55 protein-coding genes, 1 tRNA gene, 1 other RNA gene and 1 riboswitch (2 of these 58 cut by a window edge) are annotated in these 57,671 nt (G+C 52.3%); of the genes, 9 read left to right on the plus strand and 48 right to left on the minus strand.

The genetic code is table 11. From position 1 onward, the window contains the following. The 8 genes from KNP72_RS02345 to KNP72_RS02380 form a co-directional block, all read right to left on the minus strand. Positions 1-4: the start of a cysteine desulfurase gene (locus KNP72_RS02345; protein WP_128122090.1), read on the minus strand. It extends 1,217 nt beyond the left edge of the window; the window shows 4 of its 1,221 coding nt (coding positions 1-4); the start codon lies at positions 2-4; its stop codon lies beyond the left edge, outside the window. Between the two features lies 1 nt (position 5). Beyond that, entirely contained in the window at positions 6-1,274 is a 1,269-nt protein-coding gene (sufD, locus tag KNP72_RS02350) for a Fe-S cluster assembly protein SufD (protein ID WP_214801377.1), read from the minus strand. 12 nt (positions 1,275-1,286) lie between these two features. Beyond that, positions 1,287-2,048, minus strand: a complete 762-nt coding sequence (sufC, locus tag KNP72_RS02355) for a Fe-S cluster assembly ATPase SufC (RefSeq protein WP_114166887.1) — start codon at positions 2,046-2,048, stop codon at positions 1,287-1,289. Between the two features lie 172 nt (positions 2,049-2,220). Then, the gene (locus tag KNP72_RS02360; protein ID WP_214831973.1) at positions 2,221-3,435 is read right to left on the minus strand and encodes an MDR family MFS transporter; all 1,215 of its coding nucleotides are present in this window, start codon (positions 3,433-3,435) and stop codon (positions 2,221-2,223) included. 101 nt (positions 3,436-3,536) lie between these two features. Beyond that, positions 3,537-4,370 carry a MetQ/NlpA family ABC transporter substrate-binding protein gene (locus KNP72_RS02365; RefSeq protein WP_029595094.1) on the minus strand — a complete coding sequence of 278 codons (834 nt, stop codon included), beginning with the start codon at positions 4,368-4,370 and terminating at the stop codon, positions 3,537-3,539. A gap of 30 nt (positions 4,371-4,400) precedes the next feature. After that, on the minus strand, positions 4,401-5,063 hold the full coding sequence (locus KNP72_RS02370; protein WP_021065492.1) for a methionine ABC transporter permease: 663 nt from the start codon (positions 5,061-5,063) through the stop codon (positions 4,401-4,403). Then, positions 5,053-6,081 (minus strand): methionine ABC transporter ATP-binding protein, encoded by a 1,029-nt coding sequence (locus KNP72_RS02375; RefSeq protein ID WP_021065491.1) that lies wholly within the window; start codon positions 6,079-6,081, stop codon positions 5,053-5,055. The genes KNP72_RS02370 and KNP72_RS02375 overlap by 11 nt, the downstream gene beginning before the upstream one ends. 77 nt (positions 6,082-6,158) lie before the next feature. Further along, positions 6,159-6,264, minus strand: a riboswitch (SAM riboswitch). A 453-nt stretch (positions 6,265-6,717) separates the two neighbouring features. Beyond that, positions 6,718-6,975 (minus strand): thioredoxin family protein, encoded by a 258-nt coding sequence (locus KNP72_RS02380; RefSeq protein WP_021065490.1) that lies wholly within the window; start codon positions 6,973-6,975, stop codon positions 6,718-6,720. Between the two features lie 187 nt (positions 6,976-7,162). On the opposite strand from KNP72_RS02380, the gene KNP72_RS02385 reads away from it, so the two are divergent. Further along, the gene (locus KNP72_RS02385) at positions 7,163-8,215 is read left to right on the plus strand and encodes a PTS sugar transporter subunit IIC (protein WP_214717659.1); all 1,053 of its coding nucleotides are present in this window, start codon (positions 7,163-7,165) and stop codon (positions 8,213-8,215) included. Positions 8,216-8,257: 42 nt separating this feature from the next. Here the strand turns inward: KNP72_RS02385 and gcvH are convergent, their stop codons facing one another. From gcvH to KNP72_RS02415, 6 genes are all read right to left on the minus strand, one after another. Continuing rightward, the gene (gene gcvH, locus KNP72_RS02390; protein ID WP_021065488.1) at positions 8,258-8,641 is read right to left on the minus strand and encodes a glycine cleavage system protein GcvH; all 384 of its coding nucleotides are present in this window, start codon (positions 8,639-8,641) and stop codon (positions 8,258-8,260) included. 39 nt (positions 8,642-8,680) lie between these two features. Then, positions 8,681-9,043, minus strand: a complete 363-nt coding sequence (locus KNP72_RS02395; protein ID WP_214717661.1) for an arsenate reductase family protein — start codon at positions 9,041-9,043, stop codon at positions 8,681-8,683. Between the two features lie 45 nt (positions 9,044-9,088). Continuing rightward, positions 9,089-9,817: a hypothetical protein gene (locus tag KNP72_RS02400; RefSeq protein WP_251128813.1), complete on the minus strand. Its 729-nt coding sequence runs from the start codon at positions 9,815-9,817 to the stop codon at positions 9,089-9,091. 87 nt (positions 9,818-9,904) lie between these two features. Next, positions 9,905-11,689 carry an acyl-CoA dehydrogenase family protein gene (locus tag KNP72_RS02405; protein WP_214751791.1) on the minus strand — a complete coding sequence of 595 codons (1,785 nt, stop codon included), beginning with the start codon at positions 11,687-11,689 and terminating at the stop codon, positions 9,905-9,907. Between the two features lie 13 nt (positions 11,690-11,702). Continuing rightward, positions 11,703-12,875: an acetyl-CoA C-acetyltransferase gene (locus KNP72_RS02410; RefSeq protein WP_021065484.1), complete on the minus strand. Its 1,173-nt coding sequence runs from the start codon at positions 12,873-12,875 to the stop codon at positions 11,703-11,705. A 19-nt stretch (positions 12,876-12,894) separates the two neighbouring features. Further along, entirely contained in the window at positions 12,895-15,306 is a 2,412-nt protein-coding gene (locus tag KNP72_RS02415; protein WP_214831974.1) for a 3-hydroxyacyl-CoA dehydrogenase/enoyl-CoA hydratase family protein, read from the minus strand. A 213-nt stretch (positions 15,307-15,519) separates the two neighbouring features. On the opposite strand from KNP72_RS02415, the gene KNP72_RS02420 reads away from it, so the two are divergent. The 3 genes from KNP72_RS02420 to KNP72_RS02430 all read left to right on the plus strand — a co-directional run bounded on the left by KNP72_RS02420 (position 15,520) and on the right by KNP72_RS02430 (position 17,458). Then, on the plus strand, positions 15,520-16,422 hold the full coding sequence (locus KNP72_RS02420; RefSeq protein WP_214717667.1) for an SDR family oxidoreductase: 903 nt from the start codon (positions 15,520-15,522) through the stop codon (positions 16,420-16,422). 173 nt (positions 16,423-16,595) lie between these two features. Next, positions 16,596-16,883 (plus strand): hypothetical protein, encoded by a 288-nt coding sequence (locus KNP72_RS02425; protein ID WP_251128814.1) that lies wholly within the window; start codon positions 16,596-16,598, stop codon positions 16,881-16,883. Between the two features lie 401 nt (positions 16,884-17,284). Then, complete coding sequence (locus KNP72_RS02430) at positions 17,285-17,458, plus strand: hypothetical protein (protein ID WP_214831975.1); 174 nt, start codon at positions 17,285-17,287, stop codon at positions 17,456-17,458. A 53-nt stretch (positions 17,459-17,511) separates the two neighbouring features. Here KNP72_RS02430 and KNP72_RS02435 read toward each other — a convergent pair whose 3' ends face one another. The 4 genes from KNP72_RS02435 to KNP72_RS02450 all read right to left on the minus strand — a co-directional run bounded on the left by KNP72_RS02435 (position 17,512) and on the right by KNP72_RS02450 (position 23,260). Next, positions 17,512-18,429: a proline dehydrogenase family protein gene (locus KNP72_RS02435; RefSeq protein WP_214831976.1), complete on the minus strand. Its 918-nt coding sequence runs from the start codon at positions 18,427-18,429 to the stop codon at positions 17,512-17,514. 157 nt (positions 18,430-18,586) lie between these two features. Continuing rightward, on the minus strand, positions 18,587-19,258 hold the full coding sequence (gene trhA, locus KNP72_RS02440) for a PAQR family membrane homeostasis protein TrhA (protein ID WP_214831977.1): 672 nt from the start codon (positions 19,256-19,258) through the stop codon (positions 18,587-18,589). A 94-nt stretch (positions 19,259-19,352) separates the two neighbouring features. Then, positions 19,353-20,795, minus strand: coding sequence for a carbon starvation CstA family protein (locus KNP72_RS02445; protein ID WP_214831978.1), 1,443 nt, complete (start codon positions 20,793-20,795; stop codon positions 19,353-19,355). Between the two features lie 191 nt (positions 20,796-20,986). Beyond that, the gene (locus KNP72_RS02450; protein ID WP_214831979.1) at positions 20,987-23,260 is read right to left on the minus strand and encodes a bifunctional 2',3'-cyclic-nucleotide 2'-phosphodiesterase/3'-nucleotidase; all 2,274 of its coding nucleotides are present in this window, start codon (positions 23,258-23,260) and stop codon (positions 20,987-20,989) included. A gap of 201 nt (positions 23,261-23,461) precedes the next feature. On the opposite strand from KNP72_RS02450, the gene KNP72_RS02455 reads away from it, so the two are divergent. Both KNP72_RS02455 and KNP72_RS02460 read left to right on the plus strand, forming a co-directional pair. Further along, positions 23,462-24,757 (plus strand): Y-family DNA polymerase, encoded by a 1,296-nt coding sequence (locus KNP72_RS02455; protein ID WP_214831980.1) that lies wholly within the window; start codon positions 23,462-23,464, stop codon positions 24,755-24,757. After that, a complete protein-coding gene (locus KNP72_RS02460) occupies positions 24,754-25,083 on the plus strand; it encodes a YolD-like family protein (protein ID WP_021065472.1) in 330 nt (109 codons plus the stop codon). The genes KNP72_RS02455 and KNP72_RS02460 overlap by 4 nt, the downstream gene beginning before the upstream one ends. On the opposite strand, the gene KNP72_RS02465 is transcribed toward KNP72_RS02460, so the two are convergent. Together KNP72_RS02465 and KNP72_RS02470 are read right to left on the minus strand one after the other, a co-directional pair. Continuing rightward, on the minus strand, positions 25,080-26,624 hold the full coding sequence (locus tag KNP72_RS02465) for a SulP family inorganic anion transporter (protein ID WP_251128815.1): 1,545 nt from the start codon (positions 26,622-26,624) through the stop codon (positions 25,080-25,082). The two genes, KNP72_RS02460 and KNP72_RS02465, sit on opposite strands and share 4 nt — an antisense overlap. Positions 26,625-26,768: 144 nt before the next feature. Then, a complete protein-coding gene (locus KNP72_RS02470) occupies positions 26,769-28,181 on the minus strand; it encodes an NAD-dependent epimerase/dehydratase family protein (protein ID WP_214831983.1) in 1,413 nt (470 codons plus the stop codon). Between the two features lie 139 nt (positions 28,182-28,320). Between KNP72_RS02470 and KNP72_RS02475 the strand changes: the two genes are divergently transcribed. Next, positions 28,321-28,509: a hypothetical protein gene (locus tag KNP72_RS02475; protein ID WP_214831985.1), complete on the plus strand. Its 189-nt coding sequence runs from the start codon at positions 28,321-28,323 to the stop codon at positions 28,507-28,509. Between the two features lie 192 nt (positions 28,510-28,701). Here KNP72_RS02475 and KNP72_RS02480 read toward each other — a convergent pair whose 3' ends face one another. The 21 genes from KNP72_RS02480 to KNP72_RS02580 form a co-directional block, all read right to left on the minus strand. Beyond that, positions 28,702-30,861, minus strand: a complete 2,160-nt coding sequence (locus KNP72_RS02480) for a DEAD/DEAH box helicase (RefSeq protein WP_214831987.1) — start codon at positions 30,859-30,861, stop codon at positions 28,702-28,704. A 5-nt stretch (positions 30,862-30,866) separates the two neighbouring features. After that, positions 30,867-31,817: a HamA C-terminal domain-containing protein gene (locus KNP72_RS02485; RefSeq protein WP_214831989.1), complete on the minus strand. Its 951-nt coding sequence runs from the start codon at positions 31,815-31,817 to the stop codon at positions 30,867-30,869. A 712-nt stretch (positions 31,818-32,529) separates the two neighbouring features. Beyond that, positions 32,530-32,685: an alcohol dehydrogenase gene (locus tag KNP72_RS02490; protein WP_214831991.1), complete on the minus strand. Its 156-nt coding sequence runs from the start codon at positions 32,683-32,685 to the stop codon at positions 32,530-32,532. Positions 32,686-32,812: 127 nt separating this feature from the next. Next, positions 32,813-33,168, minus strand: a transfer-messenger RNA (tmRNA) gene (gene ssrA / locus KNP72_RS02495). A 49-nt stretch (positions 33,169-33,217) separates the two neighbouring features. Continuing rightward, the gene (gene smpB, locus KNP72_RS02500; protein ID WP_029595066.1) at positions 33,218-33,688 is read right to left on the minus strand and encodes an SsrA-binding protein SmpB; all 471 of its coding nucleotides are present in this window, start codon (positions 33,686-33,688) and stop codon (positions 33,218-33,220) included. A 49-nt stretch (positions 33,689-33,737) separates the two neighbouring features. Beyond that, positions 33,738-36,143, minus strand: coding sequence for a ribonuclease R (gene rnr / locus KNP72_RS02505; protein ID WP_214831993.1), 2,406 nt, complete (start codon positions 36,141-36,143; stop codon positions 33,738-33,740). A gap of 15 nt (positions 36,144-36,158) precedes the next feature. Further along, on the minus strand, positions 36,159-36,899 hold the full coding sequence (locus KNP72_RS02510; RefSeq protein WP_214831995.1) for an alpha/beta hydrolase: 741 nt from the start codon (positions 36,897-36,899) through the stop codon (positions 36,159-36,161). A gap of 102 nt (positions 36,900-37,001) precedes the next feature. Continuing rightward, complete coding sequence (secG, locus tag KNP72_RS02515; RefSeq protein ID WP_012726902.1) at positions 37,002-37,226, minus strand: preprotein translocase subunit SecG; 225 nt, start codon at positions 37,224-37,226, stop codon at positions 37,002-37,004. Positions 37,227-37,299: 73 nt separating this feature from the next. Then, on the minus strand, positions 37,300-38,187 hold the full coding sequence (locus KNP72_RS02520) for a YitT family protein (protein ID WP_251128816.1): 888 nt from the start codon (positions 38,185-38,187) through the stop codon (positions 37,300-37,302). 55 nt (positions 38,188-38,242) lie between these two features. Next, positions 38,243-39,583, minus strand: coding sequence for a glycosyltransferase (locus tag KNP72_RS02525; RefSeq protein WP_214717719.1), 1,341 nt, complete (start codon positions 39,581-39,583; stop codon positions 38,243-38,245). Next, positions 39,580-40,788: a glycosyltransferase family 4 protein gene (locus tag KNP72_RS02530; protein WP_251128859.1), complete on the minus strand. Its 1,209-nt coding sequence runs from the start codon at positions 40,786-40,788 to the stop codon at positions 39,580-39,582. Before KNP72_RS02530 ends, KNP72_RS02525 begins: the two co-directional genes overlap by 4 nt. Positions 40,789-40,809: 21 nt before the next feature. Then, positions 40,810-41,691, minus strand: coding sequence for a UTP--glucose-1-phosphate uridylyltransferase GalU (galU, locus tag KNP72_RS02535; RefSeq protein ID WP_214831998.1), 882 nt, complete (start codon positions 41,689-41,691; stop codon positions 40,810-40,812). Between the two features lie 256 nt (positions 41,692-41,947). After that, positions 41,948-42,745 (minus strand): phosphotransferase, encoded by a 798-nt coding sequence (locus KNP72_RS02540; protein WP_214831999.1) that lies wholly within the window; start codon positions 42,743-42,745, stop codon positions 41,948-41,950. A 383-nt stretch (positions 42,746-43,128) separates the two neighbouring features. Further along, on the minus strand, positions 43,129-44,421 hold the full coding sequence (eno, locus tag KNP72_RS02545; RefSeq protein ID WP_021065450.1) for a phosphopyruvate hydratase: 1,293 nt from the start codon (positions 44,419-44,421) through the stop codon (positions 43,129-43,131). Between the two features lie 39 nt (positions 44,422-44,460). Next, positions 44,461-45,999, minus strand: a complete 1,539-nt coding sequence (gpmI, locus tag KNP72_RS02550) for a 2,3-bisphosphoglycerate-independent phosphoglycerate mutase (protein WP_214832000.1) — start codon at positions 45,997-45,999, stop codon at positions 44,461-44,463. After that, positions 46,000-46,752 carry a triose-phosphate isomerase gene (tpiA, locus tag KNP72_RS02555; protein ID WP_131437841.1) on the minus strand — a complete coding sequence of 251 codons (753 nt, stop codon included), beginning with the start codon at positions 46,750-46,752 and terminating at the stop codon, positions 46,000-46,002. It abuts the gene before it with no gap. Positions 46,753-46,770: 18 nt separating this feature from the next. Further along, entirely contained in the window at positions 46,771-47,955 is a 1,185-nt protein-coding gene (locus KNP72_RS02560; RefSeq protein ID WP_214832001.1) for a phosphoglycerate kinase, read from the minus strand. A gap of 98 nt (positions 47,956-48,053) precedes the next feature. Further along, complete coding sequence (gene gap, locus KNP72_RS02565; RefSeq protein WP_021065446.1) at positions 48,054-49,061, minus strand: type I glyceraldehyde-3-phosphate dehydrogenase; 1,008 nt, start codon at positions 49,059-49,061, stop codon at positions 48,054-48,056. A gap of 59 nt (positions 49,062-49,120) precedes the next feature. Then, on the minus strand, positions 49,121-50,149 hold the full coding sequence (locus KNP72_RS02570) for a sugar-binding transcriptional regulator (protein WP_021065445.1): 1,029 nt from the start codon (positions 50,147-50,149) through the stop codon (positions 49,121-49,123). 109 nt (positions 50,150-50,258) lie between these two features. Further along, the gene (locus KNP72_RS02575) at positions 50,259-50,516 is read right to left on the minus strand and encodes a glutaredoxin family protein (RefSeq protein ID WP_021065444.1); all 258 of its coding nucleotides are present in this window, start codon (positions 50,514-50,516) and stop codon (positions 50,259-50,261) included. 1 nt (position 50,517) lies between these two features. Beyond that, complete coding sequence (locus KNP72_RS02580) at positions 50,518-51,660, minus strand: RNA polymerase factor sigma-54 (protein ID WP_214832002.1); 1,143 nt, start codon at positions 51,658-51,660, stop codon at positions 50,518-50,520. A 123-nt stretch (positions 51,661-51,783) separates the two neighbouring features. On the opposite strand from KNP72_RS02580, the gene KNP72_RS02585 reads away from it, so the two are divergent. Further along, a tRNA-Arg gene (locus tag KNP72_RS02585) sits at positions 51,784-51,856 on the plus strand. A gap of 151 nt (positions 51,857-52,007) precedes the next feature. Continuing rightward, the gene (clpP, locus tag KNP72_RS02590; RefSeq protein ID WP_021065442.1) at positions 52,008-52,583 is read left to right on the plus strand and encodes an ATP-dependent Clp endopeptidase proteolytic subunit ClpP; all 576 of its coding nucleotides are present in this window, start codon (positions 52,008-52,010) and stop codon (positions 52,581-52,583) included. A gap of 42 nt (positions 52,584-52,625) precedes the next feature. On the opposite strand, the gene KNP72_RS02595 is transcribed toward clpP, so the two are convergent. The 7 genes from KNP72_RS02595 to rapZ all read right to left on the minus strand — a co-directional run. After that, positions 52,626-53,321 carry a MerR family transcriptional regulator gene (locus KNP72_RS02595; protein ID WP_214832003.1) on the minus strand — a complete coding sequence of 232 codons (696 nt, stop codon included), beginning with the start codon at positions 53,319-53,321 and terminating at the stop codon, positions 52,626-52,628. Positions 53,322-53,379: 58 nt separating this feature from the next. Beyond that, a complete protein-coding gene (locus KNP72_RS02600) occupies positions 53,380-53,820 on the minus strand; it encodes a hypothetical protein (protein WP_214832004.1) in 441 nt (146 codons plus the stop codon). 63 nt (positions 53,821-53,883) lie between these two features. Next, entirely contained in the window at positions 53,884-54,399 is a 516-nt protein-coding gene (locus tag KNP72_RS02605) for a DUF2179 domain-containing protein (RefSeq protein ID WP_021065440.1), read from the minus strand. Between the two features lie 95 nt (positions 54,400-54,494). Continuing rightward, positions 54,495-54,731, minus strand: a complete 237-nt coding sequence (locus KNP72_RS02610; RefSeq protein WP_021065439.1) for a hypothetical protein — start codon at positions 54,729-54,731, stop codon at positions 54,495-54,497. Positions 54,732-54,818: 87 nt separating this feature from the next. Further along, positions 54,819-55,772, minus strand: a complete 954-nt coding sequence (whiA, locus tag KNP72_RS02615) for a DNA-binding protein WhiA (RefSeq protein ID WP_021065438.1) — start codon at positions 55,770-55,772, stop codon at positions 54,819-54,821. Between the two features lie 31 nt (positions 55,773-55,803). Then, a complete protein-coding gene (locus KNP72_RS02620) occupies positions 55,804-56,799 on the minus strand; it encodes a gluconeogenesis factor YvcK family protein (RefSeq protein ID WP_214717742.1) in 996 nt (331 codons plus the stop codon). 1 nt (position 56,800) lies between these two features. Next, on the minus strand, positions 56,801-57,671 hold the 3' portion of the coding sequence (gene rapZ, locus KNP72_RS02625; protein WP_021065436.1) for an RNase adapter RapZ. The gene runs 2 nt beyond the window's last position; 871 of the gene's 873 nt are visible here — the last part of the coding sequence; only part of the start codon is in view: it crosses the right edge, with 1 base visible at position 57,671; its stop codon occupies positions 56,801-56,803.

The raw sequence follows: 57,671 nt of genomic DNA on the forward strand, positions 1-57,671 counted from the left end.
TCATCTTAACGTACTTTCCCTTCGATGACTTCACGGAGACGGTCTTTGACCGACTCGATCGCGAGCTGCTCGACGACCGGGTTCAAGAATCCGTGAATGATTAACCGTTCGGCTTCTTTACGTGACAAACCACGGCTCATCAAGTAGTAGAGCTGCACGTCGTCGACGCGTCCGACCGAAGCGGCGTGACCTGCCATGACGTCGTCCTCATCGATGAGGAGGATCGGGTTCGCATCCCCACGTGCCTTTTCAGACAACATGAGTACACGTTCCGTTTGAACGCCGTTCGATTTCGAAGCGCCATGGTGAATCATCGATGTTCCGCTGAAGATGGCCGTGGCCGAATCTTTTTGGACACCGTGAATCAAGATGAACCCTTCTGAAGACTTCCCGAAATGGTCCGTCCGGATGTTGAAGTTTTGCTTCTGTGCGCCACGACCGATCGTGACGGCTTTCGTGTCTGAGAACGTGTTGTCCCCGACGAGGTGCGTTTTCGTTTCGACAACCGAGTTGCCGTCGTTCATGTGTCCGAGCGCCCATTCGAGGCGTGCGTTCTCATAGACGACACCGCGGCGGTTCATGAACGAGAGGGCCGACTCAGCAAGCTGATCGACACCACCGAAGACGACTTTCGCGTTCGCGGCAGCGAACACTTCTGTCACGGCGTTGACCGTGTGCGGCTCGTTCGTGTTCGAGAGGAAGCTCTCGACGTACGTCAATTCACTGCCTTCGTCTGCGACGATGATCGTGTGGTGATAGAGCGCACCGTTCGCTTGTTCCATCGTGAAGATGGCTTGAAGCGGATCTTTTAATTGTACGTTCTTCGGTACGTATAAGAACGCACCGCCGTTCATGAGGGCAGCGTTCAACGCAGACAAACGTTCTTCGTCCACGCGGACACCTTCCGTCATGAAGTACTTCTCGACGAGCTCTGGATGTTGTTCCATTGCTTCGTTGATGCCCATGAAGAGGACACCTTCTGGCGTCGCAAGTTCGTTGTAGACGACATGACCGTTGCGTTCAACGAGCACGTTTGTACGGTGGTCTCCAAGAAGTGCTTCGATTTCAGGCGTCAAGCCGTCGTGCTTCGTGAGCTCGACGTCTCCAGAGACGAAGTCCCATTTATCAATCTTGATCTTTTCAACTTTTGGCAAGGCGAGGGTCGGCGCAAGTTCTGCTGCTTCTTTGCGACGGTTGACCATCCATGAAGGTCCACCGAGCGCCTCTGCACGTGCCGCTACTGCTTGTGCATCCAATTCAAATTGTACGGTCATCGTACAGCCTCCTTACGCTTCTGTGTCTACTGTCATTCCAAGATCTTGCTTCACCCAGTCGTAACCTTCTGCTTCGAGTCGTTGTGCAAGTTCTTTGCCACCTGACATGACGATTTTCCCGTCCATCATGATGTGAACAAAGTCTGGCTCGATATAGTTGAGGAGACGCTGATAGTGCGTGATGATCAAGCAGCCGAACTCTTCTGAACGCATTTCGTTGACGCCTTTGGCGACGACTTTGAGCGCATCGATGTCAAGACCCGAGTCGATCTCATCGAGGATGGCGATGTTCGGTTTGATCATCATCATCTGAAGAATCTCGTTACGTTTTTTCTCTCCACCTGAGAAACCTTCGTTCAAATAGCGGTGTGCCATTTCTGAAGGGATTTCAAGGACGTCCATCTTCGCATCGAGTTCACGGATGAACTTCATGAGTGAGATTTCTTGGCCTTCTTCACGGCGCGAGTTGATTGCTGAACGTAAGAAATCGGCATTTGTGACACCACTGATTTCAGCAGGATACTGCATTGCGAGGAACATTCCGGCTTGCGCGCGCTCGTCGACTTCCATGTCGAGTACGTCTTCGCCGTTCAAATCAACGCTTCCGCCTGTGACTTCATACAATGGATGACCCATAAGTGCCGATGCGAGTGTAGATTTACCCGTTCCGTTAGGACCCATGATGGCGTGAATTTCGCCACCTTTAATTTCAAGATTAAGACCTTTGACGATCTCTTTTCCTTCGATTGAGACGCGGAGGTCATCAATTTTCATGTGTGGTACGTTAGACATTCGGATACCCCTTCCGTTTTCTCGCCATTTTTGGCGTAGATTAGATATATTCTAATCTTAATCTAGGCAATTTTTTATTTCAAGCGACTCACCTTATTATTCATTCTCAATAAAACATAAATGTTGAGAATGAGAATATCGGGAAATCAAGACTTTATCCAACTTTTTCCTCGATTAAGGCTAAACTTGCTTTTCGTTCTTTCAAGGCGCCGGCGAAGAAGAAGGCGCCGCATGCCGTCAATACGGCCAAACTTCCAAACACTGGCAACGCTGCATTGTCGAATCCATCAAGCAACACTCCCCCGATGACGGGACCAATCGTCTGACCGAGCGCCGTCAAACCCATCGCCCCGAAATACGTCCCACGCAGGTGAGCCGGTGCCAATTCGTCCGTCAACACGTCCGTCATCGTGAACATGAGCACTTCGCCAACCGTGAAGATGACCATCGCGATGAACAATACCCACGTCTCGGTCGCGAAGCCGATTAGGAGGAGTCCCGACGACAGCGTGGCGACACCAAAGAAGAGCGACTTGATCGGTGACACCCGCATCCCGAACCGCATAATTGGATACTGGACGACAAGGACGGTGATCGCATTGACCGTCAACAGATAGGCGAACAAGCGCGAGCCGTCACTGAAGCCGTCATGGAAAGCGATGAACTGCGGCAACGTCGCATTGAACTGACTATAGCCGATGATGGCAAAAATCATCCCGATGATGACGAAGCGGAACGTCTTATCTTGTTGTAACACACGGAACGTCTCCGTCAAGCGCGGCCGGACTTTGACGCCGTCCCCTTCCTCGAACGGATACTTTCGGAACAGCGTCGAGATGACGAGTCCGTACATCACGTAAACGCCCGTCACGACTAAGAAGGCGCTCTTTGCGCCGGTGAGCGACAAGACGACTGCGAGCAATGGTCCGATTGCCGCCGCAATGTTGATTAAAAAGTAACGGACGTTATAGACGATGACGCGCTGGTCCGGCTGCGTCGTATCACTGATGAGGGCGCGGGACGCCGGTTCGAGGAACGACCGTGACACGCCCATAAGTACCGAGAACATATAAAACCAAAATAACTCTGTCACGAGTGCGAAACCGCTGAACGTCAAGGCGTTCAAGACGATGCCGATCAGCATCAACTGTTTGCGCCCATAGCGATCGGACAGCGTCCCCCCGAAAAAGCTCATGAACAACCCCGATAGCGCCGAGATGGCGAACACCGTCCCGATCACGCTCGCCGAGAAGCCGAGCGTCGCGAGATAAATCGCAAAAAACGGCATAACAAAAAATGTCGACAGCCGGGCAAAAAATGTGCCAAACAAGACACCCAGCGTCAGCGGATGAATGTGTCGTATGTTCATCCGGATCCCCCCTTTTCCTACATATATGTAGTGTACTTCTATTGGTGAACCAAAACTACTGCAAATAAAAAAGGCCCGGGATAGCCCGGGCCTTGACGAAATTATTGTTTGACCGGTACGACTGCACCTTTGTACTCATCCAAAATCCACTGTTGTGTCTCTTCTGACGTGAGGACTTCAAGGAGTGCTTTGACGCGCTCATCATCTTCGTCGCCTTCACGTGTGACGATCAAGTTGACGTAAGGTGAATCTTCGCCTTCGAGAGCGATTGCGTCTTCGAGTGGGTTGAGGCCGGCATCAATCGCGTAGTTCGTGTTGATGAGGACCGCGTCCCCTTCACCGTTGTTGAACGCTTGCGGGAGAAGTGCCGCTTCGACGTCCGTCTTGAACTCCAAGTTTTTCGGGTTGTCGACGATGTCTGAAACCGTCGCGTCCGTTGTCTTGCCTTCCGCGAGTGTGAGCAAGCCTTCAGATTGAAGCATCGTGAGGATACGTCCGTGGTCAGCGACCGACGAGCTCATGATGATTTCAGCGCCTTCTGGAAGCTCATCGAGTGACGCGTAATCTTTCGAGTACACACCGATCGGCTCAATGTGAACGCCGCCAGCTGAAGCGAATTTGTAGTCTTTGTTTTCAGCCATTTGTGACTCGAGGTACGGTTCGTGTTGGAAGTAGTTCGCGTCCAATTCACCGTCTGCGAGCGTCTTGTTCGGGAGGACGTAGTCTTGGAACTTCTTGATTTCGAGCGTATAGCCCTTCTCTTCGTATTCGTCTTGGACGTGCTCTAAAATCTCAGCGTGTGGGACGTTTGATGCGCCGACGACAAGTGTCTTGTCATCGCCTGAACCTGATTCTGAATCCCCGCCGCCACAAGCCGCGAGAATCGTAAGTGCTGAAGCTGCCGTTAAACCGAGTACTGTTTTCCATGATTTCATTATAAAACCCCTCCAAATTTTCTATTTAGATTAAGCGGAACGCTTATCGATTACAGATACGAGTCGATCGCCGATGAATTGAATGACGAAGACGATGACCAAGATTAATACGGTCGCGACGAACGTGACGTCACTTTGTGAACGCTGGAATCCTTCGAGGAACGCCAAGTTCCCGAGTCCTCCACCGCCGACGACCCCTGCCATCGCCGTGTAACCGACGATCGCGACGATCGTGACCGTGATGCCTGACACGATGGCCGGCAATGCTTCTGGGAACAACACTTTATAGACAATCTGCCATTTTGTCGCACCCATCGACTCAGCCGCCTCGATGACGCCGCGGTCGACTTCGCGAAGCGCGAGCTCGACCATCCGCGCATAGAACGGGGCCGCACCGATGATAAGTGCCGGCAGTGCTGCCGTTGACCCGAGCATCGTCCCGACGACGAGTAACGTGAACGGGATGAGCAAGATAATCAAAATGATGAACGGGATTGACCGGAAGATGTTGACGACCGCGCTGATTACCGTGTAAATCGGACGGTTCTTCATCATGAGCGGCTCGTTCGTGACATATAACAGCATCCCGAGGGCGAGACCGATGACGAACGTCGCGGCTCCGGCGACGAGCGTCATATAGAGCGTCTCCCACGTCTGTTCTAACATGACTTGCCAATCTACATTAGGAAACATCGCTTTCTACCTCCACTTCCACTGCCTGTGATCGGATTGAGGCGATGGCCCGCTCGACTTCAGCCGGCTCTCCGATCAATTGGATGAATAATGTCCCGAGGGCACCGACTTGTGACTGCGTCACGTTTCCGCCGATGATGTTGAAGCCGATGTCATGCTGCTTCAACACTTCCGACAGGATCGGTTGTTCGGCCGTCTCGTTCAAGAATTTGAGCTTGACGATTTGACCGCTCGGATAACGAGCTTTCAAATGTTCGAACGTGAGCGACATGTCTTCGACCGCGCCGATCTGTTTGACGAACTCTTTCGTGATCGGCTGTTCCGGGTGTTGGAACACGTCGGCGACTTGCCCGGTCTCGACGACCTTTCCGGCCTCCATGACGGCGACACGGTGACAAATCTTTTGGATGACGTGCATCTCATGGGTGATGAGGACGATTGTCAAACCGAGTTTCTTGTTGATGCTGACGAGCAGTTCGAGAATCGAATCCGTCGTCTTCGGGTCGAGTGCGCTCGTCGCTTCATCGCAGAGGAGCACTTCTGGATTCGTAGCGAGCGCACGGGCTATCCCGACTCGCTGCTTTTGGCCGCCTGATAGTTGTGACGGATAGCTGTCTTCTCGTCCGGCGAGGCCAACGAGTTCGACGAGTTCTTGGACGCGGCGTTTGCGCTCGCTCGCCGGTACCCCGATGAGCTCGAGCGGGAAGCTGATGTTCTCAGCGACCGTGCGCGACCATAATAAGTTGAAGTGTTGGAACACCATCGAGACGTTTTTACGTACCCCGCGCAGTTCCTTCGGCGTGAGCTTCGTCAGCTCGCTGCCGGCGACCACGATTTCACCGCTTGACGGTGCCTCGAGTCGGTTGAGCAAACGGATGAGCGTCGACTTCCCCGCCCCTGAATATCCGATTATTCCAAAAATTTCGCCGCTTTCGATCGTAAGCGACACATCATCGACCGCCTGGACCCGACCGTTTTTCGTGTCGAACCATTTGGCCACATTGCGTAATTGAATCAATCCATTTCCCTCCTGACAACAAAAAAAGTACGCACGTTTGAGCAAACGTGCGTACTTTATCGTACGGACAACGATTGCTCTCATCTTCCAAGGTATACACCTTGCTGGAATTAGCACCATTTCGGATTGCTCCGCGGTTGCTGGGCGTCATAGGGCCAGTCCCTCAGCCTCTCTTGATAAGAGTGGTTGCGTATTTGATTAGCTTTATCATAGCGACACATTATTTTCATGTCAAACTATTTTTTTCAGCAAAATAAAAAAAGGTGCCATCCGAGGATGACACAGAACGTAGCACCTTGAGTCACTGAAGGACAACCCATAGATGAACCTCTTTTGCCCGATCAGAGCATTCATCCTTATATGGGGGATTTTTACCCAACCATCACTCGGTCTTCGAACGGACCATGCAATTACGCGACCGGTGCCCCGACGCTTGATTTTTTTGGGGGACAATCGAAGGGAAGGTCCACCTGAAATCGCGTAAGCTCATGCAGCGGTTGTTCGAAAACGTCTTGATGACGGGAAAATCTCGTCCTATGTTGTGTTCAAGTAAGATGTTGTAATGAATATATCATTCGTGAACTTTCTGTGTCAACTGATTATTTAAAATTTTCAGATTATTCTAATCATCCTATCTCACTTAACGAAAGATAGGACGTGCTGGACGTTTTGAAATGCGTACAAACGATCGCGAACTTGGCCATTCTCCAGCTTCAATAGCGCCGGAACGCTCATGACCTGATACGCCTCGAGTTCGTTCGGGATAAAGTTGGCATCGCGTTTTTCAATCTTCAATTCTGGGTCGACCGCCTCGACGACCGAGAGCATCCGCTCGGCCACGGCGCATGTACCGCACATTGGGGCGTATATATATAAGAATCCGTCTGTCATCATTTTGCTCACCTCTCTTCTAAGTATATGAATCCGGGCCAATCGGTTCAAAAGTTGTGCTCAAATGGAAAATTCTGAACATTTCAACATTTCTTGTTGACGCTCGGCAGAAAGAGGCATAGTATGGTCATTAACTTTATCGCTTTTGTACATAACAGCAAACCAGTAGAAAAGGACAGGTGAATCCCCAATGACGGAAGAGAAGCTTACCGGAAAACAATTTTTAATGAACGTCTTGAACGGCCTCAGTCTTGCCATTCTCATCGCCCTCATCCCGAGCGCTTTGCTCGGTGAATTAACGAAAGCCATCTTGCCGTATTTTCCGTCCTTGCAGTTCATCTTAGATGCGACGACGATTGCGATGCGCCTCTTACCGGTCATCATCGGTGTCGCTGTCGCCATGCAGTTCGGACGATCGGCGCTCGAGGCCGGGACGATCGGCATCGCGACTCAGGTCGGAAGTGGCGCCATCCGCATCGAGGAAGGCGCGTTCCTCATGGCCGGAATCGGTGACGTCATCACGGCCGGTGTGACGGCCGCTCTCGCGACGTTCCTCGTCATGCAGTTGTCGCCACGCCTGAAGACATACACGGTACTCGTCTTGCCGATGACGGTCATCGTCGTCGCGGGAGGCATCGGCGCGTTCCTACTCACTTACATCTCACAGATTACGACGTACGTCGGAACGATCATCATGACGATGACTGAACTGCAACCGATCGTGATGGGCATGTTAATCGCGATGGCGTTCTCGCTCATCATCGTATCGCCAATCTCGACGGTCGGAATTGCCACAGCCATCAGCCTGTCTGGTGTCGCTGCCGGGGCCGCCAACCTTGGCGTCGTCGCTGCCGGCTTCGGTCTCGCCATCGCTGGCTGGCAGATGAACGCGACCGGAACGTCGATCGCCCACTTCCTCGGCTCACCGAAGATTCAAATGGCGAACTTCGTCCGTCGTCCGATTATGATGTTGCCGGTACTCGCCAATGCGGCCATCCTTGGAGCGCTCGCAGGTATCCTTCGGATTGAAGGCACACCAATCAGTGCCGGATTCGGCGTCTCGGGTCTAATCGGTCCGGTCAACGCCTTGCATTTGATGCCGGGAGGATTCGCGCTCTGGAACGTCATGCTCGTCGTCGTCTTATTCGGGCTCATCCCAATCACACTCGGGATTCTGTTCTATCGTTTGTTCAACCGGACGTCGCTCATCGAGCCTGATCATTACCGTCTCGACTTCGATTAATCAAAAAAACCCGGCTTCTCGTAAAGAGAAACCGGGTTTTGTTTAGCCTTGAATCATCGCTTCGTATTCTTCGGCTGACATGAGCTTGTCGACGTCTGACGCGTCGTTCAACTCGACTTCGATCATCCAAGCGCCTTCGAACGGTGCTTCGTTGACGAGTTCTGGTGAATCGGCGAGTGATTCGTTCACCGCTGTGATTTTCCCAGAGATCGGTGCATAAAGCTCCGAAACCGTCTTGACCGATTCAACCGAACCGAACGGCTCGTCGAGTAAGATTGTGCCACCGACTTCAGGAAGTTCGACAAAGACGATATCCCCTAGTTCGCTTTGTGCGAAATCCGTGATCCCGATGCGGGCGACGCTTCCATTCACTTCAACCCATTCGTGCTCTTTTGAATAACGTAGATTGGCAGGTACTTTGCTCATCTTAACTTCCCCCTCAAATGAATTAGACTCACACGAGTATTATAGCACTTCGCCCCAAACGTCTGTAAACGACTTTTCTGAAAATCCGACAGTTGATTTTTGACCATCTGTCACGATTGGGCGCTTTAAAAGCATACCATTGCTCGCAAGAAGCTCGAGTTGTTCGTCTTCTGACAGATTTGGTAGCTTGTCCTTGATGCCTTCGTTCCGATACACTTGTCCGCTCGTATTGAAGAACTTCTTGAGCGGCAGGCCCGACTGTTTCCATAGCTCAGCCAACTCGTCTTGCGACGGCGTCGCCTCGACGATATGGACATATGTATAGTCGATGCCGTTCTCTTTCAACCACTTCTCTGCTTTTTTACACGTACTGCATGGCGGATAGCCATATAGTGTCACCATGTTCATCACCTCTCCTGTTACTGTAGCATATTCCGCTTCAACCCTTCACGCTTCAAGCAAGCGCACAATCTCTCGCTTCAGCGTCGGATTGACCGGATGGTGCGCCTCGATGTGGCCGAGGATGGCCGCGGCCGCCTCGACCGATTTTCCGTATCCGGGGAGCCACTCCTCAAGACGTGCGACGAGCTCCGGATGCGTCACTTCGACCCGACGTGTCGGGTTGAACGGGTCACTCGTCTCGCCATACGCGATTAACACGTTGTTGACAGCCGCGATTTGAATCAGTTCGAAGCCGGCGAGCTGTTCGCCGCGCCGTTCCCTGAGCAGTCCGACGTATAGGTTCGTCAGTGCCTCCTCGTAGCGATGTGCGGCGTCTGAAGGGCGTGTGACAAGCTTCGGCGTCGCGAACGTGTCGAGCGCCTCATCACGCTGCCAGACGACACGTCCCGGCGTATAGGCGATGCCAGGCATCTCCACGATCTCGAACACGGCAAACTCGGCGTAAATGCCGTCCTCATACATGACCTTGTGCCCGTCTTTCGTGTTTTGGAACTGGTACGCCAACGGCTCGACCGCGAGCCAGTCCAAGTTGTCGATGAAGCGGGCCTTATGCCCGTCCTCGACGATCAAAAAGAAATCGAGGTCCGAATAGTCGTCGAGCCGATCCATCTCAAGTCCGATTGAACCGAGTGCGAGCAGCATGAGCGTGCCCTCATGCTTGGCGACCGAGCGGCCGATCGCATCCATCCGTTCTAATAAGTCATCTCGTTTCATGCGTATCCCCTCCTTCGTCCATTGTATCGTCCGCAGACAGCAAAAAGAAAGGGTCGACCGCGTCCGGCCACCCTTTCTCTCGCTTGCTTAGACGATGAACTTGTTCGCTTTGATGAGGCTCGCTGCGACTTCGCGCTTCGTGCCGATGACGTTGATCGGCTGATAGCGGCTGAACTTCTTCATCGCCGACAAGAGCATGCGCTGCTCGTCGCCCGATGCGGCCGCATACAAGACTTCTTTCGCCATGAGTTCGACTTGTTTGAACACTTGCTCGGCGAAGATTTCTGTATAGCGAACTTTCTGCTGGTTCTTCTCAGCGCCTGTGCGGGCGATGGCTTTCTCCGTCCGCGCGATGGCCGCTTCAAGCGCATAGATGGCGCTGATGATGTCGGCAATCTTCGCAAGGATTTCTTGCTCGTTCTGGAGGGCCTGCTGATATTTCTGGACGGCCGTTCCGGCAATCATCAAGTTGATTTTCTTCATGTTCGACAGAAGCATCTTCTCACGTGCGAGCGGCGACCCGTCAAGTTCTTGTGGCATGTAGCTCATGAGCTCTTTTTGGAGCTTCTGTGCTTCGGCGAGGAGCGGCAAGTCGCCTTTCATCGCTTTCTTAAGGAGCGTGCTCGGTACGATTAAGCGGTTGATTTCGTTCGTTCCTTCGAAGATGCGGTTGATGCGTGAGTCACGGTACAAGTTCTCGACTTCATATTCAGTCATGAAGCCGTAGCCGCCGTGGATTTGGACCGCTTCGTCGACGACGTAGTCGAACGTCTCCGAGGCGAACACTTTGTTGAGTGAACATTCAATCGCGTATTCGGCGATGGCTTGGGCAACTTTCGAACCGTCACGCATGTTGTCATCGCCTAGCGCGTCGAGGCTGTCTTGGAACAGACCGCCCGTCCGGTAAACCGAGCTCTCCATCGCATAAATGTTCGCGGCCATCGTCGCAAGTTTCTCTTGGATGAGCGGGAACTGACTGATCGGCGTCTTGAACTGTTTGCGCTCGTTCGCGTACTGGACCGAAAGATCGAACGCACGTTTCGACGAACCGACCGCACCGACCGCAAGTTTGTAACGACCGACGTTCAAGATGTTGAAGGCGATGACGTGGCCTTTGCCGATTTCTCCAAGGAGGTTGTCGACTGGGACTTCGACGTCTTCTAAGATGAGCGTCCGTGTCGATGAGCCTTTGATGCCCATCTTCTGTTCTTCGGCGCCTGTCGAGACACCGTTGAAGTCACGCTCGACGATGAAGGCGCTGAACTTGTCGCCGTCGATTTTCGCGTAGACGACGAACACGTTCGCGAAACCGGCGTTCGTGATCCATTGTTTTTCCCCGTTCAAGACGTAGTGCGTGCCGGCCTCGTTCAAGACGGCCGTCGCTTTCGCACCGAGCGCGTCCGACCCTGAGCCTGGCTCTGTGAGCGCGTACGCGGCAATCCATTCACCGGTAGCGAGCTTCGGCAAGTACTTATGCTTTTGCTCTTCTGTCCCGAAGAAGACGATCGGGAGCGTCCCGATGCCGACGTGGGCGCCGTAGCTGAGGGCGAATGAACGCGCTTTGGCGAACCGCTCTGTGATGATCGATGACGAGATTTTATCGAGCTGATAACCGCCGTACTCTTCTGGCACGTCCGCGCCGAGGAGGCCGAGCTCGCCCGCTTCTTTCAACAGTTCGACCGAGAGATCGAACTCGTGTTTCTCGATACGTCCAAGGACAGGCATGACACGGTCGTCGACGAAGCTCGCCGTCGTGTCGCCAATCATCTTGTGCTCATCTGAGAAGTCTTCCGGTGTGAACAAACGATCTGCGTCGAGTGCGTCGATGACGAAGCTACCGCCTTTAATCAATTCGTGTTCTGTACGTTCCATTGTCAATTCCCCCTTATAGTAATTCGAAGACGCCAGCAGCACCCATACCGCCACCGATGCACATCGTCACAACCCCATACTTTTCATTGCGTCGTTTCATCTCATGCAAGATCGAGACCGCGAGTTTCGCGCCCGTGCAACCGAGCGGATGCCCGAGAGCGATCGCGCCGCCGTTGACGTTCACTTTCGACGGGTCAATCCCGAGTTCACGGATGACGCCGAGCGATTGGCTCGCAAACGCCTCGTTCAATTCAAACAATCCGACTTCTTCCAACTTCACGCCGGCCATCTCGAGCGCTTTCGGAATGGCGACGACTGGTCCGATGCCCATCACTTCCGGACGGACACCGCCGACCGCGAACGAGAGGAATTTCGCCATCGGTTTCAAACCTTGACGTTCGGCTTCTTCGCGCTCCATGACGAGCACGGCCGCTGCGCCGTCTGACACTTGTGACGCGTTCCCCGCCGTCACTGAGCCCTTGATTTTAAACGCCGGACGCAGTTTACCGAGCGCCTCGAGCGTCGAGTCGGCACGGACGCCTTCGTCATGTTTGACGACGAATTCACGTTCCGCGACTTTCCCGTCTTCGCCGAGCACTTGCTCGACGACCGTGACCGGGACGATTTCTTCTTCAAACTTGCCGCCCGCAATCGCTGCCGCCGCTTTTTGGTGGCTGTCGATCGCGAACAAGTCTTGGTCTTCACGCGAGATGTTATATTCAGCCGCGACACGTTCTGCCGTGTGCCCCATGCTCATATAGTATTCCGGAGCCGTCTCCATGATTGTCGGGTTCGGACGGATGACGTGTCCGCCCATTGGGACGAGACTCATCGATTCCATACCACCAGCGATGACCGCCGTCGCTTGACCAATCATGATTTTCGCTGCCGCGTCGGCGATGGCTTGCAAGCCTGACGAGCAATAACGGTTGATCGTGATGGCCGGTACTTCGTGCGACAAGCCACCCCGGACGGCCGCGTAGCGGGCGATATTCATGCCTTGCTCCGCTTCCGGCATGGCGCATCCCATAATGACGTCGTCGATTGGTCCCGTGTAGCCAGACCGCTCGAGCGTCGCTTTAATCGCATGACCCGCGAGTTCGTCCGAGCGAACGTTTCGGAACGAACCGCGTTTTGCTTTTCCGACCGGCGTCCGTGCGCCGGCCACGATGACTGCTTCTCTCATCTGTTAAGTCCCCCTTTTGTCAGTTCCGAAGTGGCTTGCCTTTGACGAGCATATGTTGCATCCGTTGCTGCGATTTCGGTTCCCCGATGAGGCTTAGGAACGCCTCGCGCTCGATGTCGAGGAAGTACTGCTCGTCGACCATCGTGCCGTATGCCAAATCGCCGCCGCTGATGACGTGGGCAAGTTTTTTCGCAATCTTCAAATCGTGTTCAGAGATATAGCCACCGTAGAACATCTCGTACGCCGCGAGTTCGAGCGTCGCTTTCCCCGTTTGACCAACGACCGGCAACTTCTCACGAACCGGTGCGGTATAGCCGTCAGCGAGACCGAGTACCGTCTGTTTCGCATCGAACGTCAAGTGGTCGCGGTTCATCGAGATTCCGTCGACCGGACGGTGATAGCCGAGCGCTTTCGCGTCATAGGCCGACTTCGATACTTTCGCCATGGCAATGTTTTCGAACGTCTGTTGCGCCGCTTTCTCGATGTTTTGCATCGACTTCGGCGTCTGCTCGAGGAGTCGACGGTACGTGTTGACGTTTCCGCCCCCACCTGGGATGAGGCCAACACCGACTTCAACGAGACCCATGTATGTCTCGAGCGCCGCCTGCATGCGTGCGGCCGGCAAGCTGATTTCTGTCCCACCTCCGAGTGTCATGCCGTAAGGCGCGACGACGACCGGGCGACCCGCGTAGCGAATCTTCTGGACGACTTGTTGGAACTTGTTGATGATCCAGTCGAGCTCGTACCAGTTCTCGTCTTCCGCTTCCATGAGCATCATCGCGAGGTTGGCGCCGACACAGAAGTTCTTGCCGTCGTTGGCAAGGACAAGTCCTTTGAAGTCGGTCTCGACGAGGTCGATCGACTGTTCAATCATCTGCATGATGTCGACACCGATCGCATTGTTCGGTGACGTGAACTCGAGGGCGACGACGTCGTCGCCGATATCGATGAGGCGGGCCCCACCGTTCTCAAGGACGATGCCGTTCGACTTGGCGAGCGGCGTGAGTTTCACTTCTTTCGGGTTGACGGTCTTCTCAACGTACGTCTGTGACGCTTGGTCGTAATACTGGTCTCCCTTATAGAATGTCGTGTGTCCGGCAGCGAGCATCTCGTCGATCCACGCCGGGACGTCATACCCTTCCGCTTTCATGCGGGCGACCGACTTCTCGACGCCGAGTGCGTCCCACGTCTCGAACGGTCCGAACTTCCAGCCGAAGCCCCACTTCATCGCGTCATCGATGGCGACGATCGAGTCACTGATCTCGCCTGTGAGACGCGCCGAGTAGACGAGCGTCTTCGCCGTGACCGGCCAGAGCAGTTGTCCAATGCGTCCTTTGTTCAAGATGGCGCCTTTCAACTTCGCCTTCGAGCCCGGGAGCGATTTGATTTGGTCGAGCTCCGGACCTGTAATCGCTTTCAATTGTTCGTACTCGAACGTGTGAAGGTTGAGCTCCTGGATGACTCTGCCGTCTTTCTTATAGAAGCCTTGTCCGGCCTTTTGACCGATCCAGCCCTTCTCGACGAGCGTCTTCATTTCAGTTGGGACGTCGAACGTGTCCTTCTCTTCACCTGCGTCGAGCGTCTCATAGACATTGCCGGCGACGTGGACGAACGTGTCGATGCCGACGACGTCGAGCGTGCGGAATGTCGCCGATTTTGGCCGCCCGATGAGCGGTCCGGTGATCGAGTCCATCTCGCCGATCGAGGCGTTCTGTTTGAGCATCTCTTCGAACGTGACGAGGAGTCCGTACGTACCGATGCGGTTACCGATGAAGTTCGGTGTGTCTTTCGCTTCGACGACGCCTTTCCCGAGACGGTCCTCCGCGAAGCGGGCCATGAAGTCGATGACCGGGCGTGCCGTCTGCTCCGTCGGGATGAGTTCGAGCAGTTTCAAATAACGTGGCGGGTTGAAGAAGTGTGTCCCGAGGAAACGTGTCTTCAAGCCTTCCGGCAATACGCTCGCCATCGCCTCGATCGAGATGCCTGACGTGTTCGAGCTGAGAATCGCGTCTTCACGGATGTAAGGAGCGATCTTTTCGAACAGCTGTTGTTTCACGTCGAGCCGTTCGACGACGACCTCGATGACCCAGTCCGCTTCCTTCAAGCGCTCGAGATCATCTTCTAAGTTCCCCACGTCGATGAAGTTCAAATGATCCGCTGTCGCGAGCGGTGCCGGGTTCTGTTTCAATAGCTTCTGACGGTTCTCGGAAGCGATGCGGTTCCGCACTTCTGGTGACTCGAGCGTGAGCCCTTTCGCTTCTTCTTTCGACGTCAATTCACGTGGTACGATGTCGAGCATTAGCGAACGAATCCCCGCGTTCGCCAAGTGAGCCGCAATCCCCGCCCCCATTACTCCTGAACCGATGACGACCGCAAAACGGATGTTACTCGTCAAACGGAGGTCGGCTGATTGTTCGATGTGACTCGTCATATTGTTCCCCCCTCAATGAGAATGAATAGTGATTCATTTCAAGCGTAAAAAAAATCGCAATCACCATCGTGTTTACTCTTCTATCATAAATGAATGACAATTCATTCGCAAGCGTTCATTTTTCAAATTCGTTCCAATTTCGCTCAGGACGATTACATTTTGATGAGTGTGGTATAGACAGAAAGAGTCAATTTGAGAAAGGGGAATGTATACATGAGTGAGAATCGTTTAAACACAGTGGGGAACCGACACGATTTTGAGTCGTTCAAAAAGGACGGCCAAGAGCAGGCCCATCAACCGGGAATCGACTCGAAGATGGAGCCGTTCCCGATCTATGAGCGTGAAGGATATAAAGGAAGCGACAAACTGAAAGACAAAGTGGCCATCATCACAGGCGGCGACTCGGGAATCGGGAAATCGGTCGCCATCTTCTTCGCCCACGAAGGCGCGAACACGGTCATCGTCTATAAAGATCAAAACGAGCTCGAGGACGCCGAGGCGACGAAAGAGCGCATCGAGGAACTCGGGCAGGCCTGCCTCTTGTTGCAAGGAGACATCGGCGATTCGGACTTCTGCCAAGATGTCGTCAAACAGACGCTCGAGACGTTCGGCCACTTGGATATCCTCGTCAATAATGCCGCCGAGCAACATCCACAAGAGTCGCTCCTTGACATCTCGGATGAGCAACTCGAGCAGACGTTCCGGACGAACATCTTCAGCATGTTCTATTTGACGAAAGCCGCCCTTCCATATTTGAACGAAGGCGCGAGCATCATCAATACGACGTCCATCACAGCGTATCAAGGAAACGACCAGTTGATCGATTACTCGTCGACGAAAGGTGCAATCACATCGTTCACGCGTGCGCTCGCGAGCAACCTTGCCGAGAAGAAGATTCGCGTCAACGGTGTCGCACCAGGCCCGATTTGGACACCGCTCATTCCTTCGACGTTCCCGGCAGACAAAGTCGCCTCGTTCGGTGACTCAGCCGAGATGAAACGTCCGGGCCAGCCGGCGGAACTCGCCCCGGCCTATGTCTATCTCGCAAGTGACGATTCGACATACGTCAGCGGGCAAGTCATTCACGTTAACGGTGGAACGGTCGTTAACGGCTAAGAATGTTTGGAGTCTCAGTAATTTACTGAGGCTTCTTTTTGTGCCATGCATCCCGTCGGTGCCCATGCTTTCAGGACGTTGACTGACGCATTTCCCTGACATTGAAAACGAGCAACACCCTCTGTCATTACACATGTACACTAATGCTAACAAGTAAAAATGGAGGCCAATCGATGACAAATCAGCATGACGATGAAGAAGAGTACGACGAAGACATTTTAGAGTTCGACCCGCGTTTTTCCCATGAAGCCAAACTGGAAGTCAATCTGAACGATTCCGGTGTCAATTTCGTCGGCAACGCCGAAGGCTATCTCGCCCTTGCAAGAATGTTCACGTTTTTAGCTGAAACGCATATGTCTATTCGCATGGAAGAAAATCCTTCGCCTGACATAAATACTTCCTATTGGGTATGGTCCATATCATATGACCGATTACATCCGAGATGCGTTCATTCAAAATAAACAGTACCTGTTTACACCAGGCGCCTTGCAAGATGTGAACCCTGAATACGAGAAAGAACTTTTCTTTTGGCTATCCGATCAAATCGGTCCCGATTTTTGGGTGAATGACGACGAGACCAAGAAACAATGACAGGGTACAGTAACGGAATCGTTGTTGTCTTAAGATGTATCCATGCGTTATATGAATTCGACTTAGAAGAATACTCACTTCCAGACGTCGCGCAAAAGAGGAGAATTCATTCATGCGTAATGACACGACCTTCTTTAAAGGACGAATCAGCTTGTTCCTTGTAGCCCCACTCTGTTTCGGTTTAATCGCAGGCTGTTCTTCTACCCAAGACACAGATTATAGTGGGGTTGATCTTCAAGGGCACATTGTAGAGGTGAGTGCTGATAAGTCGATGATGTTAGTTGAAGATCAAAAGCAAGGTCAAATCTGGGTGGATGTGTCTGGCCTGAATGATGAGTTGGAACAGCTGCACAGCCCGGTCGAGATCAACGTCTGGTTAGGCGGTCCCGTCGCGGAAGACCATCTTACTGTAAGGAAGGCCGAACGGATCGACGTCATCAAATAATAGAGAACGCATCAAAAAAGCACGAACGCCCTCGACGGACGTTCGTGCTTTTCTCATTTCTTGACCATTCCTTTTAACACGAACGCGACGTTCGCCGGACGTTCTGCGAGGCGGCGCATGAAGTAGCCGTACCAGTCACGGCCGTATGGCACGTAGACACGGACTTTGTAGCCTTGACGGACGAGCTCGAGTTGACGCTCGACCCGGATGCCATACAGCATTTGGAACTCGAACTGGTCGAGTGGGATATTGTTCAGTTTCACATGCTCGATGATTGCATCGATCATATGGTCGTCATGTGTCGCGATAGAGGCGTAGTTCCCGTTCGCAAGATGGAGTTTGACGAGCTTCAAGTAGTTGTGGTCGACGTCTTCCTTTTCGGGGAATGCGACCGTCGCCGGCTCTTTATATGCCCCTTTGACGATGCGAAGGTTCGGCTTGAGCGGTGCGAGATGGTTGATGTCATCTTCCGAGCGGTACAAGTACGACTGGATGACCGTCCCGAGGCCGTCGAAGTCCGCTTTCAACTTCTTGAACAAGTCGAGCGTCTTCTCGCAGCGCGTCTCGTCTTCCATGTCGATGGCGACGAATACGCCGACTGCTTTCGCCGTCGTCAAGATTTGACGCATGTTGTCTTCAATCAACTCGTCCGAGATGTCGAAGCCGAGTGACGTCAACTTGAGTGACATATAGGCATCAAGCTTCTCTTCTGCCATGATTTCAATCGCCCGGATGATTTCATCGCGGTTCTCGTTCGCTTCCGCGACCGTCGTGATGAACTCTCCTAGATGGTCGACCGTGACCGATAAGCCTTTCGCGTTCAACTCGCGAATCGTCGGCACCGACGTCTTAAAGTCTTCCCCCGCCACAAAGCGCGAAGCCCCGAACCGAAGCCCGTATTTTTTAGCCAAACTGTTGAGTGTTTTGTTTTGAGACATGTAGATAAATCCATCGCGCAACACTTTTTCCATCTGATTTTCCCCCTTACGTTTACACCCATCTATCTCTATGACGATGTCTGAAATTATTATGACATACAAACGTCAATTCGTCTGTAATTTTGTAATCGTTTTCAGGATTTCATTTCCCTCTATTTAGAAAAAACAGACTCCCCGCGGGACGTCCGTTTCAAAGGCCCGTATTCGGTGCCACGTAAAACAAGATGCTGAGGAAAACGAACACGCTTCCCGCCAGCACGAACAGGTGCCAAATCGCATGGTTGAACGGAAGCTTCTGCCATACGTAGAAGATAATCCCGACCGAATAGGCGATCCCGCCGGTCAGGAGCAACATGAAGCCGTTATGACCGAGCGACTCGTACAGTGGACGGATGGCGATGAGACAAATCCAGCCGAGGCCGAGATAGGTCACGTTCGACACCCACATGTATTTGCCCGTCGAGAACAACTTCCAGACGATTCCGAGCACGGCGACACCCCACACGATGCCGAACAACGTCCAACCGAGCGTCCCTTTGAGCGAGACGAGCGCGAACGGCGTATAACTACCGGCAATGAGTAAGTAAATCCCGGCGTGGTCGAACACTTGGAGCACGCGTTTCGCCCGTGGATGCGGAATCGCATGCATGAGTGTCGAGAATAGGTACAGTAAAATCATCGATGCCCCGAACACGCTCACCGCGATGACGTTGCCGGTACTGCCCGTCTCCGTCGCCGTCATGATGAGCAAGACGAGCGCGACGATACTGAAGATGATGCCGAGCCCGTGGGTGATGGCGCTCGCAATCTCTTCCCCAAGCGTATCCGCATGGAGCATCTCTTTTAGTTTCTCTTGTTCCATTCGCGTCCCACCTTCCCATTTATCCCTCTAGTATGGTCATTTCCCGGTTTCAACGCAAATAAAAACATGGGCCGAAGCGACCCATGTTTCGTGATTATGCGACTTCCTTCACCGGAACGTCACATTCCATATTTTGTGCCCGCATCGCTTTCGCGCGCATGTGGAACAAGACGAGCAACGTGATTGTCCCGATTGTAGCGATGACGTACGGGATGACCCCATCCATCTTGAAGCCAATCGGTGCCGTCAAAATGTAGAACCAGACGGCATACAACATGAACGTCCCTGGGATGAGCGCGATATAGTGGTTGCGCCCTTTGATGTACAAGTACATCGCCCCGACGAATAAGGCGATGACCGCCGTCGTCTGGTTGGCCCAGTTGAAGTATTGCCAGAGCATCTGGAAGTCCATGTTCGTGAGCACGTATGAGATCGCGAAGAGCGGAAGTGCGATCCAGAGGCGTGACGAGAATTTCTTCTGCGCGATGCTCATGTAGTCGGCGATAATCATCCGCGCGCTACGGAACGCCGTATCACCTGACGTGATTGGCAAGACGATGACACCGAGGATGGCGAGCGTACCGCCGATGCTGCCGAGCATGAGTGTCGCCACTTCTTGAACGACAAGTGCCGGTGTACCCGTTTGAATCAACCCGAGCAATTCGCCTGGCTCAAAGATGGCCATGGCTGCCGCGGCCCAAATCATGGCGATGACCGCTTCGACGATCATCATGCCGTAGAAGATTTCACGACCATTGCTTTCTTTCATCGTCGTCCGCGAGATAATCGGCGACTGCGTAGCATGGAACCCAGACAACGCTCCACATGAGATTGTGAAGAAGAGGAGCGGCCAGATAGGCAAACCGTCCGGATGCATGTTCGTGAGTGTCATCTCTGGAATCTGATAACCTTGTGTGAACAGGCTGACCGCAATCCCGACGGCACTGATCATGAGGAGCGCCCCGAAGAACGGATAGATGCGTCCGATGATTTTATCGACCGGAAGGAGCGTCGCCAAGATGTAGTAGGCGAACACGGCGAAGATGACGATCGTGAGCGTCGTCGCATTGCCGTCGAACAAGTTGTTGATCATGTTACTCGGTGACGTGACGAATACCGTCCCGACCAAGAGTAAGAGTAAGAGTGCGAAACCGTTGACGACGTGGCGGAGCGAGCGGCCGAGGAACTTCTCAGCGAGCTGCGGCAAGTGCGCCCCGTTGTTACGGAGCGAGATCATGCCCGTCAAATAGTCGTGCACCGCTCCCGCGAAAATCGATCCGAAGACGATCCAGAGGAAAGCGACCGGTCCGTAGAGCGCCCCCATGATCGGTCCGAAAATCGGTCCGACACCAGCGATGTTCAACAGTTGAATCATCGAGTTCCGTTTTTTCCCCATCGGCACGTAATCGATGCCGTCTTGTGACGCATAGGCAGGCGTCGTCCGCTCTTCTTTAATGCCGAACGTCTTCTCGACGTAGCTGCCGTACACTTTGTACCCGACGAATAAAATCGCCAAGGCAATAAAAAATGTAATCATGTGTGCTGTCCCCTTTTGTACATATGTAGCCAATCCCCGTCGGCCCCGAAAAAATGAATCCCGTTGTTTTACACGTATAATGTAAACGCTTACGTGACTGATTATACAGCAGTACCCACTATTTTGTAAGGGGTTTCGTTCACTTTTTTGACACAAAATAAAGCCCTCAAAACTGAGGGCTCGTTCATTGATTAACGAAGGGCCGGGACACCGACATGACCGGCTCCAACCACTTTCGTCTCTTCTTTTATTTGACCGAAGAGTTCACTGACGATCGTCACCGTTTGGCGAAGCTTGAGCGGTTTCGTCACGAGCGTGTACTTGCCGTCTTTGTCCGCTTTCGCTGTCGCGAGCACTTTGTCGCCATCTTTCAGCGTGACCGTCGCGTTCGGCGTCGTCGTGCCCGTCACCGCTTTCGCACCTGGCTTGATCGTGTTCACCGTGAGGGCGAGGTCGACCGCCGCTGTATCAAGGTCGATTGTATACGTGCGGAACAGGCGGTTTGCGTCATCTGCACGTGTCGTCTCGGTCGCTTCGATGCCTTCGTACAAGTCGACGTATTGCTTACCGGCGTCAGCCGTCTCAAACTTGGCTGTCCGTTTCGCGTCGGCGACAATCTTCCAGTTGTCGTCCGCTTTGTATTCGAGCTTGCCAGAGACGATATAGTCCGAGATGACGTTCCGTGTCTCATACGCCGAACGATAAACGATGTTCTTCCCACCACCGAGACCTGGGAACGATGTCGAGCCGGCGCGATAGTTGTTCGTCGCGACGAGGAACTCTTGGTCGAGTGTGATCGGCTTGCCATTGTACTTCACGTTTTTGACGCGGTTCGCATCTTTGTTTTCCTCAATCAGTTTCCCGCCTGCATCGAACTTGGCAGGACCCGTCACGTCGATTTCATACGTGAGACCGTCGAGGATATCGAAGTTGTAGCTGCGGAAATCCAAGTTGAGCAACTCATCGTTCGTATCCGAGACTTGTTTGTACGCCCCGGCTGACATCTCGAGCCAATCCATCACGTCCGCGCCCGTCACTTTGACGACTTCGAGCGTGTTCGGGAAGACGTATAGGTCGGCCACGTTTTTCAATGCGATCGAGCCTTTCGGGATGTTCGTGTAATAGCTCGCGTCCGTCAACTGACGGTTACCCGCCTTGAATGGTGCCCCGGCTGAAAGGATCGGGAGCTCTTTATACGCCGCGAGCTCCGGGTTCGTCGCAAGTTCTCTCTCGACGTACCATTTCTGCGCGTTCGTTACGAACTGGACCGACGCATCGTCACGGACGAGCGCGAAATAGCTTTGGATATCGTCTTGAATCTCACCGACCGGGCGGTTGATGTATTCAATCGTCGCCTTATGGTCCGCATCGATGGGCGAGGCGATCATCGGGTCGACCGGCGTGTCCGCCTTGACCGTGTCGAGTTTCGCGTTCGCATCGAGCACGTTCCATTTGCCGTCGACGAGCTCGAGGTCGAGGTCGATGACCCCGAGGTCTTTCCCTTGGTTGTTCGCCATGACGACCGGCTTGCCGTTGATTGTCCCTTTGTTCATATCCACGTTCGGGAATGAAGTGAACATCCCTTTTGCGTCAGGGAAACGACCGTGCTGGTGACCGGTCATGACCATGTCGAGCCCTTCGATTTTTGTGAGCGTATAGCCGACGTTTTCTTCCCCGTCCGATTGCTCATCCGCGAGTGTCGCACTTTCCCCGATCCCTGAGTGCGCGAGCGCGACGACGACGTCTGCGCCTTGCTCTTTCAATTTGGCGACGGCCGCTTTTGCTGCCGGTACCATATCATCTGCCGTCACCTTGCCTTGGAGGTTCCCTGAATCCCACGACATGATTTTCGGCGGCACGACTCCGAACACACCGACTTTGATCGTATGCGTCTCGCCGTCCCCGTCGACGACTTGGCGTTCGATGATTTGGACTTCTTGTCCGTTCTCGTTGTATTTCGAGACGATCGGCTCGCCCGACAAGTCCTTCACGTTCGAGTTGACAAAGCGAAGCTTGCCTTTCGATCCTTGCATCGCGTCATACAAGAACTGGAGCCCGAAGTTGAACTCGTGGTTCCCGAGTGTGACCGCATCGAACTCGAGTGCCGACATCGCTTGATACATCGGATGTTCGAACGCGCCTGGTGCTTTCTGATGCTGTTCGCGGACGTAATCCCCGAATGGCGTCCCTTGAAGCGTATCCCCGTTGTCGAACAAGAACGTGTTGTCAGTTCCTGCTTCCTCGCGATGTTGTTTGATGAGCGTCGCGACTTTCGTCAACCCGATTGTGTTGTCGACTTTGTCCTGAAAATAGTCGTAGTTCGTGATGTTCGTATGTAAGTCTGTAGTCTCCAAGAAGCGGAGCTTTACAACGTCTTCTGACGCGAGCACGTTCGGTGCGTGGAGCGGTAACGTCGCCGGTAATACGAGCGCTGTCGCAATCGTCCATTTTAAAGCTGTTCTCATATCCATTTCCCCTTTTTCTAAAAATGTCCCAACATCTTTTACTATATCATCAGCTTGTAAACGCAACCATCTGTTTTTTGTAAATTAATCCTCAAATTTCAAATCTAACAAATTCTTTTTCAATTTCTATTTGAGACGGCGTGAGACCGTGATACGATGAGAAAAACAGAACGCTTGTTCGTAAAAAAAGGAGAGGTGGCTATGCGACGTCGGATTTTTTGTATCGACAGCGTCTCATTCTATGCCAGTTGCGAGTGCGCCGCCCGCAAGTTGAACCCGTACAAGACGAAGCTCGTCGTCTTATCAAACCTCCAAGATCACGGCGCCCTCGTCCTCGCCGCGACACCGCCGATGAAACAACTCGGGATCAAGACCGGCTCCCGGCGCTTCCACATCGACCGGTTGCCGTGGCACGAGCGGCGGCACATCATCTACGCCGAGGCCCGGATGAGCCACTATTTGAACGTATCCGTGCAAATCGTCCACATCTTGCATCAGTTCGCACCCCCGGAGGCAATCCGCGTCTACTCGGTCGACGAGACGCTCGTCGACTTGACGGGGACGGAGCGGCTGTTCGGGAACGATGCGCACGTCGCCCGCCTCATCCGCTCGACCGTCTTCCGCTATACCGGCATCCCGGTCACGATCGGCATCGGTCCGAACAACGTCCTCGCCAAGCTCGTCCTAGACTTGCATGGGAAGAAGACGGGTGTCGCCAGCTGTTTCCTCCACGACGTCGAACGATTAATTCACCCGGCCCCGATCGGCAAGATGTGGGGCGTCGGCGCGAAGATGGAAGTCCATCTCCGGCGGCTCGGTATCGACACGATCGGCGACCTCGCCCGCTATCCGCTCGAGACGCTCCATGAGAAGTTTGGCGTCATCGGCGCCGAGCTGTGGCACCACGCCTGGGGCATCGATGAGTCGCCGACAATCCTCCCACCGAGCTCTTTGTTCGGGGCGAAACGGCAGCGGCCCCGGACGATCGGCCACGGCATCACGCTCATGAAAGACTATGCGACGTACGCGGCCATCCGGCTCGTCTTACAGGCCATCGCCGTGGAGGTCGGGATGCGGACGCGGCAGGCCGGACTCGTCGGCGGCAGCGTCCATCTCGGCGTCCGCTACACCCGGACGAGCGAGCGGCGCGGCTTCAGCAAACAAAAAAAGCTCGCCCGCTTCACAGCGGACGAGCGCGAGTTCTTGCCGGTGTTGTTGACGCTCTTCCTCGACGCCTGGGACGAGACGGAGGCGGTTCGTTACGTCTCGGTCGCCCTCGGCAAACTCGAGCCAAGGAGCGACCACGTCCAGCTGTCATTCTTCGAGGACGAGTGGGCCCGGGCACGCCGGTTCGACTTCCTCGACCTCGTCGATAGCTTGAACGTCCGCTTCGGGCGCGGCACGATCCGCCCGGCGTCGAGTTTACTGAAAGACAGTCCGCTCCGTACCCGCCAGCGGTTAATCGGCGGACATAAACAAGGAGGTGAATCGTCATGAGCCAGACCCGATACAAAGACCGCGGTGAATTGAAATGGATCCCTTTCCTCATGCCCGAGCACGTGGCGCTCCTGAAGAAATATTACGCCCACGTCCAAAAGATCGAGCTACCCGATTTGGATGAGCAGTTGCTCTATTTATGGCAGACCGAGCTCGAACGCGCCATCCGTGAAGGGGACGCCGTCGAGCTAACGCTGTTCGATAACGGCATGACCCATACGGTGCGCGGTTACGTCCACGCCATCTATTACGCCGAGCGTGAAGTCGAGCTGTTCGACACCGAGGTGCTTCGCATCCCGTTCGGTCAGATTCTGTCCGTCCGTTAAGACGCGTCAATCGCTGCCTGCGTCGTCTCGAACGTGTCGACGTGGTCAAGGACGCCATAATGCGTGAGCGTCTGGCGCACCGGTGCCGACAAGTGCGCGAAGACGACACGGCGGTCGGCCGCCTTTAACTCGCGGACGACGCGGCGAATCTCTTCGACGGCCGTCACATCGATGACGGGACAGCGGTGGAAGTTGAAGATGAAGACGTCGGGCTCGTCATGGATATGATGCAACACGTGCTCGAACATCTCGATCGCGCCGAAGAAGAGCGGCCCCTCGACGCTGAAGACGACCTGTCCGTCGCGCGTCACGTACCGTTCCGTCTGTTCGCGGACGTCAATCGTATCGGCCATCCGTTTCGCGAACAAGGCGAGCGCACAGATGACCCCTACCTCGACGGCGACGACGAGGTCGACGAACACGGTCAACCCGAGCGTGACGAGCAAAACGAGCGACTCGGCCGACCGATGCTTGAGCATCTCGAAGACGTGGTGCCGCTCCGACATGTTCCAGGCCACGCGCATCAAGATCGGGGCGAGGGCGGCCAATGGGACATAGCTCGCGAGCGGTGCCAACACGAGCACGGCGAGGAGCACCGTCAACCCGTGGATGACGCCGGAGCGGCGGCTGACGGCCCCGGCTTGAATGTTCGTCGCCGTCCGGGCGATGGCGCCGGTCGCCGGAATCCCGCCGAAGAACGGGACGACGACGTTGGCGAGCCCTTGCCCGAACAGTTCCTTGTCCGGGTTCATCTTCGTGCCGGCCATGCCGTCCGCGACCGCACCCGACAATAGCGACTCGAGCGCCCCGAGGAAGGCGATGGCGAACGCCGACGGCATGAGCGTCGCAATCATATCGAGGTCAATCGCGAGCCAGTTGAACTCAGGCAGTCCGCTCGGGATGCCGCCATAGGCACTACCAATCGTCGCGACTTCCCCTGGGATGACAAGACTGACGAAAGTCGGCACGAGCATCGCCATCAAGAGAAGCGGCAATTTGACAGGCAGTTTCGGTACGAGCCAGAGCGTCATGAAACCGACGGCGGCAATGAAGACAGGCCATAGGCTCGCTTCATGTAACGACGTCACGAGCTTCAGTAAATTCTCGTGGAAGTGCGGCGCCTTCTGAAACGAGATGCCGAACAGTTCATCGAGCTGGTCGACGAAGATGACGACGGCGATTCCGGCCGTGAACCCGATGGTGACAGCGCGCGGCATGAAGCGGATGAGTCGTCCGACGCGGAGTACGCTCATGAGGAACAACAGGATCCCCGCGAGGAACGTCGTCACGAGCAGCCCTTCATAGCCGTGCGCGAGCATGACGCCCGAGATAATCGGGATGAAGGCGCCGGTCGGTCCGGCGATTTGGAACGTCGAGCCCCCGAACAGGCTGACGAGGATCCCAGCGATGATGGCCGTGTACAGGCCGTACACCGGTCCGACGCCTGAGGCGATCGCGAACGCCATCGCGAGCGGCACGGCGACGACCCCGACGGTGATCCCGGCCGAGATGTCTTTTTGCCATCCTTGGCGTGATGTCATGAAGTTGTCCATTCTTGCATTCCTTCTTTCCATTATGTCGAAAACGAGTTCAGTGTACGCCTGTCCCCGTCCTTTGTAAACGACTCGGGCGAAACGTTAACATAATCGACAAAACAAAGACGCATCGCGATGGATGCGTCTTCGTTAATTCGTCGGTGCCTCGACGACTTGATCGCCCTCATCCGCATCTTCCCCAAGCAGACGGACGTGACGGCCGAACAACCACATGACGACGAGGTGGGCTTTCGCCTGCGTCTTCGTATAGAACCACCACGGCAGCGCCGGTACGAACTCATGGATGGCGACGAGCCCTTCGTCCGACTCGGGGAGCCGTCTGAACTCGAGTCGGCCTGTCTTGTCATCCTCACTCAACTTCGCGAACAAGCCGCCATCGATTTCATAAGAGGCCATATCGTCCGTCGCCTCGTCTTCGAGCGACAGATGAAGCGCGACGAGTGACGGTCGCAGGAGCGCAATCTCCCAATCATCGTCTTCTTTCGTCGTCTGGATGAGCGGATAGGCGAGACGGCCGAGCCACTCGAAGTAAGTGTCGGCCATCCATAGCGCCGATTTGTTATCCGGCAGACCGAACCGTTGAATCGAGCGGACGGTATACTGTTGCGGCGCTTTTTTCTTCTTGCTGCCGCCCGACTTCTGTTTCTCTTCTTCCTCGAGCGCGTGCTCGACCGCTTCCTTGAACGGGATTTCCCCTTGTTTGACGCCGGTCGTGTCTTTCGCGACCATGGCGTGACCCATGCTCTCGACGAGCGGATAGACGGTGTCTTTCGGTTCACCCGTCACGGCCATGACCCACAATCGCGACAGTTTGATCGTCGGGAACGGGAAGTCGATCATGACGCGACGTTTGCCCATGACGTCAGCCGTATCTTCAATCATCTTGCGATACGTCATCACTTCCGGTCCACCGATATCGATATGATGGTCGTACAGCGCCTCGGCCCCGACGACCGAGATGAGCGCCTGGACGGCTTCACGCAAATCGATTGGATGCGTCTCCGTCTTCGTCCAGTTCGGAAGAATCATGACCGGCAAGCGTTTGACGAGCTTCGCGAGAATCGGGAACGACGAGCCCTCCGGACCGATGATGAGCCCGGCCCGAATCGTCGTCACCGGCACGCCTTGCCCACCGAGAATCCGTTCGACCTCGAGCCGGCTCTTCAAGTGACGGGACAACGTCTTCGACTCTTTCGGAATGATTCCGCTCAAATAGACAATCTGTTCGATGTCATTCGCTTTCGTCGCCCGGGCGAAGTTGTCAGCGATGAGCGCATCCATGTCTTCGAACCTTGCCTGCGTCAGCCCGCCGTCCGGAATCATCGAGTGGACGAGGAACATGGCGTAATCTGCCCCTTCGCACGCCTCGCGTGTCTGTTCATACGAGAACAAATCGCACGACCGCCACGTGATATGTTCCTCATCTTCCTTGTTTTTCGTCGAGCGGGACAAGGCGATGATGTCATATTCTTCTTTTAAGTGGTCCATCACGTTAGAGCCGATATAGCCGCTCGCGCCCGCGATGACGATGGTTTTCCGCATAGTGGTCACTCTCCCCTTTGTTTACACATAGAGGTACTGTACCCGTCTTGGGCTGAGGTTAAATCAGTCCCGCGCCCTACAGTATGTACTGGAAAATTTATGTAAACTAGACTCAACTACAGGCGGAGGAGGAATGGCTATGGGATTTTGGTATTTCTTGATGCTATTGATCGGTGGATGGCTCGTGATTCGGGGCCTATTCAAAAAGAACACGAACGGACTGATCCGGTTCGGTACTCTCATCATTGGAGGTCTGTTGATCGCACTCGGCTTGTTCATGTTCCAAGACGGAAGTGATGCGATTGTCGCGGATTTGTTTAACTTATAGTGAGATACAAAATCTACAAATTGAGTTCATGGTGGATTAGCATGATAATGAGTCGAACCTTCTCAACCTAGTTCGACTCGTTTCATGCCTTCAGTCTCCAGTTGATTTCAATTTTTTTGATTCTTACTTTAGCACATAACTAAATTAGTGTGGCAATATTGTTAAATCTAGATTAAGAGAACAATAGATATTTTATAGTTGTTGGATCTTGTCAATCTCATATTGTAAAACCGAAGGAATCCGTTCCCGAGGAATAGTTTTAACGAAACGAACTAAATCCTCATCCTCTAAGTCACTAGGGATTATTTTTTTTATCTTGTTAATAGTTGAAGCAGGTAACCCTAAATCGATTAATAACGAGAGTTCTTCTTCTACCCCATCATTTTCTAAAATTGAAGCGAACGATAAATAGTCGCCACCGTAACTAAGCCCAATTTTCATACAAACCAATTTTTGTAATGAATCCATTACATTTAACCACTTCGGTACTTTATAAGAAATCCAATGTCTTTTTTCACGAAAAACATTTTCAATAGCTGCATCTGTAACTTTTTGTGAACTCCAATTTACGTGCTTTTTTTCTAAATAATCTATTTCTTCTTTAATCAATTCACTTACACTCTTATTTAGATGTTTGTAAATTGAAACAGGCAATTTTTTTAATGTCATGGGAAATGTGGTTTCAGTTGGTTTTAAGAGGTTGTTCCATGCCAAATCTAACAAAAAACTTAATTGTTTATATGTGGGTAAACCACTCCAAATAATATTATTTGGATGAACTCTAATTTCTGTTTCTAATTGCCTAATTACTTCTTTTTGGCCTTCTACTGAAACTGAATTTTTTTTGATTATTTTTAAATAATCTTCATCAAAATCGTTTAGTTCGTCGTATCTTTCAATATGTTGAGCGTGAACTTGTTCTCTTTCAAAATTAATAAGTATTTCATCATTTATTATCTTTTGATCGTGAAACGGAATGTCTAGCTCAATTAGTTCTGTAGTAGGTGGATTATCAAAAACATATACTCTCCCCGTATAATGCTGAAGTAACCTTCCAGCTCTACCTTTTATATTAGAAAAATCAAAGAAATCTAATTCATTAGGTCCTTTATAATTATCAAAAATAAAGACATTTTTAGCAGAGGTGTTTACCCCTTCAATTATAGTTGACGTACAAAATAATACATTTAGTTTCCCTTCATTAAAATATTCAATCATCGTATGGACTAAATGTTTAGGAATTATACCTGAGTGTACGCCAATTTTATTTTTTATCAGGCCATTAAATCCCCAATTAGGACTTAAATTTTCTTCAATCCATTCATTTAATGGTAAATATTGCTCTATCTTTAATAAATCGTTGTGTACTAAATAATCAAAGTATCCCTTGGCTAAATTATAGGCACGACCTGGTGAAGAAACATAAATTATTGATTGTTCTGTACTTGCATTCAGTAACTCGAAAAGTTTCTCTTCCTTTTCTTTTTGCTGTTTTCTTACTCCTGTGGCTTGATAACTTATATTTATGTGTTCAATTTGAGAATTCACAAGTGAATATTGAGTTTTATAAAATAATGCGTTGTATCGTTCTTTAAATCCTTCTGGAATATAATCGATGTTAGGACCTATAAAATAGAATGTAGGATTAAAATCTAATACTTTCTTTAAAGCAATGTTTAGTACATCCGACCTTTCATCATCTCTTAATGAACTCAATTTATAAAACTCGTCTAAAACGAAATAATCAATTTTTGGTAAACCATCATATTCTAAAACTCTTTCGGCAGTCAGTATAAATATATTTTTATCACCTAATATCTGTGAGGTATTAACGATTATCTTATAACTATTATTAAATATTTTTAACTTTATTCTGGTTTCATTAATTAACGCCAAAGTGGGCTGTATTATTAGAATGTTTTCATATTTATTTGAAGCTATTATCTCTTGAATTAATAAGCTTTTTCCAAAGCTAGTAGGGGCACTCACAATCAAATTTCTACCCTGTGCAATTAGATTTAATAAGTATTTTTGCTCTTTATGTAAAGTAATACCTTGCAGTTTCTTTGAGGAATGAAACGCACTTCTAATTTCAGAGGTAATGTCCATCTCACTATTTTTCTCAACAATTTTTAACAAGTACGGATAAAAACCAGCACTTTCAATTAAATCAATCCATATTTGTTTGGTAGATTCTTCGACCTTGTCCCAAATTTCTAATATATTGATAATTATCTCGTTAGCCTGAATTTGTTGCTCTTCTTTAATCTGTGAAACGTATTTTGCTAATGAAAAACTATCTTCAAAATCTAAGTGTTCTATATCTAGTAGATCCTGGGGATTCCAATTCATTTCGCTCAACCTCCTAATGATTGAAGTTGTTTTAACTTGTGGTGCAACATTCTAATTAATTTCTTTTTGCTTTCTAGAGGAACTAAAATAACAATAATGTTTAAATGATCGTTCCATGGATGATTGATTTTTTTTGTGAGAAATCTCTGATTTAACCTTGTAATCTCGTCTGTGTAAACTTGCTCAAATTCACTATCATTACTGTATTTAGAAAAAACATTAGATTCAAATGCACAGAACATAGGTATTACAATATTATCTAACTTATCACCTAACTTTGTGTATGTATTTAACAAACTAATCCAGTGGTTAGGTGAAAGCCCTGCTTCTTCTAGATTAACTTCTGTGTCTTTAATTCTTTTTGAAATAATGTTAAATTCACTTTCAAGATAATTCCCATTAAAATGTTCATGGAGATCTTCTATTAATGCGTCTATTCCTCTTCTTCCATCTGTATATATCTTAGATTCACCAAGCCATAAAGTATTTTCCTCAGAATTTATATGTACTGAATCAAAACCATGAACCGCATGTCCATACGAATCTTTAAAATAAATCTTTGCGACTAGGGGAGTAGTATGAAAAACATACTTTAGAATAAAATGAAGTATTAATTCACCAAATTCGCCCCTTTTTAAATACTTGTCAGGTATATCATCATCAAAGTGATCATCGTTTAAATACGTTTCAGCTGCTTTTTCATATGCATCAATTTTGTAGATAGAATTTGCTGCATCAATCAATATCCTCAAAATATTTTCTTGGGGGATAGTCACACCTTGATGATAACCTAATGCAAAGCTTGGTATTTCCTCTGTTAACAACTGAACAAACTTCTCAAGTAATTGATTTATATCGCCATTTTCGTCAATATCGAAATCAATAAAATAAGAGTGCAAATTAGCTTCATTAACTTTACATGACAAAATATTAGTTACTTCTATCACCCTGCTCACAAAATTACCCTCTTTTTAAATTTATTTTTATTAAAAATAGCATTCTAAATGAACGAAAAATCGCTCAGGAACAAGTAAAGAAAAAGAAAAAAATAAAAATTTTAATTCGTAAATTAAATTTCCATATTTTTAAGACCGACTTTACCATAACAAATTTTCCCACATATAAAAGTAGTAATCAATAGATGATGAATAGTACATAACAGTATTGATGCATTATTAAAATTTAAACATATTGTTTAATATCAAATAAAATTAATAAAAAACAAATAAATAGATGCCAAGACCTTTAATATGTTCAGGTCTTAGTATCTATTTAAATTCATGACATAGAAGGGAGACGGCGAGAGTCGAACCGCGTCCGAAGGGCATTCAAATGTTTCTACATGTATAGTTTATCGATCAAGTCTCAATGTGACACTACCTATAAACAGGTGTTATCACATCCAGGTGGAGGGCTAGTGATTCGCAGCCTATTAAAAAACATGAGCGAACTTATGCGGTTGGTTCGCCACACTTATGATCGGTGGTTTGTTAATCGCACTTGGACTGTTCATATTCCAAGATGGAAGTGATGCGATTCTTGCAGATATGTTCAACTTATGGTGAGAATCAAATTGCACCTGATCAGCAATAGGAGAAACAAGAAAAGAGGGCCACCTATGCATAAAACACGCACGGATGACCCTCTTCATTTAGCTAAAGTGTATGGTCACTTACCAGATTGTTTCTTCTCATTTTTCTTCTGTAAATATGCTTCTCGAAGCTGATTGATTTTATCTTTTTTATTCGAAACAGCTGGTTTTTTCCCATCTTGATACTTGGCGGCAGCCACTTTACTTTTCGTATCTAATTGATATTTCCCCATTCGGTTCACCTGCTTTCATTTCATTGTGATTGAGTTGCACCATAAAAATCAAAAAACCTTCTAATCTCAATGAAATTAGAAGGTCTTCATTAAAAATCATTGATTGCAGTCGTTGCAGACTGCTTAAAAATGGAGACGGCGGGAGTCGAACCCGCGTCCGAAGGCATCGTAACGTATGCTTCTACGTGTGTAGTTTATCTATTGAATCTCAATGTGACACTGCCGATAAACAGGCGTTGTCGCATCCAGTCTGATTCATCTCTTCTTCGCGCCCTCAGACGGCGAGGTTGAAGCGTAGCTTGCTTAGTTTGAGACCCTGATAATCATCCACACAAGCGATGGATGTCAGGATCCGCAGGGCACTTAGGCTGCTGCGAGTTGTGTGTTAGTTTTGCCAGTTATAGGCGTTTGCGTTTTAACGAGGCCGACCCCTCGACACGCCACATACGACCGACCTACCCCCGTCGAATCCATAACGTCCCCGAGGTGGTAATTGGTACTACAACGACTATACCACAATCAGGTCTCGCTGTCAGTATTTTTGCCGGTCCCGGAGTGCCCGGTCGACATCGCGCTTCGCATCTTTCTTCTTCAAGTCGTCGCGCTTGTCATACTTCTTCTTCCCGCGCCCGATGCCGAGTAGACATTTGGCGAAGCCGTTCTTAAGATACACTTTGAGCGGGATGATCGTATACCCGTCACGGCCTTGCGCGCCGATGAGCTGATTGATTTGCTTCTTATGCAACAATAGCTTTCGGACACGGAGCGGCTCATGGTTGAACCGGTTCCCTTGCTCGAACGGGCTGATATGACAGTTGTGAAGCGTCGCCTCGCCACCGTCAAAGCGGACATACGCGTCGGCGATGTTGATTTTCGACTGGCGCACCGATTTAATTTCGGTCCCCGTCAACACCATGCCGGCTTCAATCGTATCTTCGATCGCATAATCGAAGGACGCTTTTCGGTTTTGTGCGAGCGCGTTCGAATCTTTCTTCTTGGCCATAGACATTCAGTCCTTTACTTCAATATAGAGGAGGGGTCGCCCCCTCCCGTCAGCGACGCTTTTTCGCTCCGCGTTTGGCGTCGCCTGTTCGTTTTTGACCGTCTTTCTTCTTCAAGTCGAGTGCCGAACGTCCTTGCGACGACTTCGGCTTCTCACCTGGTTTAGACGGTTTCCCGGCCTGACCAGGTTTCCCTGGTTTGCCCGGCTTGCCGCGCTTCGGACGTTTGTCATCGCGACCGCGTCCCCCGCGCTTGTCGTCTTTCTTCGGACGACCTTCCGTCGCTTTAATCGTCGTCGGTTGGCGACGGCGCGACTGTTCCCGCTTCGGCATGCCGACGACGGTGAAGTCGATCGTGCGCTCGTCCAAGTTGACGGCGTCGACCTTGACGCGCACCGCGTCACCGATGCGGAACTGACGTTTCGTCCGCTCGCCGAGCAACATGAGCTGCGACTCGTCGAAGTGGTAGTAGTCATCCATCGACTGGAGACGAACGAGTCCTTCGATCGTGTTCGGAAGCTCGATGAACATCCCAAAGTTCGTGACACCGCTGACGACGCCGTCGAACTCTTCACCGAGACGTGATTCCATGTACTCGGCTTTCTTCAAGGCTTGCGTCTCACGTTCGGCATCGACCGAACGACGCTCGCGTTTCGATGCCTGTTCGGCGATCGAACCGAGACGGTCCTCGTACTTGGCGATCGTCTTCTCTGACACGTCGCCGTTGAAAGCATACGTGCGCATGAGACGGTGGACAATCAAGTCCGGATAGCGGCGGATCGGTGACGTGAAGTGCGTATAGAAGTCGGTCGCGAGGCCGAAGTGGCCGAGCGAGACGTCATCGTACTTCGCCTGTTGCATCGAACGGAGCATGATCGTGCTGATGACCGGCTCTTCCGGTTCACCCGAGATTGCCTTCAAAATCTTCTGAAGCGTCTTCGGTTCGACCTTCTGTCCTTTGAAGCGCTCGATGTGCACACCGAAGTTCGCGACGAAGTCGAAGAAGAAATCGAGCTTGTCCGGTTTCGGGTTATCATGGACACGATAGATGAACGGCACGTCCATCTTATGGAAGTGTTCGGCGACCGTCTCGTTGGCCGCGAGCATGAACTCTTCGATCAACTTCTCGGCGACCGAGCGCGGACGCAAGACGATGTCGGCCGGTTTGCCTTCTTCGTCGACGACGACTTTCGCCTCGGCAAAATCGAAATTGATGGCACCGCGCGAGTTACGGCGCGTACGGAGCACTTCCGCGAGTTCGGCCATGAGGTCGAACAACGGGATGTACGGCTCGTACCGTTCGAGCGTCGCTTCGTCATCGCGTTCGATGATTTCACGGACGTTCGTATACGTCATCCGCTCCGTCGTCTTGATGACACTCGGGAACAGCTCATGATTGACGACCTTCCCGTTTTGCGGGGAGATCTCCATGACGCAGCTGAGCGTCAACCGGTTGACGTGCGGGTTGAGCGAACAGATTCCGTTCGAGAGACGGTGCGGCAGCATCGGGATGACGCGGTCGACGAGATACACACTCGTCCCCCGTTCGAACGCCTCGACGTCGAGCGGTGACCCTTCCGTCACGTAGTGTGACACGTCGGCGATATGGACGCCGAGCTCATAGTTACCGTTGTCGAGTTTTTTGACGTGGACGGCATCGTCCAAGTCTTTCGCGTCTTCGCCGTCAATCGTGAAGATCGTCTCGTTACGAAGGTCGACACGGCCCATGAAGTCTTTCTCGTCGGCCTCGTCCGGTACGGCATTCGCCTGGTCGATGACATCTTCCGGGAACTCCGTCGGGATGCCATGCTTATAGACGATTGATAAGATGTCGACGCCTGGGTCGTTCTTGTGTCCGATGATGCGGACGACGTCACACGCTCCGGCGAAACGTCCGTCCGGATATTTCGTGATGCGGACGACGACTTTATGGCCATCGACGGCACCGAGCGATTTGTCCGGGTTGACGACCGGCCAGAAGTTGATGCGCTTGTCGTCCGGCTCGATGAAGGCGAACTGGTCGAGGCGTCCGCTCGGGAGCGTATACGTCCCGACGAACTCCGACAAGCCGCGCTTCAAGACTTTGAGGAGCACGCCCTCGGTCTTGCCTCGGTTGTCCTCGCGTTTTTTGACGAGGATCGTGTCCCCGTGGTAGACGTCTTTCAATTGGTCGGGCGGAAGGAACACGTCCTCCGTCTCCCCTTCGACCGATAAGAAGCCGAAGCCGCGTTGGTGAATCGAGATGATTCCCGCTGCTTGGCCGAGCACGGCGAGCGTCCCGTAACGGTTCGTCCGTGTGCGGCCGATTAAGCCCTCTTCTTCGAGGGTGTTCAAGGTGCGGATGAGCTCTTTAAAGGCATCCGTCGACTCGAGCGCAAGACGCTCGGTCAATTGGTCCACTGTCAGTGCTTTATCACTGGCTTGGATGATTTCTAGTAGTTGGTCACGTAAATTCAACGTGACACCTCCTTTTTAGACTGACCAGTCTAACGTTTCGAGAAAATCGAGCACGTCCTGGTGCAGTTTCTCTTTTTCTTTATCGAGCGTGATCACGTGTCCCGACTCCTCGTAAATGAGCAGTTCTTTTTGGAACGCGTTAATCGCCTCGTAAATTTCGTGTGCAGATTCAGGATCGACCATTTGATCTTTCGCCCCTTGGACGACGAGCGCCGGGACGAAAATATCTTCCAGTTTTGTCGTCGTGTCACGGACGAAGGCACGGAGGTCTTTGAGCGTCGGCATCGGTTTGAAGTCCGCCATCTCCTGTTCGATCTGTTCAGGTGATTTTTCTTCTCGAGATTTATATTCTCGAGCGTAGGCTTTGACTCCTTTGTATAACCGGTCCTCGGCATCGATTCCGGTCGGGGCGCACATCGGGATGACGCCTTTGACGTTCTCCTGGGAAGCGAGGCGTAGCGACATGACGCCGCCGAGCGAGAGGCCACAGACGGCAATCTCCTCATAGCCTTTCTCTTTCAACGACTGGTAGGCGTTCAAGACGTCCTCCCACCAGTCCGCCGGTCCGTACTGAAGCAATTCTTCCGGCGGGACGGCATGGCCCCGGTACTGGGGACCCATACACGTATAGCCTTCTTTTTGCAGGAAACGACCGAGCATGCGGACATCCGCGCTCGATCCGGTAAAGCCATGTAACATCAACACGGCACGTGGTCCGCTTTCAAAGAAGAACGGTTTCGGTGCTGTAATCTTCATTGCTAACGTCATCTCCTCATACAATCCATTATTCCCAAAAAATAATTGAAAAAAACAAAAGCCGACCGCCTCACGTGAAAATCGAGAACGATCAGCCTTTCATCATAGTGATGCGACTAGTAATCCTAAAATGAAAAACAATGTGCCTAGTACAGCTGCAGTTCGGTTCAAAACAGCGTCGAAGCCGCGCGCTTTCTGGCGGCCGAACAACTGCTCCGCGCCACCTGCAATCGCCCCAAGACCTTGCGACCGACCTGACATGAGCAGTACGACGACAATCAATAAAACAGCCACGACGAGTAGGCTGATTGTAGCGATCGTTTGCATAGTAGTCAGTTCCTCCTTCTTTTTACACGCTTCTTATTATATAGAAGTTGGCGTCAAAACACCAGCTTTCAAATTATCGGGACGGGTAGCTAAACCCTTCCCCGATGACCTCTTTCACTTGGTGGATGACGACGAAGGCACGTGGGTCTGTCACTTCGACGATTTTCTTGAGTGGACCGACCTGGCGCTTGTCGACGATCATATACAGCATGTTCTTATCCTGCTTCGTATAGTAGCCGTGACCGTGGATAATCGTCGCCGAGCGGCCAAGCGTCTCCGTCAATACGACAGCAAGCTCTTCTTGCTTGTCGCTGATGATCGTGACAGCCTTACGGATATTGAGCCCTTCGGCGACGAGGTCGATGACCCACGAGCCGATGATGATGGCGATCAACGTATAGAGCACGATCTGTTCCCCGAGGATGAAGCCCGACGCCCCGACGACGATGGCATCGATGATGAACATCGACACGGCGACGCTCATATGCAAATACCGCTCCATGAGGCGGGCGATGATGACCCCGCCCCCGGTCGTCCCGCCGACACGGAGCACCATGCCGATGCCGACACCGATCATGATTCCGGCGTAGACGGCCGCGAGCAGTTTGTCCTCGGCCGGGCTGCCCCAGTCATGGGTCAAGCTGAGGAAGAATGACGTCGCGATGACGGCGACGACCGAATAGACCATCGTCCGGCGGTCGAGCAGCTTATAGCCGACGATGAATAAAATCCCGTTCCCGATAATCGACGTGACCCCGAGGTCCCAGCCGAACATGTAGTACAGGATGATGGTGACCCCGAGCAGGCCGCCTTCCGAGAAATCGTTCGGCACGGTGAAGTAGTTCACCCCGAACGCGAGAATGAATGAGCCGGCGACGATCCAGGCGATATCCTTCAAGGAAATCGATTGGAGCTTCTTCCAGACTTGTTGACGCAATAGATGTTGTTGTTGACGTTTCATTGGTTGTCCCCCTTCCATATAAAAAAGACCGCGGCACAAAGCCGCAGTCTAAGTCTTACTGTTGAACTGGCTTTGGCGCACCGTCTTTCATAATCGGCAACTTGCGGTCCACGACGTTCGTGTAGACGTTCAAGAGTGCCTCTTTTTCCAAATCCCAGTTATATTGCTCACGCGCCGTCTTCGTGTTCTCTTTGACACGGGCGTAGAGTGCTTGATCGTCGAGCAGGCGGTTGACGCCTTCGGCGATCGATTGTGGGTCGTGCGAATCGACGACGACACCGACGTCGTTGCCGGCGACGACACGTTCGATTTCCGGGAAGTCACATGAGACGACCGGTACTTCGGCCATCAAATATTCGAACAGCTTGTTCGATGACGCCGAGTAGTGGTTGAAGCAGACGTTGTTCAACACTTGGAAACCGAGATACGCGTTCATCGTATAGTACGGTAACGCCTCGACCGGTACTTTGTCAATCATCTTGACGCGGTCGCTGACGCCTTCGTCCTCGATCATCTGTTTAATCACCGGCTTCAGTTTCCCGTCCCCGATCATGACGAGCGTGCCTTCCTTGAAGTCCTTGACGGCGAGGATGAGTTGCTCGAGTCCGCGGCCGGCTTGAATGCCGCCTTGGTACAAGAGTATCTTTTCATCTTTCGGCAAGTCGAGGAGCGCATGCAAGTCTTTGCGGAGCGTGAAGTCGAGCGGACGATAGAACGGATAGTTGTGGAGCACGTACGGATAGAAGCCGTAGAGCTCCTCGTTGTGCGCCGCGCGCGTGTGGTTCTCGACCATCATCGAGTCGACGTATGGCAACAGCCAGCCTTCGAGGTTACTTTGGATATAACCGTAACCGGTCCGGTCCGTCTGGACTTCGTGCGAATCGTAGACGATTTTACCTTTGTTGACGAGTTTCCCGGCGATCAATGCCTGCGGGAGCGTGTTCAAGTCGTTGGCGTGATAGAAATCGTACGACTTCTTCGTCGAAGTGAACACCATCTCGAGCATCGCGCTCGCGTTGACGATGTTTTTACGCACCGGTGGGAACAAAATCGCACCCGCTGCCGCACCGAGTCCGAGCATCGTCAGTGGTGCGAGGACGAGCAGTCCCGCGCCGACGAGTCCGGCACCGAGTTGACGCGTTTTCTTCGCGCTGACCCATGTGCGGACCGATTTGAGCGCCTTCATCCCGTTGGCGAGAATCGACGGCTGCCGTTTGACGCGGATGACGCGGAATCCTTCCGGACGCATCTCCTCTTTCGGGAGCGACGGATTTTTCGGGTCTTGGAGCGCGATCAAATCGACTTCATAGCCCGCCTCGGCGAGCGCCGAGCATTCGCGCAAGACGCGCGCATCATTCGTAAAATGGTTCCATACAAACATACATACTGACTTCATCGTGTTTCCTCCATCGTTACTTTTTCTATCACGTCTTCGAGGACGTGTATGTTGTTTTCCCAACACAGATTGTCTTTCACATAACGGATCCCGTTCACGCCGTACTTCTCACGCAACTCGGGACGTTCGAGCAGTTTCCGGAGCATGAGCTCGATTTCGTTGATGTCACGCTTCCGTGACACGTAACCGACCTCGGCCGCTTCGATGACATTCGCCGCATGGCCTGACACCGCCGCGACGATCGGTTTGCCGACCGCCATATAATCGATCAGTTTGCCCGGGATGACCGTATCGAACACTTCTTGCTCGATCAGGCTGACGAACGCGACATCCGCGTTCTTGATGGCTTGGAACGCCTCCGTCCGAGGCATCGCCTCGAGGAAGAGGAAGTTCTTGAAACCGCGGGCTTTAATCATGTCTTTCAACTCGTTCTTCCGGTATCCGTAGCCAATCAATTTGAAATGGACGCGCGGCTCGTCACGGAACCGCTCCGCAAGTTCGAGCAAGAGCGATACGTCTTGGGCGAGACCCATGTTCCCGGCGTACAGAATCTCCATCCGGTCGTCCTCGGGGACGGTCCGCTCGAGGTTGCGCTCGCTCTCTCGAATCGAGTTCGGCATATAGTGAATCATGTCGTTGTCGACGCCACGTTGGCGCAGATAGCTGCGGAACCCTTCCGAGTTGATGATGATTTCATCGGCCGCCTTATATAGCCGCTTCTCAAACCAAAACGCCGGGGCGAGCATCCAATCGTGTTTGAACACGCCGACGCCTTTCACCGACTCCGGCCAGAGGTCACGGACGTCCAAGATGAACGGGACGCCGTATTTGCGTTTCGCATACACACCGACGAACGCCATAAAAAAAGACGGGGTCGTCGCAAAGACGACATCCGGTTTCGAGTCGAGCTTTTGGACGGCGGCGACGCCTTTAATCATCTGTTCCAAAAACAAGGCGAGCCGACTCACCATGTTCGACGTATGCTTGCGCTTCTTCGTGATGAGACGCTTGATGAACGGTTGCTTGTTCAGCTCCTTGTCGTTCCAGAAGCGGTCGTCTTTATACAAGTTGAAGTTCGGATACGACGGGGCGGCCGTGATGACCTCCACCTCGTAGCCACGTTCTTTCATGAGATGCGTAATATTTTGCATCCGGTTCCCGGCACTGCCGATCTCCGGATAATAGTTTTGACAGACCATTAACATTGTTTTCAAAAGTAACACACCTTACTGTTGTTCGAGTTCGTCCACGAAGCGCTTCAACAGCGTGTGGACGTTGGCTTTTAAATCTGGGTCGCAGAGTGCGTGGGCGATCGTCGCTTCGATGAAGCCGATCGGTTCCCCGACGTCATAGCGGCGCCCGTCAAATTCATAGGCGAAGACGGTCTCCCCCTCGTTCAAGCGGGCGATGGCGTCCGTCAGTTGAATCTCGCCTCCCGTCCCGATTTCTTGCGCCGACAACGTCTCGAAGACGTCCGGCGTCAAAATGTAACGGCCGAGGATGGCAAGGTTCGATGGGGCCTCTCCGACGGCCGGCTTCTCAACGAACGTCCGGACCGGAATCAGCTTCCCTTCGACGGCAAGCGGGTCAATTATACCATATCGATTCGTCATTTCATACGGGACGCGCTGCACCCCGATAATCGAACGCTCATACTGCTCGTATTGGTCGATCAACTGCTTCGTCGCCGGCACGTCCGCCTCGATGATGTCGTCCCCGAGTAGGACGGCGAACGGTTCGTCGCCAATGAACTTGCGGGCACACCAAATCGCGTGGCCGAGCCCTTTCGGCTCCTGTTGCCGTATGTAATGGATGTTGGCGAGGTTCGACGAGTGCCGCACCGACTCGAGGAGCTCGGTCTTGCCTTTTGACTCGAGATTCTGTTCGAGCTCGATGGCCCGGTCGAAATGGTCCTCGATGGCGCGCTTGTTCTTCCCGGTCACGATGATGATGTCCTCGATGCCGGAAGCGACGGCTTCTTCCACGATGAATTGAATCGTCGGTTTGTTGACGATGGGGAGCATCTCTTTTGGCATCGCCTTCGTCGCCGGCAAGAAGCGGGTGCCGAGCCCGGCGGCCGGGATGATGGCTTTCCGTACGCGTGTCATGGACGTCTCTCCTTTTTTATGCTGTATCTGATGATTATACCCAATTTCCTAGCGTTCACGCACACAAAAAAACGGCCGTGACGCACGTCACGACCATTTCCGGTCGTCCATATACTTATACAGGAACCAACCACCGACACCGAGCGCGATGAGAAGAAGGAGAAAACCGCTGATCATCATGACGAACGCCTCCTTTCACCTACACTAATTTATTCCCGGAATGAATGGTCGGCAAGCGCTCGACTTCCATCCTTTCTCAAAACCACTTCTTGCCGTTCGCCTCGATGAAACGATATTCTGCTTGATAGTGCGTGTGGTGTCCTTCATCCAGCATCGTTTGGAAAGCGATGTCCCCTTCTGCCGCTTTCCGTTCGATTAATCGATAGAGCGCCTCAATCCGCAACAGCAGTATGTCCAACAACCCCGCTGTCGCCCCTTCCCAGCCGTAAGCTTTTAAGAAGAACGCGACTCGTCGTTTGTATCTCACATCATCGCGCTCCGCCTCATAGTGGACGACGTCTCCCGACTCGGCTTGATGACGCCGGCTGAGCGGGACGAACGTATAGAGCGCATAGACGATATCCCAGGCACGTGGTCCGGGCGCCGCCAAATCAAAGTCGATGATCCCTGCCACTTTCCTGTCATGGAAAATCGTATTGTAGACGGCGAAGTCGTTGTGGCAAATCACGTCAAACGGTTGTGGCGTATGGTCGAGCGGTTGCCAATCCGATGGCCACGCGACACCCGCTGTCGCGTCATGCAGCCGGCGCATCAATCGAGCGGCGTCTTGAATCGCCTCATCTGACCACATGTAGGCTTTCAACGGATAATCGGCCGTCTCGCCTTCGAGATACGTCAACACCTCTCGGCCCTGTTCATCCACTCCGACAAATCGCGGCACGCCCGATATCCCCTTCGCCTCTAAGTGCGTTAACAATCGATGGATGTGTTCACTGCCGTCTTTCAATGTACGATAGACATGATTCCCTTTTTTATAGACGGTCGACACGTTCCCGCCATGCAATCTCTCCTCTTGCTCATTTGATCGGTCCATCTAATCCCCCCTACTCTTCATCAGTCACGTTCAGTATACCGCAACAAGGGGTACCGATGACCATGAGCCTCGACACGGAGCGTTCGCGCCCCGTCCAAGCGGCACTGTAGATTCCCTGCAGAAAGCATCGCTGCCGCGCGGACAGGCGAATCTCGGAATATACATACACCCATTGTCGAATCCTGCAAGACGATAGATTGGCGCGCGACTGAATCAGACGGTGGGCGACTCCTTGGGGAGAGTGATGCAAGGATGACCCCGTAAAGCGCGCATGCGCTGCGGAGGCATCCGCATCACCCCAGGAAAGCGTCCCACCGTCTGATGAACGTCTGATCCACCAACAAAAAAAACAGGCCCGCACGAGGCGGACCTGAAACAATCAATTATTTTTTGAGGTTGTAGAACGACTTGATCCCGTCGTATTTCGCTACATCGCCGAGCATGTCTTCGATGCGGAGAAGTTGGTTGTACTTCGCGATACGGTCTGTACGCGAAAGCGAACCAGTTTTGATTTGACCAGCGTTTGTCGCAACAGCGATGTCCGCGATCGTCGCATCTTCTGTTTCACCAGAACGGTGTGAGATAACAGCTGTGTAACCAGCTTTTTTAGCCATTTCGATTGCGTCGAATGTTTCTGTGAGCGTACCGATTTGGTTAACTTTGATGAGGATCGAGTTCGAGATTCCTTTTTCGATACCTTCAGCCAATTTCTCAGTGTTCGTTACGAAGAGGTCATCCCCAACGAGCTGAACTTTGTCACCGATTTTGTCAGTGAGCAATTTGAAGCCGTCCCAGTCGTTTTCGTCGCAACCGTCTTCGATTGAGATGATTGGGTACTTGCTTACGAGCTCAGCGTAGAAGTCTACGAGCTCAGCAGTTGTCATTGACTTGCCTTCGCCAGCGAGTTCGTACTTGCCAGTCGACTTGTCGTAGAACTCAGAAGACGCAACGTCCATTGCGAGGTAGATGTCTTCGCCAGCTTTGTAACCAGCTTTTTCGATCGCTTCAAGGATAACTGTGATCGCTTCTTCGTTAGACTTAAGGTTTGGTGCGAAACCACCTTCGTCACCGACAGCTGTGTTAAGACCCATACCAGAAAGAACTGATTTGAGGGCGTGGAATACTTCTGCACCCATGCGGAGCGCTTCGCGGAACGTTGGCGCGCCAACAGGCATGATCATGAACTCTTGGAAGTCAACGTTGTTGTCAGCGTGCGAACCACCGTTGATGATGTTCATCATTGGAGTTGGAAGCGTCTTCGCGTTGAATCCACCGAGGTACGTGTAAAGTGGAAGGCCGAGCTCGTCTGCTGCTGCGTGTGCTGCTGCCATAGAGACACCAAGGATCGCGTTTGCGCCGAGTTTACCTTTGTTTTTCGTACCGTCGAGCTCGATCATTTTCTTGTCGAGTGCGTTTTGGTCGAATACATCGTAGCCGATGAGTTCTGGTGCGATTGTGTCGTTTACGTTAGCAACGGCTTTGAGTACGCCTTTACCAAGGTAACGTGACTTGTCGCCATCACGGAGTTCAACTGCTTCGTGCTCACCAGTAGATGCGCCTGAAGGGACGAGGGCACGGCCGAAACCGCCGTCTTCTGTGAAGACTTCTACTTCGATTGTTGGGTTACCGCGTGAATCCAAAATCTCGCGTGCGTAAATTTCTGTAATCATTGACATGAAAATTCGCTCCTTTTTGTTTGGAAAGTTTTTTTTGAGTTACTTCGTGACGATTGATGTGCCGGTCATTTCAGCCGGTTGCTCTCCACCGAGAAGGTGAAGGAGCGTCGGGGCGAGGTCGCACAAAGCGCCTTCTAGAACTGGTTTCAGTTCCACCCCTTCTTTCGTGACGATACATGGTACTGGTTCCGTCGTGTGGGCCGTCATCGGTGAGCCGTCCGGGTTCGTGACAAGGTCAGCGTTCCCGTGGTCCGCCGTGATGATCGCCGCGCCGCCTTTGGCAATGAGTGCGTCCACTACTTTACCGAGGCATTCGTCGACGACTTCGACAGCTTTCTTCGTCGGTTCGAGCATACCGGAATGGCCGACCATGTCCGGGTTCGCGTAGTTGATGATATACGTGTCATACGTGTCCGATTCGATGCGTTCGAGAAGACCTTCCGTGAGTTCGTATGCGCTCATTTCCGGCTTCAAGTCGTACGTCGCCACTTTTGGTGACGGTACGAGGAAACGATCTTCACCTTCGAACGGTGTTTCTTGTTGTCCGTTCAAGAAGAACGTGACGTGCGGGTATTTCTCAGTTTCCGCAGCGCGGAGCTGTTTGTACCCTTGCGCGGCGAGAGTCTCACCGAGCGTGTTTTTCAAATCTTCTGGTGGGAAGACGATGTCCGAGTCGATTGCATCCGAGAATTTCGTCATCGAGACGAGCAAGATGTTCTCTGGATGTGCGCTCGAAAGTTCGAAGCCTTTGAAGCCGGTCTTCTCTTTGAACACTTTCGCAAGTTCGATCGCCCGGTCCGGACGGAAGTTGAAGAACATGATTGCGTCGTTGTCTTTGATCGTCGCAATCGGCTGACCGTCTTTTTCGATGACCGTCGGTAAGACGAATTCATCCGTCAAGCCGTCTGCATACGACTGTTTAAGAACGTCGACTGCATTCGTGCCGACTTCGCCTTTCGCGTTGACGAGCACGTCGTATACTTTCTCGACGCGTTCCCAACGGTTGTCGCGGTCCATGGCATAGTAACGTCCAGACACGCTAGCGACTTGACCGAGTCCGAGTTCAGCGAGCTTCGCTTCCGTCTGTTCGAGGAAGCCAGCGCCTGATTTCGGATCACAGTCACGGCCGTCCGTGAAAGCGTGAATGTAAACTTTTTCAATGCCGTGGAGTTTTGCGAACTCGACGATGGCGTACATGTGGTTGATGTGAGAGTGAATCCCACCGTCTGAGACGAGGCCCATGATGTGGAGGCTCGAATCATACTTTTTCACATGTCCGGCCAAGTGATTCATCGCTTGGCGGTCGAAGAGTGAACGGTCTTTGATGGCGTTGTTGACGCGTGAAAGTGACTGATAGACGACCCGGCCGGCACCGATGTTCAAGTGACCGACTTCCGAGTTCCCCATCTGACCTTCCGGAAGGCCGACGTACTCGCCTTTCGCGTTCAAGAGCGTATGTGGATACTGCTCCCAGAAGCGGTCGAAGTTCGGTTTGTTCGCCGCAGCGACCGCATTACCGAACGTCTCGTTCCGCATTCCAAAACCATCCAAGATGATGAGGGCGACTGGTCTTGCCATTTAAATCGCCTCCAACAACTTGAGGAACGAAGCAGCTTCAAGTGAAGCACCGCCGACGAGTGCGCCGTCGATGTCTTCTTGTGCCATATACTCCTTGATGTTCTCAGGTTTTACAGAACCGCCGTATTGGATGCGAACCGCAGCCGCCACGTCTTCACCGTAAAGACCTTTTACCACGTCACGAACATATTTGCATGAGCTTTGCGCATCTGCTTCGTCCGCTGATTTACCAGTGCCGATTGCCCAAACTGGCTCATACGCGATGACGAGTTGTTTGACTTGGTCAGCTGAGAGGTCCGCGAGGCCACCTTCGACTTGCGTCTTGATGACGTCTTCGAACTTGCCGCCTTCGCGCTCTTCCAATGTCTCACCGACACAAACGATTGGCGTAAGACCGTGTTCGAACGCTTTTTTCGTTTTGCTGTTGATGAATGCATCTGATTCGCCGAAGTATTCGCGACGCTCTGAGTGTCCAAGGATGACATATGTCACGCCGAGGTCAGCGACCATGGCCGGGCTGATTTCGCCTGTGTATGCCCCGCTGTCTTTGTCGTACATGTTTTGTGCACTGAGTTTCAAGTTCGATCCTTTAGCCGCTTCTACCATTGGGGCCAAGAATACTGCTGGTGCACCAATCGCCGCGTCAACTTTGTCCGTTGACGGGATATTGTTTTTAACTTCCTCTACGAAAGCGACGGCTTCCGAGAGTGTTTTGTTCATTTTCCAGTTACCTGCAATAATCGGTTTACGCATCGATAACCCTCCTCTGTTTTACTTGTCGTTCAACGCTTCGACGCCTGGAAGTTTCTTGCCTTCCATGAATTCGAGTGAAGCGCCGCCACCAGTCGAGATGTGGCTCATTTGGTCAGCAAGGCCGAACTTGGCTGCTGCCGCGGCTGAGTCACCACCACCGATGATTGAGTATGCGTCGCTGTCTGCGAGTGCTTGAGCGACACCTTTCGTTCCGTTGGCGTACTTATCGAGTTCGAATACGCCCATCGGTCCGTTCCAAACGACAAGTTTCGATTCGCGAATCGCTTCTGCGTAAATTTCGACTGTCTTCGGTCCGATATCAAGACCCATGTGATCCGCAGGGATCGAGTCGATATCGACTGGTCCGACGTATGTCTCTTCGCCGAATTCTTTCGCAATGACACAGTCGACCGGCATCAAGAACTTCACGCCTTTGTCTTCTGCTTTTTTCATGAACTGACGAGCGAGGTCGAGCTTGTCTTCTTCAAGGAGTGACGTTCCGACTTCGTGCCCGAGTGCTTTCGAGAACGTGTACGAGAGACCGCCACCGATGATGAGTGTGTCAACGATGTCAAGAAGGTGGTCGATGACCCCAATCTTGTCAGCAACTTTCGATCCGCCGATAATCGCCGTGAACGGACGGTCTGGATTCGAGAGTGCCTTGCCGAGGACTTCAAGTTCTTTCTCCATCAAGAGACCAGCCACCGCGTGGTCCACGTTTTGCGCGATGCCTTCTGTCGAAGCGTGGGCACGGTGAGCCGCACCGAACGCGTCGTTGACGAAGATATCAGCGAGTGCCGCGAAACCTTTCGCGAGTTCTGGATCGTTTTTCGTTTCACCAGGGTAGAAACGGACGTTCTCGAGAACGACGACGTCACCTTCACCAAGTTTTGAAACGGCTTCTTCTGCGACTGGACCGTACGCCTCTTCGACGAGGGGTACTTCTTTGCCGAGAAGTTCAGCGAGACGTGTAGCGACCGGTGCGAGTGAGAACTCGAGGTTCTTCTCGCCTTTTGGACGGCCGAGGTGGCTCGCCAAAATGACTTTCGCGCCGCCGTCGATCAAGTGCTTGATCGTTGGAAGTGCCGCTTGAATCCGCGTTTCATCTTGAATGACGCCATCTTTGAGTGGAACGTTGAAGTCAACGCGGCAAAAGACGCGTTTCCCTTTTACATCGATGTCACGAATAGACTGTTTGTTCATAACCTTCGCCTCCATATGTCGTGCGTGTCAATTTCATAAATAGAGCGGAGAACAATCTCTTGTTTCCGCTCCTATTTGATTCTATTTAGTTCACGAACTTACTTCGCGATTTCAGCGAAGTGCTTGAGTGTGCGAACCAATTGTGCAGTGTAAGACATTTCGTTGTCGTACCAAGAAACTGTCTTAACGAGTTGCTTGTCGCCAACTGTCATTACTTTAGTTTGTGTTGCATCGAAGAGTGAACCGTAAGTGATTCCGACGATGTCAGAAGATACGATTTCGTCTTCAGTGTAACCGTAAGACTCGTTCGCTGCTGCTTTCATTGCTGCGTTGATTTCGTCAACAGATACAGTTTTCTCAAGAACTGTTACGAGCTCTGTGAGTGAACCTGTAGCAACTGGTACACGTTGTGCCGCACCGTCAAGTTTACCTTGAAGTTCTGGGATAACGAGGCCGATTGCTTTAGCCGCACCAGTTGTGTTCGGTACGATGTTAGCTGCTGCCGCACGCGCACGACGGAAGTCGCCTTTCGGGTGTGGAGCGTCAAGCGTGTTTTGGTCGCCTGTGTAAGCGTGGATTGTTGTCATAAGACCTTCGATGATTCCGAACTGGTCTTGGAGAACTTTAGCCATTGGCGCCAAGCAGTTTGTCGTACATGAAGCACCAGAGATTACTGTCTCTGTACCATCGAGGATGTCGTGGTTTGTGTTATAAACGACAGTCTTCATATCACCTGTAGCTGGAGCCGAGATGACAACTTTTTTCGCGCCAGCTTTCAAGTGAAGCTCCGCTTTTTCTTTGTCTGTGAAGAATCCAGTACATTCGAGTACGATGTCAACACCGAGCTCGCCCCATGGAAGTTCTTCTGGGTTACGGTTAGCAAGTGTGATGACTTTCTCGCCGTTTACGAGGAAGTGATCGTCGTGTACTTCAACGTCTCCGTCGAAACGACCTTGAGTCGTGTCGTACTTGAGAAGGTGAGCAAGCATCTTCGTGTCAGTCAAGTCGTTGATTGCAACAACTTCGATTCCTTCGTTTTTGATGATCTCGCGGAATGCCAAACGACCAATACGTCCAAATCCGTTAATACCAACTTTTACTGCCATAGTTAATTTCCTCCTTAGGGTAGAAGCTATTTATTGAAGAGCCAACGGGGGTCAACTCTTTAATAACGAGTTAATAATTCTGTTGCCGCACCTTCGTCTGTGACGAGGATGATGTTCGGCGTGTGTTTCGCATATGCGGCGATCGCCTGTGCTTTCGACTTTCCTCCGGCGACAGCGATGACGGTGTCCATGTCGTCGAGCTCCTCCAATTGGATCCCGACCGTCTTGACCCGGTGCACGATTTCACCTTCCGCGTTGAAATAATATCCGAACGCTTCGGCGACGGCATCGTGCCGTTCGATCATCCGCAAATGCTCTGGTGACGCGTGACGGCGTTTCGCCATCGTTTCCGCCTCACCAATTCCATGTACCACAATTCGCGCCGCTCTAATCATTTCCAGTACATTTTTAATGCTAGGTTCCTCCACCATCCGCTCGAATGTCTCTTGCGAAACCTCGTCCGGAATGTGGAGTAAATGATAGTCGGCATGGGCGCGGTCGGCCATCCGAGAACAGACGGTGTTCGCCTGTAACTCGAGCGTCTCTCCGAGTCCACCGCGTGCCGGCACGAAATGCATCGGCCGTTCTTTTTTATCGGGCGACATCATGGCCGCAACCGATGCCATCGTCGTCCCGCCTGTGACCGCGATGATATTGTCGTCCGGTGCCAGTCTCGCTTTCAGTTGCGTGACGGCGGCCCGACCGATATCTCGCTGGACCCAGAACGTCTCGTCGGAATCACCCGGTACGATGACGACTTGGCGAACGCCTAGTTTGCGCTCGAGTTCTCGTGCAACTTCCGAGATGCCTAGGATCTCTCCCATGACCTCGTGCAAGTCCCGGAGAACGTTTCGGCCCGATTCCGTAAGGGAAATACCTTGAGTAGCGACCATCAATAGACCTTGGTCTTTCAAGAAGTCGACTTCTCGTCTTAGGATTCGTTCCGTCAGCCCGAGGCTTGTGGCCAATGTCCTGCGGCCGATCGGCTGCATCAAACGGACATAATGTAAGATATCGTAACGATGTCGGAGCGTATCGAGCATGTCGGGAACGATTTGCTTCTGAACTTGAATCAGCTGCTGGATCATACTCATTCCCCCTCGACTTAAAGCATGGACAATTTTTGTCCCACTTTTATATTTGCGTCCCACCGCTACGACTTCATCTTATCAATCACCTTTCCGTCTTGCAACCCCTTCAAACGTTTTTTTTCGATGTAAGCGTATACTTAACAAAATCTTCAACTTTACTGTCATCGTATCGACCTTGACTAATGACACGCCCCTCGTGTAAGACGACAGGGATCTCAAACAAGTACTTCGCTTCAAGTTCTTCGTTGCCGGTGATGTCGATCTGCTCGAGCTCGAACGGATAGTCTTCCATGAGCCATTCGAGCATGACGAGCGCCTCCTCGCAGAGCGAACAGTTAGCACGGCGGTATAACGTCAGGACCATGTCAGTCCCCTCCTTTCCATAGTTGTCGTTCCCGCTCTCGCGAGTTTCCAAAACCGAGCGCCTCCCGATAGTTCGCCACGGTCCGTCGTGTCACCGTATAGCCGAGCCTTGCCAGCTCGCGCATGAGTGCGGCATCGCTCAGCGGCGACGTCTCTTGTTGAATCAGTTTGGCGAGTGCCTTCTTCACCATGAACGGCGATTGCCCATGCGTCGCCCGGACGAAAAAGTGACGCCACGCCATCACGCCGCCTTCGGTCGTCACGTACTTGCCTTGAATCGCCCGGCCGACGGTCGACTCGTGCTTGCCGATTTGTTCGGCGACTTCTTTTCGCGTCAACGGGTGCAAGATGAGCTTCCCGTCCAACCAATCGCGTTGGCGTTCGGCGATGACGGCCCATACCAATCGAAGCGTCGCGTTCCGCATCTCGAGCGTCTCATGCCACCATTTTGCCTCGCGATCGTCCCCGACCCGAGCCGCATCGAGCGTCGGGCTGAACCATGTCGTCACGAGCTCACCGTCACGACGGACGACTTCAAGTTCCGGAACGACGTGTTCGGTTCCTTCATATAATAATGGCGTCTTCGGGAGTGTCGCTACGATACGCGTCACCCGTTCGTACTCGGCATCCGAGATGTCGAGTCGTCCCGGGATGTCGTCAAGGTGCGCGTCGAGCGCCTCGAACACGTCCAAGACGAGTGGATCGTCATGTTCAATCGCATGCCGATATTGGCAGTCGTGCTCATTCTTTGCCCCGATCCCTGTCGGTTCTAGAAACAAGAGCGCCTGGCGCGCCGCCTCAATGTCCGCCACATCGACCTCGAAACGATGGGCGAGCACGAAGTCGCTCTCCGGTAGTAGACCGCGATGGTCGAGCGCGAGGACGAGCCGTTTCTGGAGCGAACGCTGGGACTCGGTCCCGCTCCCTTCCTCGATTTGCTCGAACAATCGCTCCTCGAACCCACTAGCCGTATCGGCCACCCATTCGACCGCACCGCTCCCCGTGGCGATGCATGGATTGCGTCGAGCCAATCGGCCGAGCTGAAAGGCGATCGCGGTCCGGTCCGCCTCGAGAATCGGCAGCCGCCGAACCATGTCCTGGGTCAGCTGTTGTGTTTGAAGTTGTTGTTGTTCTTGCCGTTGCATCGGTCACACCCCTCTCGCTTCCTATTGTATCGAACAGCGGGAAATCGCGCTCAAAAAAAAGTGAGCCGAACAGGATTGCTTTTTTAAAAAAACAAATGTATAATAAATCGTGTCAGAGAACATGCACCCGTAGCTCAGGGGATAGAGCACTGGTTTCCGGTGCCAGGTGTCGGGAGTTCGAATCTCTCCGGGTGTATCACAGCAAGAGGTCAGGCATATGCCTGGCCTCTTTTGTCGTTTTAGAATCGTCAAACCGTGGAATAGGTCAAAAACGATGACTATCGTTTGACCAACATTGACTATAGCGGTATGATATGTTTACAACCTACATAAAGGAGGCAGATTCAATGTTAATTCCAACAGTTATCGAACAAACAGGTCGCGGGGAACGCGCGTACGATATTTACTCACGCTTGCTCAAGGACCGCATCATCTTGCTCGGAAGTGCAATCGACGACAACGTCGCCAACTCGATTGTCGCCCAGCTTCTCTTCCTTGCAGCCGAGGACCCAGATAAGGACATCTCACTTTACATCAACAGCCCGGGTGGTTCGATCACTTCCGGAATGGCGATTTATGACACGATGAACTTCATCAAGCCGAACGTGTCGACGATTTGTATCGGAATGGCCGCATCGATGGGTGCCTTCTTGCTCCAAGCCGGTGAACAAGGCAAACGCTTCGCGCTTCCAAACGCGGAGATCATGATTCACCAACCGCTCGGCGGTACGCAAGGTCAAGCATCGGATATCAAAATCCATGCCGAGCGCATCATCAAGATGCGTGAGAAATTGAACCAAATCATGGCTGATAACACAGGCCAGCCGCTTGAAGTCATCGAGCGCGACACAGAGCGCGACTACTTCATGTCAGCTGAACAAGCGAAAGACTACGGTCTCATCGACAAAGTCATGACGCGTTAATCCAAAAGTGCCTTTCCCGACTTCGGGAAAGGCACTTCTTTGTTATTGGACGGGCAACCAAATTTCAATCAAGTCGTCGGCTCCGTCTTGTCCATGAATATAGCGCTCAAAATCGAGTGCATCTCGCAACGTTACATCCGGCAATGCTAGAAGTTGATTATATGTCGTAGGGATAGCTGGAATTCCCCCTTCGACCGTGGCGACAAGATACCGTCCTGCCGACAGTTCAACCTGTCTTCCGTCTTTACCTGTCACAGGATTAGTCATCCCTGCTAAATAGGCTTCTTCTTTCGCTAAACAGATGCCATATGATTCGTCTGTTGTCAGCTCTGGTTGCAGTTTTTCCCAAACGAATGGGATTTTGGTGAGTTCGGATACATAGCCGTTTACGATTTTCGGTTGGTCCCACTTCTCATAACGTACTTTCATTGAATCTCCCCCTGTTTGCATCCATTTAATTTGTTGCTCGACTTGTCGCAACGCCTCGATCTCACGTTGAACCTCATCAAGTCTGCTGTCGAGTAACCCGCTCACACTTTCTGCCGCTTGAATTTGTTCGAGCGAGATGCCCATTTGACGTAGTAACTTGATTTCGTTCAGGCGCCTTATTTCTTCCATCCCGTATAACCGATACTGATTCTCTAAACGAGTCGGTTGGACAAGTCCTTTTGCTTCATACCATTTGATTGCTTTAGTGGACAACCCCGTTAGATGGACCACTTTTCCGATTTGAATCATTGGCGTTCCCCCCTTCTCGTTTATCATAAAGCCGGCCGTAGCGGACAGGTCAACATCTTTATTCTTTGACCTCGACCCCGAATACATAGCGGCTATCGCCTTGCGGCCAATCCCCGCCCGTCTCGAATACATAAACGCCCGGCTCGTCTGGCACGACCGGTTCAGCCGGGACAAGTTCCCCATCGACGAGTTGATGGAACGAGGCGTTCGACGGCTCGGCGTGGAACTCGACATCAATCTCGGCACCCGCTTCGACCGGCACGAGCTGCAGGTCATCCGCCTCCGGCAAACCGTGGTCCTCGCATACCGCCTCGCCCCCATCCGACCAACAGTACGTCGACTGTTTCACTTCCGCGGTCACGGTTCCGACCCGGACCGTCGGGAGCGGTGGTTTGACCGACGTCCCCGACTTCCAAAACGAGGTGGCGTATAAAATCCCGCCGACCACGAGCAACCCAATCACGACAATCCATAATACTTTTCGTCTCAACCCGCTCATCCCCTTTGTACGTCTATTCCCCGTTCCACGAAAAAAACGACCCACTTCCGCGAGTCGTCCCGTTCATTTCGGGCGTCGGAGCCCTTTCATCATATAGCCGCCTTTGAAGTCGATTGGATCGAAAGCAACGAGAAACGCTTTCGGTTCATACTCCTCGACCATTTGGCGCAAATCTTTCATCCGTGTCCGCGCTGCCAAGACATCGAGACGATAGCGGATGCCGTCACGTCCCTGACCTTGGTAGTGCGTCACCCCGTAGCCGCTGTCACGCATCTTCTGGATGAGCTCGGCCGGGAACTCTTGCGTATGCACTTGAATCATGTTGTAGCCGATCGCAAGCTTCCGCTCGACGTAACCGCCGACGAGAATCCCAAGCCCGAAGCCGACCGCATAGACGATCATCCCGAGCGTCGTCAAATCTTGGAACACGATGCCGAGCGCGAAGATATAGATAAGCGTCTCAAGCGTACCGAACAGCCCCGCAATCATCGTTTTTCCTTTGACGAGCATGATGGTACGAAGCGTCAGCACCGGTACATAGACGAGTTGTAATACTAGGATGAGCAAGATTTGCCCCATTGGAACGACCTCCATTCGAATTCAATATAACCACTATTCCAAATTTCAGGGCGGGATGCAACCAAAAAAGGCTGACCGGAGTCAGCCTTTCGCGATTATTTGTCTAAGTTATCAACGCTCGTGAGCAGTTCATAGTCTTTACGGATGACCTGATAGATGGCATTCGTGTCGCCTGACAATACTTCTTCGGCCCGCAATTGGTTGAGGAAGAGGCTTGTCGCGAATGTGACGAGGGCGCTTTTCGGGATTCCGATTTGTTTCGCACGCTCCGTGATGACCTGGTCTAAGTCAGCGTCAATCGTGAGCGAGATTCTTTTCTTTGCATTCGACATAATCATGAAGCTCCTTTAAGTTACATTTCTAAAGTCCTATACACAATTGCTAATTATATAGGAAGAATGGTTTTGGCGCAACCAACGTCACGATGAGCTGATTTCTTCACCGTTGCGCACCTTGTCCGCGATCTGGTCGATTTTACGGAGCCGGTGGTTGATTCCTGACTTCGAAATCGGTCCCGTTTCAAGCATCTCGCCGAGTTCTTGGAGCGAGACGTCTTGATGAGTGACTCGGAGTTCGGCGATTTCCCGGAGTTTGACCGGTAAGATTTCGAGTCCGACCGTGCGCTCGAGGAACTTGATGTTCTCGACTTGGCGGAGTGCCGCCCCGACCGTCTTATTCAAGTTCGCCGTCTCACAGTTGACGAGCCGGTTGACCGAGTTGCGCATGTCCTTGATGATGCGTGCATCCTCGAAGTCGAGCATGCCGCGCGTTGCGCCGACGAGTTTCAGGAAGTCCGAGATTTTCTCGCTCTCTTTGATGTAGAGGATATGTCCTTTCTTCCGCTCGAGCGTCTTCGCGTTCAAGCCGAAGCGGTTGGCGAGGTCGCGGAGCGCCTGGTTATGGTTCTCGTACAGGCTGTACACCTCGAGGTGATACGATGACGTCTTCGGATGGTTAATCGACCCGCCGGCGAGGAACGCCCCGCGCAAATACGCCCGGGCCAGATTCTCGTCGCGCGTCATATCCGAGTTGAGCGTCCGAATCATCTCGTAGTTCTCCCCGAGAATCTCGAGGTCCTTCAACATCGTCTCGGCGCGCTGGGCGACCCGGACGATATAGACGTTGTTCTTCTTCAACCGCATTTTCTTCCGTACGAACAAATCGAGATGATGGTCGTACAGCCGTTTCATGAGGGAATAGATTCGGCGTGCGATGGCGGCGTTCTCGGTCGAGACGTCGAGCGTCATCCCCCGCCCTAAGGCGAGCGAGATGACCCCGTTCATCCGGACGAGCGCGGACAGTTCCGCTTTCGCCTCGGCATCGGTCACAACGAGTTGCGTCAGTTCTTTTTTGACGTCAGAGGCAAAGCTCATGTCAGTCCCCTCCTTTCTGTTCAATCACAACTTATTTCAGCTCGAGCTCTTGGAACGAGCGTGGTTTCTTGATGCGCAACACGCGCTGCATGACGAGGCCGGCGATGGCGTCCGAGTCGTGGCGGATGTAATCGCGGTTATAGTCGACGATGTCACCGGCGAGCACGTTCGTGCCATAGTTCCGAAGCTTCTTGCGATCGAAACGGACCTCTTCCGAGCCGTCCTCGAGGTAACGCTCCAAGTAGATGTCCTCGATTGGCTCGTTATTGACGACAATCGTGTCGACCGTCGACTTGCCGAGATACGCCTCAATCGATTTCAAATGCTTCATCGCGTCGTACCCTTTCGTCTCGCCCGGCTGCGTCATGACGTTGCAAATATAGACGACCGGCTTCCCGGAGCGGACGATGGCGTCGCGCACTTCCGGAATCAACAGGTTCGGGATGATACTCGTATATAAGCTCCCTGGTCCGAGCACGATCAAATCCGCGTCCTCAATCGCCTCGACGACACCTGCCGCCGGCTTGATGCCCTCTTCGAGCAAGAATAGGCGTTTAATCGGTTTTTCGACGAGCGGGATTTTCGATTCGCCTTTGACGATCGTCCCGTCCTCGAACTCGGCCGCGAGCGTCATGAGCGTCTCCGTCACCGGGAGCACCTTGCCCTGGGCGTTCAACAGCTGCGACAAGACGTCGACCGCCTTGACGAACGAGCCTTCACAGATGTGCGTCGCCGCCGTCAGCATGAGGTTGCCGAGCGAGTGGCCTTCGAGCCCAAAGCCGCTGTCGAACCGATATTGCAGAATCTTGTCCATGAGCGGTTCGACCTCGGACAAGGCGAGGATGACGTTCCGGATATCGCCCGGCGGTAACATGTGGAACTCATCCCGGAGGCGTCCCGAGCTGCCCCCGTCGTCCCCGACCGTGACGATGGCCGTAATATCGAGCGGATAGTGTTTCAAGCCTCGTACGAGCGTTGAGAGGCCCGTACCGCCACCGATGGCCGTAACTTTTCTGTCGCGTCTCATCTTATTTCTCCTTCGTCGCATGCGCGAGGTCGCGATGGACGGTCTTGACGTTATAGCGCTCCGCGAAATGGGCCGACACTTTCTCGGCGAACGTGATCGAACGGTGCTTACCGCCTGTACAGCCGAAGGCGACGACGACTTGTGTCTTCCCTTCGCGCTTATACTGCGGCAACAGGAATTCGAGCATGTCGATCAGTTTCTTATAGAACGCCCGCGCCTCGGGGTGCGACATGACGTAATTCTGGACTTCTTCCGTCTGCCCGGTGAGCGGACGGAGCTCCGGGATATAGAACGGGTTCGTGATGAAACGGACGTCGAACAACAAATCGATATCGAGCGGGACGCCGTGCTTGAACCCGAACGACATGAAGTTGACCGTGAACGGGATCCGTTCCTCGTTGAATTGGAGCAAGATGCGGTCTTTGAGCATCTGCGGCTTCAAGTCGGTCGTATCATAGAGCGTATGGGCGCGGTCCCGGAATCCTTCGAGCAACGAGCGCTCGAGACCGATGCCGACGAGCGGCGCGTCTTCCGGGGCGAGCGGATGCGACCGGCGCGTCTCTTTATAGCGACGTACGAGCACTTCGTCCCGTGTGTCGAGGTAGAGCAAGTGCGGATGCACGTTCTTCTGTTCCAAATCGTCGATGACGATGAACAGGCTGTCGATGAAGTCACGCGTGCGCGTATCGATGGCGACGGCGATTTTCGGTCGGACCGAGCTGATGACGTCAATCAATTGCGGCAATAGCACCGGCGGCAAGTTATCGACACAAAAATAGCCGAGGTCCTCAAAGCTGTTCATCGCGACCGATTTCCCGGCCCCGCTCATCCCGCTGATGATAATCAATTCTTCTAATCCTTTAAAGTCTTCC

Source organism: Exiguobacterium sp. s152 (assembly GCF_018618335.1).
In the GTDB taxonomy this organism is placed as follows: domain Bacteria; phylum Bacillota; class Bacilli; order Exiguobacteriales; family Exiguobacteriaceae; genus Exiguobacterium; species Exiguobacterium chiriqhucha.

What these genes read in the sequence shown, in the direction of transcription:
- sufD (WP_214801377.1), bottom strand. Translation starts at nt 1,274, where the DNA reads ATGACCGTACAATTTGAATTGGATGCACAAGCAGTAGCGGCACGTGCA.
- sufC (WP_114166887.1), bottom strand. Translation starts at nt 2,048, where the DNA reads ATGAAAATTGATGACCTCCGCGTCTCAATCGAAGGAAAAGAGATCGTC.
- KNP72_RS02360 (WP_214831973.1), bottom strand. Translation starts at nt 3,435, where the DNA reads ATGAACATACGACACATTCATCCGCTGACGCTGGGTGTCTTGTTTGGC.
- KNP72_RS02365 (WP_029595094.1), bottom strand. Translation starts at nt 4,370, where the DNA reads ATGAAATCATGGAAAACAGTACTCGGTTTAACGGCAGCTTCAGCACTT.
- KNP72_RS02370 (WP_021065492.1), bottom strand. Translation starts at nt 5,063, where the DNA reads ATGTTTCCTAATGTAGATTGGCAAGTCATGTTAGAACAGACGTGGGAG.
- KNP72_RS02380 (WP_021065490.1), bottom strand. Translation starts at nt 6,975, where the DNA reads ATGATGACAGACGGATTCTTATATATATACGCCCCAATGTGCGGTACA.
- KNP72_RS02385 (WP_214717659.1), top strand. Translation starts at nt 7,163, where the DNA reads ATGACGGAAGAGAAGCTTACCGGAAAACAATTTTTAATGAACGTCTTG.
- gcvH (WP_021065488.1), bottom strand. Translation starts at nt 8,641, where the DNA reads ATGAGCAAAGTACCTGCCAATCTACGTTATTCAAAAGAGCACGAATGG.
- KNP72_RS02395 (WP_214717661.1), bottom strand. Translation starts at nt 9,043, where the DNA reads ATGGTGACACTATATGGCTATCCGCCATGCAGTACGTGTAAAAAAGCA.
- KNP72_RS02400 (WP_251128813.1), bottom strand. Translation starts at nt 9,817, where the DNA reads ATGAAACGAGATGACTTATTAGAACGGATGGATGCGATCGGCCGCTCG.
- KNP72_RS02405 (WP_214751791.1), bottom strand. Translation starts at nt 11,689, where the DNA reads ATGGAACGTACAGAACACGAATTGATTAAAGGCGGTAGCTTCGTCATC.
- KNP72_RS02410 (WP_021065484.1), bottom strand. Translation starts at nt 12,875, where the DNA reads ATGAGAGAAGCAGTCATCGTGGCCGGCGCACGGACGCCGGTCGGAAAA.
- KNP72_RS02415 (WP_214831974.1), bottom strand. Translation starts at nt 15,306, where the DNA reads ATGACGAGTCACATCGAACAATCAGCCGACCTCCGTTTGACGAGTAAC.
- KNP72_RS02420 (WP_214717667.1), top strand. Translation starts at nt 15,520, where the DNA reads ATGAGTGAGAATCGTTTAAACACAGTGGGGAACCGACACGATTTTGAG.
- KNP72_RS02425 (WP_251128814.1), top strand. Translation starts at nt 16,596, where the DNA reads ATGACAAATCAGCATGACGATGAAGAAGAGTACGACGAAGACATTTTA.
- KNP72_RS02430 (WP_214831975.1), top strand. Translation starts at nt 17,285, where the DNA reads ATGATGTTAGTTGAAGATCAAAAGCAAGGTCAAATCTGGGTGGATGTG.
- KNP72_RS02435 (WP_214831976.1), bottom strand. Translation starts at nt 18,429, where the DNA reads ATGGAAAAAGTGTTGCGCGATGGATTTATCTACATGTCTCAAAACAAA.
- trhA (WP_214831977.1), bottom strand. Translation starts at nt 19,258, where the DNA reads ATGGAACAAGAGAAACTAAAAGAGATGCTCCATGCGGATACGCTTGGG.
- KNP72_RS02445 (WP_214831978.1), bottom strand. Translation starts at nt 20,795, where the DNA reads ATGATTACATTTTTTATTGCCTTGGCGATTTTATTCGTCGGGTACAAA.
- KNP72_RS02450 (WP_214831979.1), bottom strand. Translation starts at nt 23,260, where the DNA reads ATGAGAACAGCTTTAAAATGGACGATTGCGACAGCGCTCGTATTACCG.
- KNP72_RS02455 (WP_214831980.1), top strand. Translation starts at nt 23,462, where the DNA reads ATGCGACGTCGGATTTTTTGTATCGACAGCGTCTCATTCTATGCCAGT.
- KNP72_RS02460 (WP_021065472.1), top strand. Translation starts at nt 24,754, where the DNA reads ATGAGCCAGACCCGATACAAAGACCGCGGTGAATTGAAATGGATCCCT.
- KNP72_RS02465 (WP_251128815.1), bottom strand. Translation starts at nt 26,624, where the DNA reads ATGACATCACGCCAAGGATGGCAAAAAGACATCTCGGCCGGGATCACC.
- KNP72_RS02470 (WP_214831983.1), bottom strand. Translation starts at nt 28,181, where the DNA reads ATGCGGAAAACCATCGTCATCGCGGGCGCGAGCGGCTATATCGGCTCT.
- KNP72_RS02475 (WP_214831985.1), top strand. Translation starts at nt 28,321, where the DNA reads ATGGGATTTTGGTATTTCTTGATGCTATTGATCGGTGGATGGCTCGTG.
- KNP72_RS02480 (WP_214831987.1), bottom strand. Translation starts at nt 30,861, where the DNA reads ATGAATTGGAATCCCCAGGATCTACTAGATATAGAACACTTAGATTTT.
- KNP72_RS02490 (WP_214831991.1), bottom strand. Translation starts at nt 32,685, where the DNA reads ATGGGGAAATATCAATTAGATACGAAAAGTAAAGTGGCTGCCGCCAAG.
- smpB (WP_029595066.1), bottom strand. Translation starts at nt 33,688, where the DNA reads ATGGCCAAGAAGAAAGATTCGAACGCGCTCGCACAAAACCGAAAAGCG.
- KNP72_RS02510 (WP_214831995.1), bottom strand. Translation starts at nt 36,899, where the DNA reads ATGAAGATTACAGCACCGAAACCGTTCTTCTTTGAAAGCGGACCACGT.
- secG (WP_012726902.1), bottom strand. Translation starts at nt 37,226, where the DNA reads ATGCAAACGATCGCTACAATCAGCCTACTCGTCGTGGCTGTTTTATTG.
- KNP72_RS02520 (WP_251128816.1), bottom strand. Translation starts at nt 38,187, where the DNA reads ATGAAACGTCAACAACAACATCTATTGCGTCAACAAGTCTGGAAGAAG.
- KNP72_RS02525 (WP_214717719.1), bottom strand. Translation starts at nt 39,583, where the DNA reads ATGAAGTCAGTATGTATGTTTGTATGGAACCATTTTACGAATGATGCG.
- KNP72_RS02530 (WP_251128859.1), bottom strand. Translation starts at nt 40,788, where the DNA reads ATGTTAATGGTCTGTCAAAACTATTATCCGGAGATCGGCAGTGCCGGG.
- galU (WP_214831998.1), bottom strand. Translation starts at nt 41,691, where the DNA reads ATGACACGCGTACGGAAAGCCATCATCCCGGCCGCCGGGCTCGGCACC.
- KNP72_RS02540 (WP_214831999.1), bottom strand. Translation starts at nt 42,745, where the DNA reads ATGGACCGATCAAATGAGCAAGAGGAGAGATTGCATGGCGGGAACGTG.
- eno (WP_021065450.1), bottom strand. Translation starts at nt 44,421, where the DNA reads ATGTCAATGATTACAGAAATTTACGCACGCGAGATTTTGGATTCACGC.
- gpmI (WP_214832000.1), bottom strand. Translation starts at nt 45,999, where the DNA reads ATGGCAAGACCAGTCGCCCTCATCATCTTGGATGGTTTTGGAATGCGG.
- tpiA (WP_131437841.1), bottom strand. Translation starts at nt 46,752, where the DNA reads ATGCGTAAACCGATTATTGCAGGTAACTGGAAAATGAACAAAACACTC.
- KNP72_RS02560 (WP_214832001.1), bottom strand. Translation starts at nt 47,955, where the DNA reads ATGAACAAACAGTCTATTCGTGACATCGATGTAAAAGGGAAACGCGTC.
- gap (WP_021065446.1), bottom strand. Translation starts at nt 49,061, where the DNA reads ATGGCAGTAAAAGTTGGTATTAACGGATTTGGACGTATTGGTCGTTTG.
- KNP72_RS02570 (WP_021065445.1), bottom strand. Translation starts at nt 50,149, where the DNA reads ATGATCCAGCAGCTGATTCAAGTTCAGAAGCAAATCGTTCCCGACATG.
- KNP72_RS02575 (WP_021065444.1), bottom strand. Translation starts at nt 50,516, where the DNA reads ATGGTCCTGACGTTATACCGCCGTGCTAACTGTTCGCTCTGCGAGGAG.
- KNP72_RS02580 (WP_214832002.1), bottom strand. Translation starts at nt 51,660, where the DNA reads ATGCAACGGCAAGAACAACAACAACTTCAAACACAACAGCTGACCCAG.
- clpP (WP_021065442.1), top strand. Translation starts at nt 52,008, where the DNA reads ATGTTAATTCCAACAGTTATCGAACAAACAGGTCGCGGGGAACGCGCG.
- KNP72_RS02595 (WP_214832003.1), bottom strand. Translation starts at nt 53,321, where the DNA reads ATGATTCAAATCGGAAAAGTGGTCCATCTAACGGGGTTGTCCACTAAA.
- KNP72_RS02600 (WP_214832004.1), bottom strand. Translation starts at nt 53,820, where the DNA reads ATGAGCGGGTTGAGACGAAAAGTATTATGGATTGTCGTGATTGGGTTG.
- KNP72_RS02605 (WP_021065440.1), bottom strand. Translation starts at nt 54,399, where the DNA reads ATGGGGCAAATCTTGCTCATCCTAGTATTACAACTCGTCTATGTACCG.
- KNP72_RS02610 (WP_021065439.1), bottom strand. Translation starts at nt 54,731, where the DNA reads ATGTCGAATGCAAAGAAAAGAATCTCGCTCACGATTGACGCTGACTTA.
- whiA (WP_021065438.1), bottom strand. Translation starts at nt 55,772, where the DNA reads ATGAGCTTTGCCTCTGACGTCAAAAAAGAACTGACGCAACTCGTTGTG.
- KNP72_RS02620 (WP_214717742.1), bottom strand. Translation starts at nt 56,799, where the DNA reads ATGAGACGCGACAGAAAAGTTACGGCCATCGGTGGCGGTACGGGCCTC.